55 protein-coding genes, 1 tRNA gene and 1 other RNA gene (1 of these 57 only partly in view) are annotated in these 54,939 nt (G+C 71.9%); 37 read left to right on the forward strand and 20 right to left on the reverse strand.

Going from position 1 to position 54,939, the window contains the following annotated elements; all coding sequences use genetic code 11:
• The 4 genes in view from fliR to ASC58_RS18005 are tightly spaced (at most 54 nt apart) and all read left to right on the forward strand, a layout consistent with a single transcriptional unit that may run on beyond the window.
• On the forward strand, nt 1-162 hold the end of the coding sequence (gene fliR / locus ASC58_RS17990) for a flagellar biosynthetic protein FliR (protein ID WP_056915833.1). It extends 615 nt beyond the left edge of the window; 162 of the gene's 777 nt are visible here — the last part of the coding sequence; its start codon lies off the left edge, out of view; its stop codon occupies nt 160-162.
• Nucleotides 159-1,298: a flagellar biosynthesis protein FlhB gene (locus ASC58_RS17995; RefSeq protein WP_056920253.1), complete on the forward strand. Its 1,140-nt coding sequence runs from the start codon at nt 159-161 to the stop codon at nt 1,296-1,298. The genes fliR and ASC58_RS17995 overlap by 4 nt, the downstream gene beginning before the upstream one ends.
• Before the next feature lie 54 nt (nt 1,299-1,352).
• Complete coding sequence (gene flhA / locus ASC58_RS18000; RefSeq protein ID WP_056915831.1) at nt 1,353-3,404, forward strand: flagellar biosynthesis protein FlhA; 2,052 nt, start codon at nt 1,353-1,355, stop codon at nt 3,402-3,404.
• A gap of 1 nt (nt 3,405) precedes the next feature.
• Nucleotides 3,406-3,738, forward strand: a complete 333-nt coding sequence (locus ASC58_RS18005) for a hypothetical protein (protein ID WP_056920254.1) — start codon at nt 3,406-3,408, stop codon at nt 3,736-3,738.
• A 54-nt stretch (nt 3,739-3,792) separates the two neighbouring features.
• On the opposite strand, the gene ASC58_RS18010 is transcribed toward ASC58_RS18005, so the two are convergent.
• Nucleotides 3,793-4,185: a hypothetical protein gene (locus ASC58_RS18010; RefSeq protein ID WP_056920255.1), complete on the reverse strand. Its 393-nt coding sequence runs from the start codon at nt 4,183-4,185 to the stop codon at nt 3,793-3,795.
• Here ASC58_RS18010 and ASC58_RS18015 point away from each other — a divergent pair.
• The gene (locus ASC58_RS18015; protein ID WP_235529308.1) at nt 4,184-4,852 is read left to right on the forward strand and encodes a GNAT family N-acetyltransferase; all 669 of its coding nucleotides are present in this window, start codon (nt 4,184-4,186) and stop codon (nt 4,850-4,852) included. The two genes, ASC58_RS18010 and ASC58_RS18015, sit on opposite strands and share 2 nt — an antisense overlap.
• Before the next feature lie 11 nt (nt 4,853-4,863).
• Here ASC58_RS18015 and ASC58_RS18020 read toward each other — a convergent pair whose 3' ends face one another.
• Together ASC58_RS18020 and ASC58_RS18025 are read right to left on the reverse strand one after the other, a co-directional pair.
• Entirely contained in the window at nt 4,864-5,397 is a 534-nt protein-coding gene (locus ASC58_RS18020) for a LytR C-terminal domain-containing protein (protein ID WP_056915828.1), read from the reverse strand.
• A gap of 64 nt (nt 5,398-5,461) precedes the next feature.
• Nucleotides 5,462-5,758, reverse strand: coding sequence for a type II toxin-antitoxin system VapB family antitoxin (locus tag ASC58_RS18025; RefSeq protein WP_056915827.1), 297 nt, complete (start codon nt 5,756-5,758; stop codon nt 5,462-5,464).
• Nucleotides 5,759-5,855: 97 nt separating this feature from the next.
• Between ASC58_RS18025 and ASC58_RS18030 the strand changes: the two genes are divergently transcribed.
• Nucleotides 5,856-7,451 (forward strand): helicase HerA-like domain-containing protein, encoded by a 1,596-nt coding sequence (locus ASC58_RS18030; protein ID WP_056920438.1) that lies wholly within the window; start codon nt 5,856-5,858, stop codon nt 7,449-7,451.
• A gap of 193 nt (nt 7,452-7,644) precedes the next feature.
• On the opposite strand, the gene ASC58_RS18035 is transcribed toward ASC58_RS18030, so the two are convergent.
• The 3 genes from ASC58_RS18035 to ASC58_RS18045 form a co-directional block, all read right to left on the reverse strand.
• Nucleotides 7,645-8,526, reverse strand: a complete 882-nt coding sequence (locus ASC58_RS18035; RefSeq protein WP_056920256.1) for a DUF559 domain-containing protein — start codon at nt 8,524-8,526, stop codon at nt 7,645-7,647.
• 166 nt (nt 8,527-8,692) lie between these two features.
• Nucleotides 8,693-9,616, reverse strand: coding sequence for an AEC family transporter (locus ASC58_RS18040; protein ID WP_056920257.1), 924 nt, complete (start codon nt 9,614-9,616; stop codon nt 8,693-8,695).
• Between the two features lie 10 nt (nt 9,617-9,626).
• Complete coding sequence (locus ASC58_RS18045; RefSeq protein WP_056915824.1) at nt 9,627-11,534, reverse strand: propionyl-CoA synthetase; 1,908 nt, start codon at nt 11,532-11,534, stop codon at nt 9,627-9,629.
• A gap of 239 nt (nt 11,535-11,773) precedes the next feature.
• On the opposite strand from ASC58_RS18045, the gene ASC58_RS18050 reads away from it, so the two are divergent.
• A complete protein-coding gene (locus ASC58_RS18050) occupies nt 11,774-12,253 on the forward strand; it encodes a hypothetical protein (protein WP_157598567.1) in 480 nt (159 codons plus the stop codon).
• Between the two features lie 8 nt (nt 12,254-12,261).
• Here the strand turns inward: ASC58_RS18050 and ASC58_RS18055 are convergent, their stop codons facing one another.
• Entirely contained in the window at nt 12,262-12,819 is a 558-nt protein-coding gene (locus tag ASC58_RS18055; RefSeq protein WP_157581425.1) for a hypothetical protein, read from the reverse strand.
• A gap of 124 nt (nt 12,820-12,943) precedes the next feature.
• On the opposite strand from ASC58_RS18055, the gene ASC58_RS18060 reads away from it, so the two are divergent.
• The 9 genes from ASC58_RS18060 (at nt 12,944) to ASC58_RS18100 (ending at nt 23,935) form a co-directional block, all read left to right on the forward strand.
• A complete protein-coding gene (locus ASC58_RS18060; RefSeq protein ID WP_082553435.1) occupies nt 12,944-14,770 on the forward strand; it encodes a glycoside hydrolase family 3 protein in 1,827 nt (608 codons plus the stop codon).
• A gap of 11 nt (nt 14,771-14,781) precedes the next feature.
• Nucleotides 14,782-16,131, forward strand: coding sequence for an exo-beta-N-acetylmuramidase NamZ domain-containing protein (locus ASC58_RS18065; protein WP_056920259.1), 1,350 nt, complete (start codon nt 14,782-14,784; stop codon nt 16,129-16,131).
• Nucleotides 16,132-16,149: 18 nt separating this feature from the next.
• Nucleotides 16,150-17,874: a serine hydrolase domain-containing protein gene (locus tag ASC58_RS18070; RefSeq protein ID WP_056920260.1), complete on the forward strand. Its 1,725-nt coding sequence runs from the start codon at nt 16,150-16,152 to the stop codon at nt 17,872-17,874.
• Nucleotides 17,875-17,903: 29 nt separating this feature from the next.
• Nucleotides 17,904-18,791 (forward strand): MurR/RpiR family transcriptional regulator, encoded by an 888-nt coding sequence (locus tag ASC58_RS18075; protein WP_056915819.1) that lies wholly within the window; start codon nt 17,904-17,906, stop codon nt 18,789-18,791.
• Between the two features lie 70 nt (nt 18,792-18,861).
• The gene (locus ASC58_RS18080; RefSeq protein ID WP_082553436.1) at nt 18,862-19,872 is read left to right on the forward strand and encodes an N-acetylmuramic acid 6-phosphate etherase; all 1,011 of its coding nucleotides are present in this window, start codon (nt 18,862-18,864) and stop codon (nt 19,870-19,872) included.
• On the forward strand, nt 19,869-21,161 hold the full coding sequence (locus ASC58_RS18085) for an extracellular solute-binding protein (RefSeq protein ID WP_056920261.1): 1,293 nt from the start codon (nt 19,869-19,871) through the stop codon (nt 21,159-21,161). The genes ASC58_RS18080 and ASC58_RS18085 overlap by 4 nt, the downstream gene beginning before the upstream one ends.
• Entirely contained in the window at nt 21,158-22,057 is a 900-nt protein-coding gene (locus ASC58_RS18090; protein WP_056920262.1) for a carbohydrate ABC transporter permease, read from the forward strand. The genes ASC58_RS18085 and ASC58_RS18090 overlap by 4 nt, the downstream gene beginning before the upstream one ends.
• Nucleotides 22,054-22,977, forward strand: a complete 924-nt coding sequence (locus ASC58_RS18095) for a carbohydrate ABC transporter permease (protein ID WP_056920263.1) — start codon at nt 22,054-22,056, stop codon at nt 22,975-22,977. The genes ASC58_RS18090 and ASC58_RS18095 overlap by 4 nt, the downstream gene beginning before the upstream one ends.
• Before the next feature lie 13 nt (nt 22,978-22,990).
• Nucleotides 22,991-23,935, forward strand: coding sequence for an N-acetylglucosamine kinase (locus tag ASC58_RS18100; protein ID WP_235529309.1), 945 nt, complete (start codon nt 22,991-22,993; stop codon nt 23,933-23,935).
• Nucleotides 23,936-24,159: 224 nt separating this feature from the next.
• Here the strand turns inward: ASC58_RS18100 and ASC58_RS18105 are convergent.
• Nucleotides 24,160-24,247 (reverse strand) — tRNA-Ser (locus tag ASC58_RS18105).
• Nucleotides 24,248-24,288: 41 nt separating this feature from the next.
• Nucleotides 24,289-24,750: a DUF3817 domain-containing protein gene (locus ASC58_RS18110; RefSeq protein ID WP_056915815.1), complete on the reverse strand. Its 462-nt coding sequence runs from the start codon at nt 24,748-24,750 to the stop codon at nt 24,289-24,291.
• A gap of 59 nt (nt 24,751-24,809) precedes the next feature.
• Between ASC58_RS18110 and ffs the strand changes: the two genes are divergently transcribed.
• Nucleotides 24,810-24,908, forward strand: an RNA gene (gene ffs / locus ASC58_RS20785) — signal recognition particle sRNA small type.
• A gap of 138 nt (nt 24,909-25,046) precedes the next feature.
• On the opposite strand, the gene ASC58_RS18115 is transcribed toward ffs, so the two are convergent.
• Together ASC58_RS18115 and ASC58_RS18120 are read right to left on the reverse strand one after the other, a co-directional pair.
• Nucleotides 25,047-26,459: a hypothetical protein gene (locus ASC58_RS18115; RefSeq protein ID WP_056920264.1), complete on the reverse strand. Its 1,413-nt coding sequence runs from the start codon at nt 26,457-26,459 to the stop codon at nt 25,047-25,049.
• Nucleotides 26,456-27,139 (reverse strand): ABC transporter ATP-binding protein, encoded by a 684-nt coding sequence (locus ASC58_RS18120; RefSeq protein ID WP_082553437.1) that lies wholly within the window; start codon nt 27,137-27,139, stop codon nt 26,456-26,458. Before ASC58_RS18120 ends, ASC58_RS18115 begins: the two co-directional genes overlap by 4 nt.
• 140 nt (nt 27,140-27,279) lie before the next feature.
• Between ASC58_RS18120 and ASC58_RS18125 the strand changes: the two genes are divergently transcribed.
• Genes ASC58_RS18125 through ASC58_RS18140 form a run of 4 tightly spaced genes read left to right on the forward strand, consistent with a single transcriptional unit; the run spans nt 27,280 to nt 31,346 of the window.
• Nucleotides 27,280-29,640: a DNA polymerase III subunit gamma and tau gene (locus ASC58_RS18125; RefSeq protein WP_056920265.1), complete on the forward strand. Its 2,361-nt coding sequence runs from the start codon at nt 27,280-27,282 to the stop codon at nt 29,638-29,640.
• A gap of 5 nt (nt 29,641-29,645) precedes the next feature.
• Nucleotides 29,646-30,176, forward strand: coding sequence for a hypothetical protein (locus tag ASC58_RS18130; protein WP_056920266.1), 531 nt, complete (start codon nt 29,646-29,648; stop codon nt 30,174-30,176).
• A 26-nt stretch (nt 30,177-30,202) separates the two neighbouring features.
• The gene (gene recR, locus ASC58_RS18135; RefSeq protein WP_056915811.1) at nt 30,203-30,802 is read left to right on the forward strand and encodes a recombination mediator RecR; all 600 of its coding nucleotides are present in this window, start codon (nt 30,203-30,205) and stop codon (nt 30,800-30,802) included.
• A complete protein-coding gene (locus ASC58_RS18140) occupies nt 30,795-31,346 on the forward strand; it encodes a DUF5063 domain-containing protein (RefSeq protein ID WP_056915810.1) in 552 nt (183 codons plus the stop codon). Before recR ends, ASC58_RS18140 begins: the two co-directional genes overlap by 8 nt.
• 66 nt (nt 31,347-31,412) lie before the next feature.
• Here the strand turns inward: ASC58_RS18140 and ASC58_RS18145 are convergent, their stop codons facing one another.
• The gene (locus ASC58_RS18145) at nt 31,413-32,549 is read right to left on the reverse strand and encodes an ABC transporter permease (RefSeq protein ID WP_056915809.1); all 1,137 of its coding nucleotides are present in this window, start codon (nt 32,547-32,549) and stop codon (nt 31,413-31,415) included.
• Nucleotides 32,546-33,460 carry an ABC transporter ATP-binding protein gene (locus ASC58_RS18150; RefSeq protein ID WP_056915808.1) on the reverse strand — a complete coding sequence of 305 codons (915 nt, stop codon included), beginning with the start codon at nt 33,458-33,460 and terminating at the stop codon, nt 32,546-32,548. The genes ASC58_RS18145 and ASC58_RS18150 overlap by 4 nt, the downstream gene beginning before the upstream one ends.
• A gap of 181 nt (nt 33,461-33,641) precedes the next feature.
• On the opposite strand from ASC58_RS18150, the gene ASC58_RS18155 reads away from it, so the two are divergent.
• Together ASC58_RS18155 and ASC58_RS18160 are read left to right on the forward strand one after the other, a co-directional pair.
• On the forward strand, nt 33,642-34,925 hold the full coding sequence (locus tag ASC58_RS18155; protein ID WP_056915807.1) for an aspartate kinase: 1,284 nt from the start codon (nt 33,642-33,644) through the stop codon (nt 34,923-34,925).
• A complete protein-coding gene (locus ASC58_RS18160; protein ID WP_056915806.1) occupies nt 34,922-36,010 on the forward strand; it encodes an aspartate-semialdehyde dehydrogenase in 1,089 nt (362 codons plus the stop codon). Before ASC58_RS18155 ends, ASC58_RS18160 begins: the two co-directional genes overlap by 4 nt.
• 34 nt (nt 36,011-36,044) lie before the next feature.
• Here ASC58_RS18160 and ASC58_RS18165 read toward each other — a convergent pair whose 3' ends face one another.
• Nucleotides 36,045-36,539 carry a hypothetical protein gene (locus ASC58_RS18165; protein WP_056915805.1) on the reverse strand — a complete coding sequence of 165 codons (495 nt, stop codon included), beginning with the start codon at nt 36,537-36,539 and terminating at the stop codon, nt 36,045-36,047.
• 131 nt (nt 36,540-36,670) lie between these two features.
• Here ASC58_RS18165 and ASC58_RS18170 point away from each other — a divergent pair, with 131 nt between their 5' ends.
• Entirely contained in the window at nt 36,671-37,531 is an 861-nt protein-coding gene (locus ASC58_RS18170) for a LytR C-terminal domain-containing protein (protein WP_056920267.1), read from the forward strand.
• Between the two features lie 93 nt (nt 37,532-37,624).
• Entirely contained in the window at nt 37,625-38,611 is a 987-nt protein-coding gene (locus ASC58_RS18175) for a M15 family metallopeptidase (protein WP_056920268.1), read from the forward strand.
• Here the strand turns inward: ASC58_RS18175 and ASC58_RS18180 are convergent.
• Nucleotides 38,544-38,969 carry a hypothetical protein gene (locus ASC58_RS18180; RefSeq protein ID WP_056920269.1) on the reverse strand — a complete coding sequence of 142 codons (426 nt, stop codon included), beginning with the start codon at nt 38,967-38,969 and terminating at the stop codon, nt 38,544-38,546. The genes ASC58_RS18175 and ASC58_RS18180 overlap by 68 nt on opposite strands.
• Before the next feature lies 1 nt (nt 38,970).
• On the opposite strand from ASC58_RS18180, the gene ASC58_RS18185 reads away from it, so the two are divergent.
• The 5 genes from ASC58_RS18185 to ASC58_RS18205 all read left to right on the forward strand — a co-directional run bounded on the left by ASC58_RS18185 (nt 38,971) and on the right by ASC58_RS18205 (nt 44,081).
• Nucleotides 38,971-39,516, forward strand: coding sequence for a L,D-transpeptidase (locus ASC58_RS18185; protein WP_056920270.1), 546 nt, complete (start codon nt 38,971-38,973; stop codon nt 39,514-39,516).
• A 43-nt stretch (nt 39,517-39,559) separates the two neighbouring features.
• Nucleotides 39,560-40,759: a pyrophosphate--fructose-6-phosphate 1-phosphotransferase gene (locus tag ASC58_RS18190; protein ID WP_056920271.1), complete on the forward strand. Its 1,200-nt coding sequence runs from the start codon at nt 39,560-39,562 to the stop codon at nt 40,757-40,759.
• A 187-nt stretch (nt 40,760-40,946) separates the two neighbouring features.
• On the forward strand, nt 40,947-41,492 hold the full coding sequence (locus tag ASC58_RS18195) for a hypothetical protein (protein WP_056920272.1): 546 nt from the start codon (nt 40,947-40,949) through the stop codon (nt 41,490-41,492).
• A gap of 28 nt (nt 41,493-41,520) precedes the next feature.
• On the forward strand, nt 41,521-42,297 hold the full coding sequence (locus tag ASC58_RS18200; RefSeq protein WP_304438402.1) for an HNH endonuclease signature motif containing protein: 777 nt from the start codon (nt 41,521-41,523) through the stop codon (nt 42,295-42,297).
• Nucleotides 42,298-42,380: 83 nt separating this feature from the next.
• Nucleotides 42,381-44,081 (forward strand): AMP-binding protein, encoded by a 1,701-nt coding sequence (locus ASC58_RS18205; protein WP_056920274.1) that lies wholly within the window; start codon nt 42,381-42,383, stop codon nt 44,079-44,081.
• 60 nt (nt 44,082-44,141) lie between these two features.
• On the opposite strand, the gene ASC58_RS18210 is transcribed toward ASC58_RS18205, so the two are convergent.
• Genes ASC58_RS18210 through ASC58_RS18220 form a run of 3 tightly spaced genes read right to left on the reverse strand, consistent with a single transcriptional unit; the run spans nt 44,142 to nt 46,338 of the window.
• Nucleotides 44,142-45,074 carry a hypothetical protein gene (locus ASC58_RS18210; protein WP_157598568.1) on the reverse strand — a complete coding sequence of 311 codons (933 nt, stop codon included), beginning with the start codon at nt 45,072-45,074 and terminating at the stop codon, nt 44,142-44,144.
• Between the two features lie 11 nt (nt 45,075-45,085).
• Nucleotides 45,086-45,649 carry an RNA polymerase sigma factor gene (locus tag ASC58_RS18215; RefSeq protein WP_056920276.1) on the reverse strand — a complete coding sequence of 188 codons (564 nt, stop codon included), beginning with the start codon at nt 45,647-45,649 and terminating at the stop codon, nt 45,086-45,088.
• 59 nt (nt 45,650-45,708) lie between these two features.
• Nucleotides 45,709-46,338: a hypothetical protein gene (locus ASC58_RS18220; RefSeq protein ID WP_056920277.1), complete on the reverse strand. Its 630-nt coding sequence runs from the start codon at nt 46,336-46,338 to the stop codon at nt 45,709-45,711.
• A gap of 223 nt (nt 46,339-46,561) precedes the next feature.
• Between ASC58_RS18220 and ASC58_RS18225 the strand changes: the two genes are divergently transcribed.
• The 6 genes from ASC58_RS18225 (at nt 46,562) to ASC58_RS18250 (ending at nt 51,523) form a co-directional block, all read left to right on the forward strand.
• Nucleotides 46,562-47,113 carry an excalibur calcium-binding domain-containing protein gene (locus tag ASC58_RS18225; RefSeq protein WP_056920278.1) on the forward strand — a complete coding sequence of 184 codons (552 nt, stop codon included), beginning with the start codon at nt 46,562-46,564 and terminating at the stop codon, nt 47,111-47,113.
• 209 nt (nt 47,114-47,322) lie between these two features.
• On the forward strand, nt 47,323-48,564 hold the full coding sequence (locus ASC58_RS18230) for a hypothetical protein (RefSeq protein WP_056915794.1): 1,242 nt from the start codon (nt 47,323-47,325) through the stop codon (nt 48,562-48,564).
• Nucleotides 48,564-49,022: a hypothetical protein gene (locus ASC58_RS18235; protein WP_056915793.1), complete on the forward strand. Its 459-nt coding sequence runs from the start codon at nt 48,564-48,566 to the stop codon at nt 49,020-49,022. The genes ASC58_RS18230 and ASC58_RS18235 overlap by 1 nt, the downstream gene beginning before the upstream one ends.
• A gap of 14 nt (nt 49,023-49,036) precedes the next feature.
• Nucleotides 49,037-49,798: a hypothetical protein gene (locus ASC58_RS18240; protein ID WP_056920279.1), complete on the forward strand. Its 762-nt coding sequence runs from the start codon at nt 49,037-49,039 to the stop codon at nt 49,796-49,798.
• Nucleotides 49,795-50,793: a hypothetical protein gene (locus ASC58_RS20795; RefSeq protein WP_082553441.1), complete on the forward strand. Its 999-nt coding sequence runs from the start codon at nt 49,795-49,797 to the stop codon at nt 50,791-50,793. The genes ASC58_RS18240 and ASC58_RS20795 overlap by 4 nt, the downstream gene beginning before the upstream one ends.
• Nucleotides 50,786-51,523, forward strand: coding sequence for a hypothetical protein (locus ASC58_RS18250; protein ID WP_056920281.1), 738 nt, complete (start codon nt 50,786-50,788; stop codon nt 51,521-51,523). The genes ASC58_RS20795 and ASC58_RS18250 overlap by 8 nt, the downstream gene beginning before the upstream one ends.
• Here ASC58_RS18250 and ASC58_RS18255 read toward each other — a convergent pair.
• Both ASC58_RS18255 and ASC58_RS21300 read right to left on the reverse strand, forming a co-directional pair.
• A complete protein-coding gene (locus tag ASC58_RS18255) occupies nt 51,471-52,604 on the reverse strand; it encodes an NAD-dependent epimerase/dehydratase family protein (protein WP_162246876.1) in 1,134 nt (377 codons plus the stop codon). The two genes, ASC58_RS18250 and ASC58_RS18255, sit on opposite strands and share 53 nt — an antisense overlap.
• Entirely contained in the window at nt 52,601-54,583 is a 1,983-nt protein-coding gene (locus tag ASC58_RS21300) for a DUF362 domain-containing protein (RefSeq protein WP_162246877.1), read from the reverse strand. Before ASC58_RS21300 ends, ASC58_RS18255 begins: the two co-directional genes overlap by 4 nt.
• 58 nt (nt 54,584-54,641) lie before the next feature.
• On the opposite strand from ASC58_RS21300, the gene ASC58_RS18265 reads away from it, so the two are divergent.
• Entirely contained in the window at nt 54,642-54,890 is a 249-nt protein-coding gene (locus tag ASC58_RS18265) for a DUF2630 family protein (RefSeq protein WP_056915787.1), read from the forward strand.
• The last annotated feature ends 49 nt before the right edge of the window (nt 54,891-54,939 follow it).

Here is a 54,939-nt window from a genome sequence, read left to right on the forward strand (position 1 = left end):
ACCCTGAACATCTTCGCGATGAGCTTCCCCGTGAAGATCCTGCTCGCCATCTCGCTGGCCGGGGTGGCGTTCTCGCTGCTCCCAGGTGCCGTGAGCAAGCTGCTGGACCAGGCGACCCACGACATGGTCTCCGTGGCCACGATGATGGGGACGCGCTCGTGAGCGACAAGGCGTCCAAGACAGAGAAGCCGACCCCGCAACGCCAGCAGGAGGCCAAGAAGGACGGCCAGATCCCGCGGACCGCGGAGCTGAGCGCGTGGGTCGCGGTCATCGTCGCGTCGGTGCTGGTCCCGAAGCTGGTCCACGGTCTCGCCGACCTGTTCCGCGACCTGCTCGGGGAGCTCCAGCGCGTCATCGTCGAACCGGATCCCGCGATCGCGATGCAGGTGCTCAAGACGGCCGGCATCCACAGCCTGCTGCTGCTCGCGCCGCTGATGGGCGCCATGGTGGTCGCGGCACTCGTGAGCAACGCCGCCCAGGGCGGCATCCGTATCTATGCCAAGAAGTTCAAGCCGAAGTTCGAGACGCTCAACCCGGCCAAGGGCCTGAAGAACCTCGTGGGCATGCACGCTGCCTGGCAGCTGGTGAAGACCCTGCTCAAGTTCGTCGTGTTCGGCTGGATCGGGTACCGCGCCGTCCGCGACATCACCGAGCAGATCTCCACGAGCGGCCAGTGGTCCCTCGGTGCGTCGGTCGGGGCCGCGGCCGGCTCGGCCCTGAGCATCCTGCGCGTCATCGCCGCGGTCGGGCTGGTCCTCGCCGCGGCCGACTACGTCATGGAGCGTCGCCGCATCGGGTCGTCGCTGAAGATGAGCCTCGAGGACATCAAGCGCGAGAACAAGTCCTCCGAGGGCGACCCGCTGCTCAAGGGCATGATCCGCGGCAAGCAGCGCGAGATGAGCCGCAACCGCATGATGTCCGACCTCTCGTCGGCCGACCTGGTCCTGGTCAACCCGACACACGTCGCCGTGGCGCTCGCCTACGAACCCGGCCGGGGCGCGCCCCGCGTCGTCGCCAAGGGGGCCGGCCTCGTCGCGGCCAAGATCCGTGAGGACGCGGCCGAGCTCAAGCTGCCCCTCGTCGAGGACGTGCCGCTCGCCCGCATGCTCTACCGCAGCTGCCAGATCGGCCAGGAGATCCCCGCCGAGCTGTATGACGCGGTGGCGGGAGTGTTCGTCTTCGTCATGGGCCTGCGCCAGCGCGACGCCGCGCGAGGCTTCCACCGCAACCCCAACGCCGCCCGCACGGCACCGCCGGCCCTGCTCGAATCCTCAGGTGCCCGCCGTGCGGGTCGATAGGAGGCGTGCCATGACAGCTGCCGTCACCACCCACCCCGCGCAGGCCGAGGTCCGATGAAGAGCCGGATCGGCCAGATCGGCATCCCCGCGGGCATCGTCGCGATCGTCGTGATGATGGTGGTGCCGCTCCCGAGCGTGGTCCTCGACATGCTCCTCGCGGTGAACCTCACCTTCTCGGTGCTGATCCTGCTCGTGGCCCTGAACGTCAAGCGGCCCCTGGACTTCGCGGTCTTCCCGTCGTTGCTGCTCATCGGCACGCTCTTCCGCCTGGCCCTCAACGTCAGCGCCACGCGCCTGGTGCTGCTCGACGGCTTCGCGGGCAAGGTCATCGACGCGTTCGGCCACTTCGTCGTCGGCGGGTCGATCATCGTCGGCCTCGTCATCTTCATCATCCTCGTCGTCATCCAGTTCGTCGTCATCACCAACGGTGCCGGGCGCGTGGCCGAGGTCGGGGCGCGGTTCACCCTCGACGCCATGCCCGGCAAGCAGATGGCGATCGACGCCGACCTCAACTCGGGCCTGATCGACGAGGACGAGGCGCGCCGCCGCCGTGCCGACGTCTCGGCCGAGGCGGACTTCTACGGCGCGATGGACGGTGCCTCCAAGTTCGTCAAGGGCGACGCCATCGCCGCCATCGTCATCACCCTGGTCAACCTCATCGGCGGCCTCATCATCGGTGTGGCCCAGCGCGGCGAGAGCCTGAGCGACGCCGTCGCGACCTACAGCCTGCTGTCCGTCGGCGACGGCCTGGTCTCGCAGATCCCTGCGCTGCTCATGTCGATGTCGACCGGTCTCATCGTCACCCGTGCCACCACCGCGCAGGACATGGGCAGCGACCTCGTCGCCCAGTTCGGTGCCCAGCGCCAGCCGATCCAGGTCGCCGGTGTCGCCGTCGCGGCCCTCGCGGTCATCCCCGGCCTGCCCAAGCTCCCCTTCCTCATCGTCGGTGCCGCGGCCCTGCTCATCGCCCGCACGCTGCCCAAGGCAGGGGAGAAGGAGGCCGCGGACGAGCGCGCGGCGGCCGCCGCCCTGCCGCCCGGCCCGTCGGCCGACAGCCCCGAGGTGCTCGCCCACGACATCCGCGTCGAGCCGCTCGAGCTCGAGCTCGCGTACGACCTCATCGGCCTCGTCGACGCCAGTGCAGGCGGCGACCTGCTCGACCGCGTCAAGGCGTTGCGGCGCAAGCTCGCCCACGAGCTCGGCATCGTCATCCCGCTGGTTCGGACCCGGGACAACATCGACCTCCCGCAGCACACGTACGCCATCCGGTTGCACGGCGTCGAGGTCGCGCGCGGAGAGGCGCCGGCCGGCATGGTCCTCGCCATCGGTGACCACCTGGCCGCGCTCGAGGGCACCCCGACGAGGGAGCCCGTCTTCGGGCTCGAGGCCAAGTGGGTCCCGGTGCACCAGCGGGGTCGCGCCGAGGCGGTCGAGGCCACCGTCGTCGACCGTTCGTCCGTCGTCACGACGCACCTCGCCGAGGTCGTCCGCCAGCACGCCCACGAGCTGCTCGGTCGTGAGGACGTCAAGCTGCTCGTCGAGGCGGTGCGGGCCACCCACCCGGCCGTCGTCGAGGAGATGACGCCCTCCCCGCTGACCCTCGGCGAGGTCCAGCGCGTCCTCGCCGGGCTGCTCTCCGAGGGCGTCGGCATCCGCGACCTGGTCCGCATCTTCGAGGCGCTGTCGCTGCGCGCCCGGGTCAGCACCGACCCCGACTCCCTCGTCGAGGCCGCCCGGCTCGCCCTGGGCCCGGCCATCGCCTCGTCGCACGCGGTGGGCGGCGAGCTTCACGTCCTCACCTTCGAGCCGCGGCTCGAGCAGCGGCTCCTGGAGTCCCTGCGCGGCGGCGAGAACGGGGTGCAGCTCCTCGTCGACCCGTACTTCGCCGAACGCCTCGCCACCGAGGCCGTTCGGGTGTCCCAGCGCGCCGAGCAGTCGGGTGTCCAGCCCGTGCTGGTCTGCGCGCAGCCGCTGCGACGAGCGGTCCGCCGCCTCGTCGAGCCCGGCGCACCGCAGCTCGCGGTGCTCGCCTACTCAGAGCTCGGCGGCCACCTGCGCCTGACCACGGCAGGGGTCGTCGACGTCGTGGAGAGCGTGGTGTCCTGACATGGCCAAGAAGTCCCGTCCCGCAGCCACCGGCGCCCCGGCGACGAACGGCTCCAGCCGGTTCAAGTCCAGCGTCCTGCTCGGCGCGATGCTGTTCGCGCCGGCGGCCTTCCTCGTCCTGCGCGGCAACCTGTCGGTCAACGAGGCGCTGGTGCGCTTCGGCTGTGCGCTGGCGTTCGCGATGATCGGGACGGCCGTCGTGATCTCGAGCCTGCCGGCCGAGGACCGCGGTCCGTCCGCGGAGGACCAGGCGCAGCGGATGGCGGACGCCCCGGCCCCGGTCACGGAGTCCACGACGTCCATGGGGGTCCCGGTGACCCAGCCCGTCGGCTGAGGCACGCGGCACACCGTCCCGCGGTGACCGCCGGGGCGAGGTTCTCGGTGGGCCTCAGACGATGCTGAGCAGCGCCTGGGCGTAGGCGCACTCGGGGTCGGCGTCGGTGAAGGTGGCCGGGCCCTCGGGGCCGGACACCTCGACGGCCCAGGAGTCCCCGTCGCGGTGCAGTCCCGCGAACCGGTCGCCGAGCAGCTCGCGCAGCTGGTCCTCGCGCGGCAGCCACAGGGCGCTGTCGAGGGTGACGGAGTCGAGGGCCCACTCGGTCGTGCCGTTGAACCCCAGCAGGGGCTGGCCCTTGAAGGTGTGCACGTCGATGGTGAGGTGGCTGATCCAGAAGACCTCCCCGAGGACGTTCGGCTGGTCGATGGTGAAGCGGTCCCCGGGCACCGGCTCCCAGAGCACCCCACCCTCACCGAGGCTGCGGGCCAGCTCGACCGTGATCATGGTCCGAGCCTACGTCCCGGTCGCGCCTGCTGCCGGGGCGCGGAACCCGGTGGCCCGCCGGCTCCGGGTGCGGCACGGTGGGGTGGTGCCCCAGCCCCCGCTGCAGACCGCCCGCCTCGACCTCGTGCCGCTCGCCGACGAGCACCTCGAGCTCGAGGTGGAGCTCGACTCCGACCCCGAGGTGCTGCGCTACCTCTGGGGTCGGGCCAGGACGCGCGACGAGGTCGAGCGCAACCACGTGCAGCGGCGCCGGCGGGCGGAGGTGGTCGACGGCCTGGGGATGTGGGTCGGCTTCCTGCGCACCGTCGAGGGCGCGCCGGAGGACCGTTTCGTCGGGCTGTGGATGCTGACGCCTCCCCATGGCCCGAGCCAGGATCGCGTGACGGGGGAGGCCGACCTGGGGTACCGCATCCTGCGCCGGCACTGGCGGCAGGGCTTCGCCAGCGAGGGGTCGAGGGAGCTGCTGCGCCACGGGTTCGAGGTGGTCGGCCTGTCGCGGATCTTCGCGCAGACGATGGCCGTGAACGCCGGCTCCCGGGCGACGATGACGAGCATCGGGATGCAGTTCGCCCGCGCGTTCCACGAGCACCACGACGACCCCGTGCCCGGCAGCGAGCAGGGGGAGGTCGAGTACGAGCTGCGCCGCGAGGACTGGGAGCTGCGCTGACGACGTCGGGGTCAGCAGGTCTTCGTCGTGGTCGCCGTGGCAGTCGGTGTCGGTGTCACCTTGGGGGCGGCGGTGAGCTTCGTGTACTTGTCGCCGAGGACGAGGTCCACGGAGGAGTCGGTGCGGCTGTCCTTGACCGCCTTCGAACCCTTGACGAGGCCGAGGACGAGCTTGCTGCCCTTCGCCCCGGTCGGTCCGAACCTCACCTCGGCGGCGATGGTGACCTTGCGCTGCAACGGGTCGTTGGCCACGGTGGAGACCCGGAACCCGCGCTTGCGCACGTCGGTGGCGGTCTTCGCGGCGAGGCCGGCGCGGTCGGTGGCGTTGTAGACGTTGACGGTCACGTCGGCGGGCAGGACGGGTCCGGCCGTGGCGGTGCAGCTCGGCCGCGGCGTCGCGCGGCGTTCGTCGGAGGCCTGGTAGTACGAGTAGGCGTACCAGAAGGCGAAGAACAGCATCAGCGCCACGATCCCCAGCGTGATGAGGGCGCGGCGACGTCTCGCGCGACGAGAGCTCGACGCCCCCGACTCCACGATGTAGCTCACACCCACCTCCGCCTACGTCACGCCCCGACGCGCAGCCTGTCGCCGACCGGGACCTGCTGCGGGGCTAGTCAAGCACGAGGACGCGCGCGTGCAGGGTAGGTCGCTGCTGAAGGGCGGCACGCAGTGCGCGGTGCAGGCCGTCCTCGAGGTAGAGGTTGCCCTCCCACTCGACCACGTGGGCGAAGAGGTCGCCGTAGAACGTCGAGTCCTCGGCGAGCAGCTGCCCCAGGTCCAGCGTCCGCTTGGTGGTGATCAGCTCCTCGAGGCGCACCATGCGCGGAGGCACCTCGGCCCAGTCGCGTGGCGAGTCCTTGCCGTGGTCCGGATACGGCTTTCCCTCGCCCACCTTCTTGAAGATCACCCAGCAACCATAGGGGTATGCCGCGGGCGGCCCCAGCCGTGCGACCGCCTCCGCGACGGCCTGCCGAGCGGACGAGAGCCGCACTAGAGTGCCGAACGTGACCGAGAACGCGAGTGCCGACCCGTCCGCGCAGTCCTCCGAGCAGCTCGACGCCATCCGCGCCGGCTACTCCTTCACCGGTGGGGCGCTGCTGTTCGGTGCCGCGGTCATCGACGGGACGGCGCATCCCGACGCGCCGGTCAAGGTGCCGCTCGCGACGCTGAACCGGCACGGACTCGTCGCCGGCGCCACCGGTACCGGCAAGACGAAGACGTTGCAGCTCATGGCCGAACAGCTCTCCGGCCAGGGCGTCCCCGTCTTCCTCGCCGACATCAAGGGTGACCTCTCGGGCATGGCCACCGCCGGCGTGGCCAACGACCGGATCACCAGCCGCTCGACGGAGGTCGGGCAGCAGTGGGTCGGCACGGCATACCCGACCGAGTTCCTGTCCCTCGGCGGACTGGGGCAGGGCATCCCGATCCGCGCGACGATCACGTCGTTCGGCCCGACGCTGCTCTCGAAGGTGTTGGGCCTCAACGACACCCAGGAGTCGAGCCTGGGACTGGTCTTCCACTACGCCGACTCGAACGGTCTCGCGCTGCTGGACATCAAGGACCTGCGCGAGGTCGTCTCCTTCCTGACCTCCGACGAGGGCAAGGCCGACCTGAAGGGCCTCGGTGGCCTGTCGTCGGCGACTGCCGGGGTCATCCTGCGCGAGCTGATCGCGTTCTCCGACCAGGGCGCCGACGCGTTCTTCGGTGAGCCGGAGTTCGACACCGCCGACCTGCTCCGCACCGCGGCCGACGGCAAGGGGCTGGTGACCTGCCTCGAGCTTCCCGCGGTGCAGGACCGGCCGGCGCTGTTCTCGACGTTCCTCATGTGGATGCTGGCCGACCTGTTCCACGACCTGCCCGAGGTCGGCGACGCCGACAAGCCGAAGCTCGTCTTCTTCTTCGACGAGGCGCACCTGCTGTTCGCCGACGCGAGCAAGGCGTTCCTGTCGGCGATCGAGCAGACGGTGCGGTTGATCCGGTCCAAGGGGGTCGGCGTCTTCTTCGTCACCCAGAGCCCCAAGGACGTGCCGAGCGGTGTGCTCGCCCAGCTCGGCAACCGGGTGCAGCACGCCCTGCGCGCCTACACGCCCGAGGACGCGAAGGCGCTCAAGGCTGCGGTGTCGACCTACCCCCACAGCGGCTACGACCTCGAGGAGCTCCTCACCAACCTCGGCACGGGCGAGGCCGTCGTCACGGTGCTGTCCGAGCGGGGTGCGCCCACCCCCGTGGCCTGGACCCGGATGATCGCGCCCCAGTCCTTGATGGCTCCGTCCGACCCGGCCCTGGTCACGAGCCTCATCGCCGCGTCGTCGCTGTCGAGCAAGTACGCCGCGGTCGTGGACCGCGAGTCGGCGTACGAGAAGTTGCAGGCGCGTCTGCAGGCAACCCCGGCCGCCCCCGCGGCGCCGGCGCCCTCGCCCGCTGCCCCGGCCCCCGCACCCGCGGCCCCCAAGCCGGCCCGACCGGCCAAGGAGCAGCCCGGGATCGTCGAGCAGGTCGTGCAGTCGAGCGCGTTCAAGTCGGCCCTGCGCTCTGCCGGCACCGTGCTCGGCCGCGAGATCACCCGGTCGATCTTCGGCACCGCCCGCCGCTCCCGCTGACCGCGCGCCTTACCCCTCCTGTGGCGACGACCCGCTGACCCGCGCGCCTTACCCCTCCTGTGGCGACGACCCGCTGACCGCGCGCCTTACCCCTCGTATGGCGACCGCCCGACGATCACCTCGCGTCGGTCGTTGCGGTGGTGCGCACATGTGGGATCGGGCCGGAGGCGAGGTGATCGTTGGCCGGTCCCGCTCAGGCCGCCGACCGGAGGTGCGCCCGCTGGGCGACCGCCTTGGCGAGCATCTCGGCAACCCACGCCGGACGTGTCATGACCTGCGACCACGTGAAGCGCAGGACCAGCCAGCCTGCGCACGTGAGCCTCGTGTAGCGCGCGACGTCGCGATCCATGGCATCGCGCTCACCGTGGTACTCCATGCTGTCCGCCTCGAGGGCGATCCGGAGGGACTCGTCCGCGAGATCCACCCGGCCCACCCATCCGCGATCGTCGTCGATCCGGACCTGGCAGCGCACGTCGAGGCCCGGTACTCCCAGGGCGACTGCGCGCAGAGCCGACTCGAACGGGTTGGCCGCCAGGGGCGAGGCCTGCGCGAAGACGCGTCGGGTGCGTGATCGGTGCAGGCGAGGCACGTCGGTCAGCCGGTTCGAGAGCTGGGAGGGATGCACGGAGCGGTCCCGGAGGGCGGAGTCGGTGATGGCGAGCGCCTCGGCGAAGGGCAGCAGGGCGGCGCAGTCGAGGAGGGTGCGTTCCCTGGAGGTGACCCAGCTGTCGACGATGTCTCCCGGCGCCAGGGTGCGCCATCGCAGGTCGACCTGGGCGCGGTCGTCGCGGGAGATGTTGCGTCCGCGTGGGACGCAGATCTGCGGCCGGCGGGGCTCCCACATCCTCGCCCAGCCCCAGTGGGAGGCCGCGCTGATGAGCACCGCCGTCCCCGTCAGCTCGTGCGCCAGACGTCGTGTCCGGTCGTCGGTCGGCAGCGCGTACCGGCCCCGGGACGCCCGGGTCACCTCGCCGCTGGCGACGGCGCGCTCGAGCTCCCCGCGGGTCACCGCGCGCAACAGCTGCTTGCGCGGGGCGATGCCACCCAGCTCAGCCACGGCTGCTGCCACGTTCATCTGGTCAGTCTCGGCGATCGGTGAGATCGATCCTGGAGTTCTCCACAGCCCCACCACCCGACGACACGCTCGCAGCGGGACTGGAGGTGGTGAGCGCGACCGTGGCCAGCGCGGTGGCGAGGTGATCGTTGGCCGGTCGGCGGCCGGCAGCGTGGTGCCGGCGGGGTCAGCCGAGGACGGCTGCAGCCACCAGGATCACGGGGACCGCGCCCACGGTGGTGATGAGGATGGTGTCGCGGGCCAGGACGGTGGCCCGGTCGTAGCGGCTGGCGTGCACGAAGATGTTCTGCGCCGTCGGCAGCGCCGAGGTGACGACGATGGCGAGCAGTGCCGGCCCGTGCACCCCGAGGACGACCGCGCCGACGAACCACGCCACCGCGGGCTGCACCAGCAGCTTGATGGTCGAGGTCGTCGCGAGCTCGGCCACCGAGCCGGCCCGCCCGAGCCCGGGTCCGAGGCGCAGCGCGATGCCGTACGCGATGAGCATGCAGGGCACCGCCATGTTGCCGATGAGGGTGAGCGGGTCGCGCACGATCGGCGGCAGCGTCCACCCGGTCAGCGACAGCCCGAGACCGGCGAGCGACCCGACGGTGAGGGGGTTCCGGAACGGCCGGGCGACCACCTGCCACACCGAGGTCGGACGCCCGCGCACGTCGGCGTCGAGCAGCGACAGGGCCAGCGGCTGGAGCACGAGCAGCTGCAGCAGCAGGGTCGGGGCGACCAGGGCCGCGTCGCCCAGGACATAGCTGGCCACCGGGATGCCCAGGTTCCCCGCATTGACGTATGACGCGCACAGCGCGCCGATGGTGCCCTCACCCAGGCCGCGGTGCCAGACCCACCGGGCCAGGGCGGCGTACAGGGCGACGCAGACGACCACGGCGGCGCCGGAGGCCACGAGGTTGGCCGAGAGCACCGCGTGGACGTCGGCGCGCCCGAGGGTGATGACCATGAGGGCCGGGCTGGCCACGAAGAACGCGATCCGCGACAGCACCTGCTGGGCGCCGAGGTCGACGACCCGCAGGTGGGCGAGCAGCGCGCCGACGCCGATGACGACGGCAATGGTGACGAACCCGGTGAAGACTCCCTGCACACGCAGGAGGTTAGGTCGCCGGGCGGAGCACGGGTGTCAGCGTCTCAAGGACGCTGGCGTCCTCGATGGTCCCCGGGACGTTCGGGGTCTTCCCGTCGGCGATCTCGCGCATCGTCTTGCGCAGGATCTTGCCCGACCGGGTCTTCGGCAGGGCACCCACGATGTCGACCTGCCGCAGGGAGGCGACGGCGCCCACCTCGTCGCGCACCCGCTGCACGAGCTCGGCGCGGATCCGCTCACCGTCGGCGTCGACGTCCACCCCGGACCGCAGGACGACGAGGCCACGGGGGACCTGGCCCTTGAAGTCGTCGGCCACCCCGATGACCGCGCACTCGGCCACGGCGTCGTGGCCCGCGAGCGCCGCCTCGATGGAACCCGTGGAGAGCCGGTGCCCGGCGACGTTGAGGACGTCGTCGGTGCGTCCCATGACGTAGAGGTAGCCGTCCTCGTCGAGCAGGCCGCCGTCGCCGGTGAGGTAGTAGCCGTCGAACGCCGAGAGGTACCCGGCGACGTAGCGCTCGTCGTCGCCCCAGAGGGTCGGCAGGGTGCCCGGCGGCATCGGCAGCTTCAGGCAGATCGCGCCCTCGGTGCCCGCCGGCACCCGGCGACCCTGCTCGTCGAGCACGTGCACGGCATACCCGGGGGCGGGGACGGTGGGCGAACCCGCCTTGAGCGGCATGGGTTCGAGACCGCGCAGGTTCGAGGCGATGGGCCAGCCGGTCTCGGTCTGCCACCAGTTGTCGACGACTGGGACGCCGAGGCGCTCGGTGGCCCACTCCCACGTGTCGGGGTCGAGGCGCTCGCCGGCCAGGAACACCGTCTCCAGGGAGGAGAGGTCGTGCTGCGCGATCAGGGCTCCCTCGGGGTCCTCGCGGCGGATGGCCCGGTAGGCCGTGGGGGCGGTGAACATCGCCTTCACGCCGTACTTCTCGATCACCCGCCAGAACGCGCTCGCGTCCGGCGTCCCGACCGGTTTCCCTTCGTACAGAACGGTGGTCGCGCCGGTGAGCAGGGGCGCGTAGACGATGTACGAGTGGCCGACGACCCAGCCGACGTCGCTGGCGGTGAACCACGAGTCGCCGGGACCGATGCCGTAGACGTTCTCCATCGACCAGCGCAGCGCGACCGCGTGGCCGCCGTTGTCGCGGACGATGCCCTTCGGGCGCCCGGTGGTCCCCGACGTGTAGAGGATGTAGAGCGGGTCGGTGGCGGCCACCTCGACGCAGTCGGCGGGTTCGGCATCGGCCACGAGCTCGTCCCAGTCGAGCTCCTCCCAGTCCGTGTCGCGCTCACCGACAGATGCGCGGGCTTGCTCGCGCTGCAGCACGATGACCGACTCCGGCTTGTGGCTGCTGCGGTCCAGGGCTGCGTCGAGCATCGGCTTGTACTCCACGATGCGGGTCGGCTCGATGCCGCAGCTGGCGGAGACGATGACGGTCGGCTTCGCGTCCTCGATGCGCGCGGCGAGCTCGGCCGGGGCGAACCCCCCGAAGACGACCGAGTGCACCGCGCCGAGCCGGGCGCACGCGAGCATCGCGACGACCGCCTCGGGGACCATCGGCATGTACACGATGACGCGGTCGCCCTTCTCCACCCCGAGCGAGGCGAGCGCGCCGGCGAACGTCGCGACCCGGTCGAGCAGCGCGGCATACGTGAAGGTCTGGGCGGTGCCGGTCACGGGGCTGTCGTAGTGCAGGGCCGGCTGGTCCCCACGGCCCGCGGCGACGTGCCGGTCGAGGGCGTTGAAGCAGGTGTTGAGCGTGCCGCCGGTGAACCACCGGTAGAACGGCGGCCGGTCGTCGTCGAGCACGCGCGGTGGTGGGGTGATCCAGTCGATGGCCGTCGCGGCGCGACCCCAGAACGCGTCCGGGTCGGCCAGGCTCTCGTCGTATGCCGCGCGGTAGGCCCCGTTGCTCATGGCCCCATCGTGCGTCCCACCGGGCGTTCGCGCCACAGTCGGTCCGCGCCGGTGCGGTGGGAGTGCGCCGCGTCGCGCCGAGCGGTCGGGGTGAGGCCGGCTCGGCCTGCGGTGGGGGATCGTCTGGACGCGTGGCTTACGGCATTTGCATGTTGAGTCAGCCGTTCGGCCGAGGGACGATCGCCCTCCCGAGGTGCTACGACCCGTCGTCCCGGGACCCGAACAGCCTGGAGGCCGCCGTGAAGAGCACCCGAGGTCCTCTCGTCCTCGCCGTCGCAGGCGCCGTGCTCGCCGCGGTCAGCGCAGTGACGGCGCTGGCGGCCAGCCTCGGCGCGCAGGCGCGGGGGAGCGGCGCGTACGGCGTGGTCGCCCACGAGGGGTGGGCGCCCGGCTCGGTGCCGGCGCTGGTGATGCTCGCCGGCCTGCTCCTCGTCGGGGTCGGTGCCGCGCTGCACGACGGCCGCCGACTGCGCGCGACGACGACGCCGCGCACCGCACCGCGGTCCGGGGCCGTTCCCGCCGCACCGCCCGCGACCGTCCGGGTGCCCCCGCCCGTCGGGCCGGTGCGCCCGGTGTACCTCATCACGAGCCTCCCCGAGCGGGTGCTCGCACCCGTCCCGACGCCGCGACCTCGGACCACGCGACCTCGGACCACGCGCCCGCGGCACAGCGCGTCGGGCGCACGGCTCGAGCTGGTCGGGGCCTCCCGCCGGCGCTGAGTCGCAGGTCAGTCCTGCGGCTGGGTGGTGAAGCGGATCCAGGCGGAGGAGTCCCTCTGCCAGAGCAGGACGAGGGCCCAGGCCCCGAGCAGCAGCATGGCCAGGGCGAAGACCCGGGCGAACAGGCCCGCCGTCGGCAGGAGCCCGCCGAAGAACGCCCCGATGGCCACGGGCAGCAGGCCGCAGGCGATCCATCTGCCCCACCTGGAGCCCCTGAGGGTGGTGCGGGCCATGACGAACCACGTGACCGCCGCGATGACCGCCCACACGACGGTGACGGTCAGGCTGATCATGACGACCCGGTCGAGGTCGTCCGCGCCGACGGCTGCCCCCTGGGCGCGGGACTCCCCGGCGAACGCGGCGCGCAGGTCGTTCCGCGTGAGGAACGCCCGGCCGATCTCCAGCAGGCTCAGCACCCCGGCGAACTGCATGACGCGCGAGGCCTCGACGATCGAGCGTGGGGGGACCACCGGACTCCCCGGGCGCCAGACCGGCCGCTCCGGGCGTCGCCCGTCGCCCGCGCCGTCTGCGCTGAGCGCGCCCCGCCACTGGATCTGTCGCGCCATGGCTGCATCATCCCCCACGGGCCAAGACTCGGCAAAGAACTCTTGCCCGGGTTGTCCGGATGTGGGTAAGTTGCAAATCATCGACCTATTGCGTCAATAGTTTACATCTTGCCCAGGAGGCACCATGTCCAGCTCTCCCTTGACCCGCCGGGCCCTCGTGGCCGGCACCGCCGGTGCGGCGCTCCTCGGTTCGCTGGTCGTCCCGGCCGCGGGAGCTGCCACCTCCAGTGGCAACGACCACGGGCCAGGGTGGCAGCACGGCTGGGTCACCTCGACGCTCAAGCGGATGACGCTGGAGGAGAAGGTCGGCCAGCTGTTCATCCAGAACGTCTACGGCAAGGACGCGACCACCCCGGACGCACGCAACATCCCCCTGTACGGCGTCGCGTCGCCGGCGGAGGTGGTGCAGAAGTACCACCTCGGTGGAGTCATCTACTTCGCCTGGACCGACAGCGTCCAGAACCCGCCCCAGATCACGGCCCTCTCGAACGGTCTCCAAAAGGCCGCGCTCACGCAGCCGCACACCAAGGTCCGCATCCCGCTGCAGGTCGCCACGGACCAGGAGCAGGGCGTCGTCACCCGGATCGGGCCCCCGGCGACGCAGTTCCCGGGCTCGATGGCGCTGGGCGCGAGCCGCAGCACCGACGACGCCCGCACCGCCGCGAGGATCACCGGGGAAGAGCTCAAGGCGATGGGCGTCAACACCGACTTCGCCCCTGACTCCGACGTCAACGTCAACCCGCTCAACCCCGTCATCGGCACCCGCTCGTTCTCCTCGAACCCCCAGCTCGCGGCGAGCATGGTCGGCGCGCAGGTGCGCGGCTACCAGGACGACGCCGGCATCTCCTCGTCGGCGAAGCACTTCCCGGGCCACGGGGACACCGCGACCGACAGCCACGTCGCCTTCCCGGTCATCACGCACAGCCGCCAGCAGTGGGAGCAGCTCGACGCCCCGCCGTTCAAGCAGGCCATCGCCGACGGCATCGACATGATCATGACGGCCCACCTCAACTTCCCGGCGCTGGACGACTCCGGGGACCCCGCGACCCTGAGCAAGCCGATCATGACCGGCCTGCTGCGCAAGGAGCTGGGCTACAAGGGCGTCATCGTCACCGACTCCCTCGCCATGCAGGGCGTCCGTGACCTCTACGGCGACCCGGAGGTCGCTGTCCGCGCCCTCTCCGCCGGGGTCGACCAGCTCCTCATGACCCCCGCCATGGACGATGCGTATGCCGCGGTGATCGGTGCCGTCAGGAGTGGCCGGATCAGCCGGGCCGACCTCGACGCCAAGGTGCGCCGGGTGCTCGAGCTCAAGGTCCACCGCGGCATGGTCACCCGCCCCTACGCCGACCCGACCGCCCTCGACCGTGTCGTCGGCACCCGTGCCCACCTCGCCACGGCGGACGCGATCACCAACCGCACCACCACCCTGGTGAAGAACGACGCGGGGACCCTGCCGCTCGCCACCGCGGGCACGAAGGTGCTCGTCACCGGGTATGGCGCGACGACGACGAAGACCCTCGCCGACGGCCTCGCCGCCCACGGGGCGACCACGAGCGTCAAGGAGACCGGCACCTCACCGACCGACGCCCAGATCGCCGGCGCGGTCGCTGCTGCGGCCACGCAGGACGCCGTCGTCGTCACGACGATGAAGGCCTGGGACAAGGCCGTGACCGACCCTCGTGGCGGCCAGCGGAAGCTCGTCGAGCAGCTCGTGTCCACCGGCAAGCCGGTCATCGTGGTCGCCACCCGCGACCCGTACGACATCGCCTACCTGACCGAGGCCTCGACCTACCTCGCGACCTACTCCTACAGCCCGGTCGCAATCCAGGCCGTCGCCCGGGTCATCGCCGGAGAGGTCGCCCCCACGGGCAAGCTCCCGGTCGACATCCCGGCCGCGGGCGACCCCTCGACCGTCCTCTACCCCTTCGGCCACGGCCTGACCTACTGATCGGACGACCGATGTCGCACCAGACCCACCTCAACCGTCGTCAGCTGCTCACGGCCGCCGGCGCAGGAGCCCTGGTCCTGCCGGCCTCGGTGGCCGCTACCGCCGGCGCCGCCACCCCCGCCGCCACCCCCGTGACCGCCGCCGCGACCCCGGCCGGGGCGCCATACCCGAACCGCCCGGTCGCGACGGGGGCCCAGCGGGCCGCCGCGGACGGGTGGAGGGCGCTGGCGGGTCAGAAGGTGGGCATCATCACCAACCCCACCGGCATCCTCACCAACCTGCGCACCATCGTCGACGAGATGCACGAGGCCGGGACGGTCGACATCGTCGGGGTGTTCGGGCCGGAGCACGGGTTCCGCGGGACCGCGCAGGCGGGCGACTCCGAGGGCACGCACACCGACCCGCGCACCGGGCTGACGGTCTACGACGCCTACGGTGCCAACGCCGCGAAGATGGAGCAGCTGTTCCGCGCCGCGGGGGTGGAGACGGTCGTCTTCGACATCCAGGACGCCGGCGCGCGGTTCTACACCTACATCTGGACGATGTACACGGCGATGCGGGCGGCTGTCGCCACCGGTGCGAGGTTCGTGGTACTCGACCGGCCGAACCCGTTGGGCGGCAAGGCCTACGGACCGATGATGACGACGGCGTACACCTCCGGAGTGGGCGCCAAGGAGATCGTCCAGGCCCACGGCATGACCGTCGGCGAGCTCGCGCGGTACTTCGACGGCGAGTTCCTCACCGCCGACGCCGGCGGTCGCGTCAGCGAGCTGTCCGTGGTCGAGGTCTCCGGCTGGCGACGGGACGTGCCGTATGCCGAGACCGGGCTCCCGTGGGTGATGCCCAGTCCCAACATGCCCACGGCCGACACGGCGCTGGTGTACCCGGGGACGGGGATGTTCGAGGGGACCAACCTGTCCGAGGGCCGCGGCACGACCCGGCCCTTCGAGCTCGTGGGGGCGCCCTACGTCGACCACCGGTGGGCGGAACGCCTTGCAGCACGGTCGATCCCGGGCGTCGCCTTCCGCGAGGCGTACTTCACGCCGACCTTCAGCAAGCACCTCAACACCGTCTGTGGTGGCGTGCAGGTGTCGGTGACCGACCCGGCGAGGTTCGACCCGGTGCGCACCGGCGTCGAGATGCTCGTCGCCGCGAAGGCGCTCTACAAGGAGTTCGCGTGGCGGGTGGACAACGACCCGCGCCCCTACTGGATCGACAAGCTGAGCGGTTCCACGAGGCTGCGCGAGCAAGTCACCGCCGGAGCCGGCGCCGACGAGGTGGTCGGCGCCTGGCAGGCAGAGCTGCGCGACTTCGACCGGCGGCGCCGGCAGTACCTCATCTACCGCGGCCCGGCCGCCTGAACCGGACGGTGGACCACCATGCACCTGCGTCCGACCCTGCCCTCGAGCGTGGTGGCCTGCGCGCTCGTCCTGAGTGGTGCCCTCGTGGCCGCACCCGCCGTGGCTGAGGACTTCAGCAAGCCCTCCAAGGGATTCGCCCCACCCAACACCGTGCTGCACGACGCGCCACCGGCCGCGGTCGGGCTCGACCCCGGGCCGGTCGCGATGGCGGTCGACCAGATCCGCGCCCACGAGACGGCGCCGCTGGGCGGCCACCCCATGTACGCGGGCGCGGTCGGCCTGATGGGCCACGACGGCAAGGTCGTCGAGCGGGACGCCAGCGGGTTCGCGCTCAGGTACGCCGACGCGACGACCGAGCTTCCGCGGGACCAGTGGGTCCCCATGCGCGAGGACACCGTGTTCGACCTGGCGTCGGTGTCCAAGCTGTTCACCTCGCTGGCCGTCGTCCAGCTCGTCGAGGAGGGCAAGGTCGCGCTCGAGGCCCCGGTGGCCACCTACCTGCCCGAGTTCGCCGCGGGCGGCAAGGAGGGGGTCACGATCCGTCAGCTGCTCACGCACACGTCAGGTTTCCCGGCCTGGCTGCCGCTCTGGAGCAAGTACCCCGACAAGGCCTCGCGGATCAAGGCCGTCCTGGACCAGCCGCCGACGAACCCGCCGGGTTCCACGTACCTCTACAGCGACCTCAACCTCATCACCCTCGGCGTGGTGGTCGAGAAGCTGCGCGGCAAGCCGCTCGACGAGGTCGTCGCGGAGCGCATCACACGACCCCTGGGCATGCGTGACACGGGCTACAACCCCAGCGACCGGACGCGAACAGCGGCCACCGAGTACCAGACGGCCCCGGCGCGCGGCATGGTCTGGGGCGAGGTGCACGACGAGAACGCCTGGTCCCTCGGAGGTGTCGCCGGCCACGCAGGTGTGTTCTCGACGGTCGACGACCTGGCCGTCCTCAGCCAGGCCCTGCTCAACGGAGGGACCTACAGGGGCCACCGGATCCTGTCGAAGCAGAGCGTCACGTCCCTCATCACCAACTTCAACGGTGACTTCCCGGGAGACGACCACGGCCTCGGGTTCGAGCTCAACCAGCGCTGGTACATGGATGCGCTCTCGGGCCCGCAGACGGCCGGGCACACCGGGTACACCGGCACCTCGATCGTCATCGACTTCGCCTCGCGTTCGTTCGCGATCCTGCTGACCAACCGGGTCCACCCCTCCCGCAGCTGGGGCAGCATCAACCTGGCGCGGCGGGAGTGGGCGGGAGGCCTGGCGCAGGCCATGAGGGTGCGCCCCGCGCACGGTGACACGGCGTGGTTCAGCGGCGCGAAGGACGCGACGACCAGCACGCTCGCGACTCCACCCCTCGAGGTGCCGGCGAGGGGCGGGCGCCTCGGGTTCGACCTCTTCCTCGACACCGAGGAGAGCGACCTGCTCGCGCTCGAACGGTCGACCGACGGCGGGGTGACATGGGCGGCGCTGCCCTTCATGGTCCGCGACCGGGGAGAGACCACCCAGAGCGACGGCGTCGTCTCGGGAAGTGGGGACCGCAGGTGGGTGCAGGCGCGGGCCGACCTCCTCGGCGGGAGCCAGGTCCTGCGGTGGCGCTACACGACCGACGCCGCCTACCTCGGACGCGGTGCCTACGTCGACGACGTGCGGGTGGCCTCGGGCGGCCGGGTCGTGCTGGACGGGGAGAAGACTCCCGGGGACTTCGTCGCGCAGGGCTGGATGCTGGCGTCACGATGACGCAGGAGGCGAAGCCGTACGGTAAGCCCATGCCCCCCCGTGCCGCTGACGCCACCGTGCCGACCGTGCCCCTCCTGGTGCGCCTGCGCGGGATCCGTCCCTCGTTGTCACCGGCGGAGGACCGCGTCGCCGAGCAGGTGCTCGCCGACCCCAGGGCCGCTGCTGCGCTGACGATCAGCGAGCTCGCCGTCTCCGCCCAGACCTCGGAGACGACCGTGCTGCGGTTCTGTCGTCGGCTCGGGCTCCCGGGCTACCCCCAGCTCCGGCTCGGGCTGGCGGAGGAGAGCGCGCAGCCGCGGGCGGGCGGGGCGACCGACACCGACATCAGCGCCAAGGACACGATCGACGACATCATCGCCAAGGTGGCGTTCGTCGACGCCAGCGCGGTCGAGGAGACCGCCCAGCAGCTCGACCGACCCAGCCTCGCCGCCGCGGCGGCAGCCGTGGCGGCCGCGAAGCGCGTCGACATCTACGGCATCGGTGCCAGCGCCATCGTCGGCACCGACCTCCAGCAGAAGCTGCACCGCATCGGGGTCGTGGCCTTCGCCTGGAACGACCCCCACATCGCCCTGACGAGCGCGACCCTGCTGGGCAAGGGGGACGTGGCCATCGGGATCTCCCACTCGGGCACGACCTCGGAGACCATCGAAGCGCTCGACGCAGCCCGGAGCCGGGGTGCGACGACGATGGCGATCACCAACTTCCCGGTGTCCCTGCTCGCGGCTCGCGCGGACCTCGTGCTCACCACGGCTGCTCGCGAGACCAGCCTGCGGTCCGGGGCCACGGCCAGCCGCATCGCGGCGCTGACCGTCGTCGACTGCCTCTACATCGCGGTGGCCCAGCGCAACCTGCCCCGGGCCCGCAAGGCCGTCAAGGAGACCCGGCAGGCGGTGGCCAGCCACCACCTGCGTCAGTGACTCGGCACGGCCTGACTGGTCATTCATTTACGTCGTTGACGCATCGAGCGTAAGAAACTAACCTCACGGTGTGACCAGCGACGTGAGCGTCAGCGCGCCCACCGAGGAGCGCCACCCCGGCAGCACCGCCATCGACACCCAGCCGACCCTGGAGATCCTGCGGCTGCTCAACGACGACGACGCCCGGGTCGCCCCGGCGGTGGCCGAGGTGCTGCCCGAGCTGGCCGTCCTCGTCGACCGGGCCGTCGCCGCCATCAGGACCGGCGGCACGGTGCACTACTTCGGCGCGGGCACCTCCGGGCGGCTCGCCGTCCTCGACGCCGCCGAGCTGCTGCCGACCTTCAACGCCCCCGACGGCCTGTTCGTCGCGCACCACGCCGGAGGCCTCGGCGCCCTCCTGCGTGCGGTCGAGAACGTCGAGGACGACGAGGGTGCCGGTGAGGCGGAGGCCTCGGCCCTCCGCGAGGGCGACATCGCGATCGGCCTCACCGCCTCGGGTCGCACGCCCTTCGTCGGCGGCGCCCTGCGCCGGGCCCGTGAGCTGGGGGCGATCACCGCCCTGGTGACCTCGAACCCGGAGGCCGGCCTCGCGCCATACGCCGACCACCTCCTCGTGGCCCGCACCGGGCCCGAGGTCCTCACGGGCTCGACCCGGCTCAAGGCGGGGACGGCGCAGAAGCTCGTCCTCAACTCGTTCTCGACGGCCGTGATGATCCGGCTCGGCCGGACCTGGTCCAACCTCATGGTCGACGTCGTCGCCACCAACGCCAAGCTGCGTGGTCGCGTGCTGCGCATCCTGCAGGAGGCCAGCGGCGCCGACGAGACCGATGCCCGCCTCGCGCTCGAGGCCGCCGACGGCGAGCTCAAGACGGCCCTGCTGTCGATGCTTGCCGGCACCGACGCGGCCACGGCCCGGCTGGCCATCGCCGACCACCAGGGCTCGGTCGCGAGGGCGCTGGCCGACCTGGTGCCCGGCAGCGCCGCCCTCCTCCAGACCTCCTCCCCGGAACCCACCCCTTCCCCGCGAGATGGCTCCTCGGTATCCGTGGCGCCGAATCCCCTGACAGGAGAACGTTCATGACTCGTCGCACCCACAGGTCCATCGCCTCCGTGGTCGCCCTCGGCGCAGCCCTCGCCCTCACGGCGTGCGCGCCCTCCAGCGGCGGGGACGACTCCGGCGGCGGCAGCGGCGACACCACCCTGAGCGTGTGGTCGTGGCGGGTCGAGGACAAGGCGGCCTACGACACGATCTTCGCGGCCTACGAGAAGGCCCACCCCGGGGTGAAGGTCGACTTCAAGGCGTTCAAGGCCACCGAGTACAACAAGATCCTCGCCACCGGCCTCGCCGGCTCCGACGGCCCGGACGTCCCGCAGGTCCGGTCCTACGGCCAGCTGCAGACGACGGTCGCCTCCGACTCGCTCGTCCCGCTCGACGGAAAGGTCGACCTCTCCGGCTGGGACGAGAACGTCGTCGCCAGCGCCAAGGGCAAGGAGGACGGCAAGATCTACTCCGTGCCGCTCGCCCGCCAGACCACGGTGATGTTCTACAACCAGGACGTGTTCGACAAGGCCGGGCTCGAGGCGCCGACGACCTGGGACGAGTTCATGGCCGCCAACACGAAGTTCGCTGCCGACGGCCTCACGCCGATCGCGGTGGGGGCCAAGGACGACTGGACCCTGCCGATCGTCCACGAGGTCCTCGCGGCGCCGCGCTTCGGTGGCAAGGCGTTCCAGGACGAGGTCACCACGGGGTCCAAGGACTTCACCGACCCCGACTGGGTCGCGTCGGTCAAGGTCGTCAAGGACCTCGAGAAGTTCATGCCGAAGAACGTCACGGGCGTCGCCATCACGGACGCGCAGACGCTCTTCACGGCGGGCAAGGCCGCCATGCTGCCGGGTGGGTCCTACGACCTCGCGGTGCTGCAGAAGGCGAACCCCGCGATGAAGATCGGGGTCTTCCAGGTGCCCCCGCCCCCGGGGTCGCCCAGCGGGGCCACGGCCACGACGGCCGGCTGGGCCGACGGCAACTTCGCGGTCTCCAAGAAGTCGAAGAACCAGAAGGCCGCCACCGACCTCGTCACGTGGATGTCGACCAAGGAGTTCGGCCAGATGGTCGCCGACGACGTGAAGCAGATCTCGGCCGTCCCCGGCGTCGAGTACAAGGACCCGCTGCTCAAGCAGATGAGTGAGAACTACGTGAAGTCCGGCTCGCCGTACCTGCTGCTCACGGACTTCCGCTACGGCTCGCCGTCCGGCACGGACCTGCTCGGCAAGGGCATCCAGCAGCTCCTGCTCGGTGGCAAGGACGCGTCCGCGGTGAGCAAGGAGCTCGACACCGGCGTAAAGACCTGGTTCAAGCCGGCCGCGTGAGACGTCGTACGGGGCTGCTGTTCGTCCTCCCCGCCCTGCTGCTGTTCGGGGTGTTCGTGCTCTACCCGATGGCGACGGCGTTCTCCTACGCCTTCTTCGAGTGGCGGGGCACGGCGCGCGGAGCGTTCGCGGGCCTGACGAACTTCCGCACGCTGTTCACCAGGGCGCCGTTCACGACGGACCTGCCGCGAGCGCTGCTGCACAACGTGCTGTTCTTCGGCGGGACGATGGTGTTCCAGAACACCATCGGCCTCGGCGTCGCGTTCCTGCTGCACCGTCGGGCCCGGACCCGCCGGCTGCTCCAGACGCTCTACGCCATGCCCTACCTCGTCAGCCCGATCGTCATCGGCTACCTCTGGACGCTCCTGCTCTCGCCGACCTTCGGCCCGGTCAACCAGCTGCTGACGAAGATCGGCCTCGAGTCGTGGGCCCTTCCCTGGCTGGGCGACCCCAAGACCGCCCTGTGGGTGGTGGTGCTCGTGAGCGTGTGGCAGTGGATCGGCTTCCCCGTCCTCCTGTATGGCGCCGCGCTGGGTGGGGTGCCCGAGGAGCTCACCGAGGCTGCTCGTGTCGACGGGGCGAGCCACCGCCAGGCGTTCTTCAAGGTGACCCTGCCGTTGCTGGTCCCGGCGATCGGCACGGTGTCGGTGCTGACGTTCATCTTCGCCATGGAGGCGTTCGCGCTCCCGTACGCGTTCGGCGGGTCGACCGGAAACCCGGCGGGCTCGACGGACTTCGTGTCGCTGCTGTTCTACCGGACTGCCTTCGACTCCGGCTCGATCGACGCCATCGGCAGCTCGTCGGCGCTGGCGACCCTGTTGTTCCTCGTCATCTTCGGTGGCGCCCTGGGCGCCACCTCGGTCCTGCGTCGCCACGAGCGGAGGATCACCGTATGAGCGTCGTCGTCCCGCCCGTGGCCTCCACCGACCGTGAGGGCCCGGTGCTGGCCCAGCCACGCGGCCCGCGCGGCGGCCGTGGTGCCCGGGCTGGCTCCGGCGGCAAGCCGGTCGGGGGCACGACGGCGACCGTGGTGCTGTGGCTCTATGCCGCGATCGCCCTGGTCCCCCTGCTGCTCATGGTCCTCAGCTCGTTCCGGACCAACGCCGACCTCATCACCGACCCGTTGGGCCTGCCGTCGCCGATCTCGACGCAGAGCTACGAGGAGGCGTGGACCACCGGCAACTTCGCCACCTACTTCGGCAACTCGTTGCTCGTCACGGTCGGCGCGGTGGTGCTGTCGACCACGGTCTCGACGATGGCGGCCTACGCGCTCGCCCGCGTTCGGTCGAGAGCCTTCCGCTGGCTCGAGTCCCTGTTCCTGTCCGGGCTCATGCTCCCGATCCACCTCGCGATCCTGCCGATCTTCTACCTGTTCGACGGCCTCGGGCTGATCGACTCCCGGATGGGGCTCGCGCTGATGTACGGCGCGTCCGGGGTGCCGTTCTCGATCTTCGTGCTGACGACGTTCTTCCGGCAGCTGCCCGAGGAGCTCGAGGAGGCCGCCGCCCTGGACGGTGCCTCGCCGTGGCAGACGTTCTGGCGCGTCATGGTCCCGCTCGTGCGTCCGGCGCTGGCGACCGTCGCCGTCTTCCGCTTCGTGCCGATCTGGAACGACTTCCTCTTCCCGCTCGTGCTGCTGCGCCGCGAGGAGAAGTACACGCTGCCCGTCGGGCTCACCACCTTCTTCGGGGAGAACGCCACCAACTACTCGGCCGTGTTCGCGGGGCTGGTCATCACGACGATCCCCCTGATCCTGTTGTTCCTCCTCGCGACCAAGCAGATCGTCGCCGGATTGACCGCCGGCATGTCGAAGTGATCCCATCGCGGGCGTGAGCACCCTGGGCCGCGCGACGGTCGCGGCCGTGGACATCGGCGGTTCCGGCCTGCGCGTCCAGCTCTCGCACGGCACCGAGCCCGGTCCGGTCCGCACCGCCCCCGGCGTGCGGATCCAGCCGGGCGGGATCGACGTGTCTGCTCTGGCCGTGGCGGCCCGGGCGCTGGTGGCCGACGAGCTGCCCATGCAGGATCCGGACGTCGTCGTCTGGTCGATGCGGGGTCTGCTGTTCCTCGCCGACCGCACGGAGGTGATGCGGATCGTGCGCTCGTCGTTCGGTGCTCGTCGCACGGTGGTGGTCAGCGATGCCGTGGCCAACCTCGTGGGGGCGCTCGACGGGCTGCGTCCCGGCGCGGTCGTCGCCGCCGGGACCGGGGCGGTCGCCTTCGGCACCGACTTCGACGAGACGTGGTGCCGGGTCGACGGCTGGGGGCACGTGCTCGGCGACGTGGGTTCGGGGGCCTGGCTGGGGCTGGAGGGCCTGCGGGCGGCGTTGCGGTCCTCCGACGGGCTGCCGTCCGGGTCGTCCGCCCTGCTGGATGCGGCTCGTCCCTCCTTCGGCGAGCCGACCACCTGGCCCCGGCAGGTGATGAACGCTCCTGACGCCCCCGAGCGGCTGGCTGGCTTCGCCCCGGCGGTGGCTGAGGCGGCGACCGACGGTGACCCGGTGGCGACCGCGCTCTGCGCCCACGCGGGGGAGGGACTCGCCGATGCCTTGGGGGCTGCGGCCTCCGGGCTGCCCGACCCCGTCCTGGTCGCCACCGGGGGAGTCCTCGCGGCCGTGCCTGTGCGGACGGCCCTCGAGCGGCGGCTCGCCCGCGACGGACGGGTCCTCGCACCGGCGCTGGGTGGGGCGCTCGACGGGGCCCGGTTGCTCGGCACCCACCTGCTGGAGGCGGGCAGCCTGCCCGCGCACGCGGCATACCTGCTCGTCGACTGACCGGGTCGACGTGGACGCGCCGGGAACCACCGGCGTGTTCACATCGAACCGGGGCCGGGGCATGAGAAAGGGCCCCTCGCATGCTCGGGGCCCTACTCGTGTGGCGGAGGATAGGGGAGCCGCCTTCGCGGCCGGCTCGTTCCTCGCCGCCCGCTCAGGCTCCCGTCATCACCTACCCACCGCCAAAGAGAAAGACCCCCACGCAAGCTTGGGGGTCATCTCTGTGGCGGAGGATAGGGGATTCGAACCCCTGAGAGCTTTCACTCAACACGCTTTCCAAGCGTGCGCACTAGGCCACTATGCGAATCCTCCGCGGGCGAGGCTACACGGGCGGGGGCCCTGTCCTGAAATCGTCAGCTGGAGGAGCTCGCAGGGGGCCCGACGAGCAGCGCGACGGTGGTCAGGGCAGCCACGGCGAGGAGGGCGACCGCGACCGCCGCGACCGGTCGGGCGAGCATCCATGCCTGCACCTTCTCCGGCACCGAACGCGGGGACTCGCCGCCCCGCGCCAGGCGCCAGCCGCCCTCGAGCCGGCCGCGCCGCTCGGCCCGGCGGTCGAACCACACCGTCATGAACGGCGGCACCGCGCTCACCAGGCCGAGCAGGGTGAGGCGGGCCGACCAGCGCTGGTTGACCGCGACGAACACCGTGGTGAGGCAGTAGGCGATGAACACGACGCCGTGCACCATGCCGAACACCTGCACACCGAGCTCGGTCGTCCTCGTGCCGTACTTGAGGACCATGCCCGTGAGCAGCAGCGCCCACGTGACGGCTTCGGCGACGGCGAGACGGCGGAACAGCACGAGCGGAGTCATGGGCACCAGTGTCGCAAGAGGGGATTGGCTGCCACGGCACGGCCCCGTCTACACTTGTCGCAGGCACCCCGCGTGGTGGTACCTCTCCGAACTCCCCCAGGGCAGGAATGCAGCAAGGGTAGGAGAGCTCTTCCAGGTACGCGGGGTGTCCCTTTGTCGTTCCGGCCCCGTCGGCGAACCGCAAAGCGGGTGTCGTTCGGGAAAGCCCCCACAAATAACTGCCGTCCTGCCGAGCAACTCCCGCTTTGCCGGCGCGGCGCAGCGGCGTTCGCCCCGTGCGGTGGTGGGGCCGGGGGTCAGGCGCGATGGGCCTCGTCGAGGAGGCGGACGCGGCGCCGGCCGAACATGACGGCGGCGTATGACGCGAGCACCAGGACCATGAAGGCGTTCGTCAGGCTCGAGCGGGTGAGCAGCGCCGTCGCGGCCACGCCGCCGATCAGCGCGAGCAGCAGCGGCCGGGAGTACCAGAACCCGACGGAGATCACGGCCGAGCCGGGGGAGAACAGGGTCACCGGCGGCAACCCGCGGAACGCCGCCATGAGGTGTGTCCCGGCGACGAGCGCGGTCATCGCCACCGGCCAGAAGATCGCGGCGGGGCCGGCCGACGAGGTGGTCTCGACGACCACGCCGCAGACCACGGCCACCGCGGCGAACATCGCCGACGGGGTGATGAGGTGCGCCAGGGCCTCCTCGCCGAACGGCAGCCCGATCAGCGCCGGTGTCCCGGCGTTGTCGCCCTGCAGGCGCATGCCCTCGGACCAGGCGCCGTACCCGAGGTAGGCGGCCAGCACGCCGGCGAAGGCGACGATGTTGGGCACCCCGGGGGTCGTCGAGTGCGCCAGCGCCCAGCAGCCGGCAGTCGACAGGACGAGGCCGACGACGAACGTGCCGGGTGAGCGGCGCAGGCCGAGCAGGTCGCGCTCGGCGACCACCGTGACCCGTCCGCGGGCCCGCAGCCGGGTCCGGCGCAGGCGGGTGCTCGGTGCGGCGACGTCGAGGCGGGCTGCCCGCAGGTCGCCGGCGAGGACCGCCCCGCCCATGGTCACGGCGCGTGCCGACTGGGTGCGCAGGCCGACGTGGTGCAGGGCCCGCAGCGAACGACGGCCACGCAGCACGGTGGCCGGACCGCGGTCGCCGGTGGGCCACGAGCGCACCTGCCCCCAGAGCCAGGCACCACCCAGCGCGAGGCCGACGACGAGGCCGCCCAGGGTCGTCGGCAGCAGCACGACGACCGGTGCGATACCGGCAGACACCATCCCGGTGCCGACGACGGCACCGGTGAGCAGGCCCAGGACCAGGCAGCCGGCGAGGCTGATCCGCCACCAGCGCCGGAGCACGACCGCGCGGTCGAGGGCGCTGGAGGCGACGTGGTCGAGGTAGGGCAGGTCGGGCACGACGGGGCCGCGGACCGACCCGAGCCGGTACCCCAGGAGCAGCACCCCCACGACGATCCCCCCGACGACCAGGACGCCCTGGACACCGGTCAGGTGGCGGGACAGCCACTGCGGGTCGACGAACTTGAAGAACGCGCGCGACGCGGGCACGCCGTAGACGAGGGAGGCGATGACGGCGACGTAGGCGGCATACACGGCGTTGCCGTTGCCCTGCTCGGGCAGGCCGCCACGGATGACCTTGCGCGCCTGGGTGAGGCGACCTTCGTCCGTCGTGGGGCCGCTCGCCCCGGCGACCGCGTCGTCCCGCTCGCTCATGCGCCCGCGACGTCGACGACGCGGTCGGCGATCGCCTCGGTCATCACGGGGTCGTGGCAGGCGATCACGAGCGTCGCGCCCGCGGCCTTGCGCTCGACGAGGATCCGGGTGAGCAGCTCGCGCTTGTGGGTGTCGAGGCGCTGCTCGGGCTCGTCGAGCAGCAACACCGTCGACGGCCGGAACAGCACCATCGCCAGGTGGAACAGCTGCTGCTGACCCGAGGACAGCTCGTGCGGGAACCGTTCCGACAGGTGGTCGATCTCCAGCGTCTCGAGGAGCGCGTCGGCCCGCTCGTCCGCGGTGGAGATCTGCCCGCCCCACGTGGAGTCGATGAGGACGAGGTGGTCGATGACGGTGAGGTCGCGGTATGCCGTGGGGGCACCCACGAGCGACGCCACCCCGGCGCGCGTGGCCGGGTCGCGCTCGTCGAGCGGGGCACCGTTGAAGGTCGCCGAGCCCACGGACGGCTCGAGCGCGCCCGCGAGGATGCGCAGCAGGGTCGTCTTGCCGCTGCCGTTCTCGCCGCGCAGGACGACGCACTGACCGGCCTTGGCCCTGAGGTCGATCGGCGCCAGCAGCACCGAGCCCTCGATGTCCTTGCCGGCGCCCTTGACCTCGAGGACGAGCGGGTTCGCCTTCGTCTTCGGGGTGGTCGTGCCCTGCTTGCCTCGCGCAGCCATGGATCTCCTGTCGTCGCCGACAGTCTGGCACCGGCTCCACGTCAGGGCTCGCAGGGTCGTCGAGGAGGGCCGGGCGGTGGCGGCGGACGCCCTCCGGCGGCCGCTGTGCCGTGTCAGGTGGGCCGACTAGGGTTCCGATCGTGAGCACCGCCCTGTACCGCCGCTACCGGCCCGAGTCCTTCGCCGACGTCATCGGTCAGGAGCACGTCACGGAGCCGCTCATGCAGGCGCTGCGCACGGGGCGCGTCAACCACGCCTACCTGTTCTCCGGCCCGCGCGGCTGCGGCAAGACGACCAGCGCCCGCATCCTGGCCCGCTGCCTCAACTGCGAGCAGGGCCCGACGCCCGACCCGTGCGGCGCCTGCGACTCGTGCGTGGCGCTGGCCCGGGGCGGCTCCGGCTCGGTCGACGTCATCGAGATCGACGCGGCCAGCCACGGTGGTGTCGACGACGCCCGAGACCTGCGCGAGCGCGCGTCCTACGGCCCGGCCCAGAGCCGCTACAAGATCTACATCATCGACGAGGCCCACATGGTCACGCCGCAGGGCTTCAACGCCCTGCTCAAGATCGTCGAGGAGCCGCCGGAGCACGTGAAGTTCGTCTTCGCGACGACCGAGCCCGAGAAGGTCATCGGCACGATCCGCAGCCGCACCCACCACTACCCGTTCCGCCTCGTCCCGCCGGGCCAGCTCTCCGACTACATGCAGAAGCTGTGCGCCCAGGAGGAGGTCGCGGTCGCCCCGGGCGTCCTGTCCTTCGTGACCCGCGCCGGCGGTGGCTCGGTGCGTGACTCCCTGTCCGTGCTCGACCAGCTCATCGCCGGCTCGACCGACGAGGGCCTCACCTACGAGAGCGCCGCGGCCCTGCTCGGGTTCACCGACGGCGAGCTGCTGGACGCCACCATCGACGCCTTCGCCGTGGGGGACGCGGCCGGGGTGTTCCACCAGGTCGACCGCGTCATCGAGACCGGGCTCGACCCCCGCCGGTTCGTGGAGGACCTGCTGGAGCGGCTGCGCGACCTCATCGTCGTGGCCGCCATCCCCGACGGCGCCTCGTCCGTGCTGCGCGGGGTGCCCGAGGACCAGCTCGAACGCATGCGCGAGCAGTCGGCGGCCTTCGGCAGCGGCGCCCTCTCCCGGGCCGCCGACATCGTCAACGCCGGCCTCACCGAGATGACCGGTGCCACCGCGCCCCGCCTCCAGCTCGAGCTGATCTGCGCGCGCGTCCTGCTGCCGGGGGCCTCCGGCGAGAGCGGGTATGCCGCGCGGCTCGACCGCCTCGAGCGTCGCCTCGACGTCGAGGGCGTCCCCTCCGGTGCCGCCCGGCCGCAGGTGCCGGTCCAGCCGGTGGCGTCCGCGGCTCCCGCCCCGGCAGCCGAGCCGAGCGCCCCAGCCGCACCGACCCAACGCCCCGAGACACCGCCGTACGCGCCGCCCACCATGGCCACGCCGGTCGTCGAGCAACCGGCCGCGCCGACCCGGACGGACGAGCCGACGGACCGAGGCGCCGAGCCGGAGCGCCGGGGCGTGGAGCCGGAGCATCGGGATGCCGAGCCGCCGACCGGGACCGCCGATCCGGTCGCGCCCGAGCCGGCGCAGCCGTCGCCGGCGCAGGCCGGGCCGTCGCAGCCGTCGCAGGCCCAGCCCCCTCAACCGCCCACGACCACATCGGCGACCACACCGGCCGTGGAGCAGGACCAGCCCCAGCCCGAGCGCGCGCCCACGGGCGGCATGGACACCGCGGCGATCCGCCGGGCCTGGCCGGACATCCTCGGCTGGATCTTCAAGCACAAGCGCACCACGTGGACGCTGCTGTCCGAGCACGCGACGGTGCACGAATTCGACGGGCGCCGGGTGGTGCTCGGCATCTCCACCGTCGGCATCGCCAACACGTTCCGCCACGGCCCGCACGCCGATCTCGTCCGGCAGGCCCTGATCGACGTCCTCGGTGTGGATGCCCGGGTCGAGGGCATCCCCGTGCCCGACGCCCGGCTGGCTGCCCCCAGCGGGGAGTCGCACCCGGTGGTCGGTCCCGAGGAGACCTCGCGCGGCTTCCACGACCAGGGGGCAGGTGGCTCCGGGAGCACCGGGTCCGCCGCGGGGGCCACCCCCGGTCGCGGTGCGGGCGGAGGTTCCTCCGACGCCGGTGGGCGCGCTGCCACGGCATACGCCGCGAGCGGTGCCGTCGCACCCTCGCCCGCACCCGAGTCCGGCGACGGTGGCTGGGCCAGCGCACCGGCGGCGCCGGGCAGCGGTCCGAGCTGGGCCACCGAACCGGCCCCGGGAGCGCAGCCCATCGCCGTGGTCCCGGCGGCGCCGGGGTCCCTGCTGGCGCGGGCCAAGGCGGAGGTCGCGGCGGAGGAGCCCGAGCGGACGCCCGACACCTACATCGCCGACGACAGCGCTGCCAGCGACGACGACGAGGACATCGAGGCCGTGGGCGACGTGGGGCGGCCGGTGATCGAGCGACTCCTCGGCGGCAAGGTCATCGACGAGGGCTGACCACCGTGCTCACCCGACCCACTCCCGCCGAACGCAGCGCCACCCTCCCCGGTGACGAGCTGGTCGACGCGGACGTGGTCATGGACCGCGCCTTCAGCCTCCCCGCACCACCCGAGGCGGTCTGGCCGTGGCTGGTGCAGCTCGGCAAGCGCCGTGCCGGGTGGTACTTCCCGGCCCTGCTCGAACGCGCCATCCCGCCGGCCAGGCGAGGCCTGCGACACCTCGACGCACAGCACCTCGACCTCGCCGAGGGCGACGTGATCCCCGACTGGGGTGGGCGCGACGCGACGTTCACCGTGGCCTCGATCGACCCGCCCCACCACCTGCTGCACACCTCCACCCGCGGCCGCACCCACCTGACGTGGTGCCTGCGGCTGACCGCCGAGGGGAAGGGTGGCAGTCGCCTGCACCTGCGGCTGCGGATGGCCCCGGTCAAGCACCCGGTCCTGGCTGCCCGGCTGGGCGGCCTGGTCGACCAGCTCACGGTGATGGGTCTGGCCGGTGGGCTCCGCGAGCGCGTCCGGTCCGGTGGCTGACACCCGCAGGGCATAGGCTCACGGATGTGTACGAAGGTGTGGTCCAGGACCTGATCGACGAGCTCGGCCGGCTTCCCGGCGTGGGCCCCAAGAGTGCTCAGCGGATCGCCTTCCACCTGCTGCAGTCCGACGCCGTCGACGTGACGCGCCTGGTCGACTCGATCACCGAGGTCAAGGCCCGGGTGCGGTTCTGTGCGACCTGCGGCAACGTCGCGGAGGGCGAGCAGTGCAGGATCTGCGCCGACCCCCGCCGCGACGGGACCGCGATCTGCGTCGTCGAGGAGCCCAAGGACGTCGTCGCCGTCGAACGCACCCGCGAGTTCCGCGGCCGGTACCACGTGCTCGGGGGCGCGATCAGCCCGATCGAGGGCGTCGGTCCTGACGACCTGCGCATCAAGGAGCTGATGACCCGCCTCGCGTCCGGCGAGGTCACCGAGGTCATCATCGCCACCGACCCCAACCTCGAGGGCGAGGCGACCGCGAGCTACCTCGCGCGGTTCCTGCGCCCCATGGGCCTGAAGGTCACCCGCCTCGCCTCGGGCCTGCCCGTGGGTGGCGACCTGGAGTATGCCGACGAGGTCACCCTCGGTCGGGCGTTCGAAGGAAGGCGGTTGCTCGATGTCTGACGACCTGCGGATGCTGGCCGACGAGTCGGCCAACGACGCCAGGCACTACCTCGCGACGGTGACCGAGGTCGCCTCGGGCGCGGCACCCGACGCGGCGATCCCCATGACGCTGCTCGCGCTGTCGCAGGCGCTGGTCATGGGCACGCGCCTCGCCGCGATCCAGGACATCGTCCCGGCCGAGCGCTTCGAGGCCGACACGACCGACCCCGAGCTCGACCCGCTGCGCACCGGGTTCGCCAACCTCTTCGAGGGCCTCGACGAGTACGCCGACCTCGTCGACCCGGTCACCTCGGCCGAGCTGACCACGGGGTCGTTGTCCAACGACATCACCGTCGTCGCCGGGGCGCTCGCCCACGGGCTGCGCCACCACGACGCGGGCCGGCTGTCCGAGGCGCTCTGGTGGTGGCAGTTCAGCTACCTGTCCGACTGGGGCGAGCGGGCGGCCGCCGCCCTGCGCGTGCTGCAGTCCCTGCTCGGCCACATCCGGCTCGATGCCGACGAGGAGACCATCTCCGAAGCCGAGTTCGACGCGCTTCACCCCTGAGGGCCACGCGCTTCGGAGCTGGTCCCCGAAGCCGAGTTCGACGCGCTGCACCCCTGAGGCCGCAGCTCAGGCGATGCGGGTGCCGTTCGGCAGCCGTCGGATGGGCGTCCGGAGACGGCGCCCGGCGACCACGGCCGCACCGCTGCCGGCGACCAGCAGGAATGCGAGCCCGTACGGCCATACGGGGGCCGTCTTCAGCGCGTTCTCCGACGGGTCGGTGAATCCGGTGTCCCCGGTGTTGGTGAGCATCGCGCACTCGTCGGTGGCCTGGGCGCTGGGCCCGTTGCGCGCCGACCGGGCACCGAGGCTGATCCACCGCAGCGGGGTGAAGCCGGAGGAGTACTGGTCGCCGCGCTTGCGGGGCTCCGAGGGCGCCGCGTCGGCGACGACGACGAAGGGGTTGAGCGGCAGCATCCACCAGATCCGCTCGGTGTGGGCCAGGGTCACGGTGCGGGTGAAGGTCGTGCAGTCCGCCGGGGTGGGTTGCCCTGCCTTGTTCAGCTGGTCGATCTGTTCCGGCGTCAGGGTGGGGTCGGCCGGGTCGACCGCCGGCGGCTGGTGCGTCTCGTACCAGTTGTCGGGGATCCCGAACACCTGGATCTTCTCCTCGCCGGTGACGAGGAAGGCCGACAGGGCGAAGCCGATGGTCGTGCCGAACACCAGGGCGCCCATCGTGAGGTAGGTCAGCACGGCCGAGGCGATGGGACGCGCGGTGAGGGTCGAGAACATCAGGCCCAGGGCGCAGACCACGGCGAGCACGAGCATGAGCACGACAACGGACAGGGCGATCTTGTCGCCGCGGACCCCACCCTCGAACCACGCCCACGCCATGAACGGCATCGCCGTGACGAGGAAGGTCATCGAGATGACCCAGGCCGCCACGAGCTTCCCCATGACGATGTCCCAGTGCGTGAGCAGGGTCGTCTGCAGGGTGGCCAGCACGCCGTGCTCACGGTCGCCGTTGACGGACGTGGCCGTCAGCGAGGGCACGATGAGCATGGCCAGGCCGAGCACGAAGAAGATGACGATGTCGTACATCGACTCGCCCGACCGCAGGTCGGCGTCGTTCGTCGCCCAGTAGGACAGGAACGCCACGAGCGCGATGATCGCGACCCACACGGCCAGCACGATCGGCCACTTCGACGTGCGGACCCGTTGCCGCAGCTCGAGGGTGGCGACCGTCATCATCCCGTCCCAGCTCATCGCCGGTCCTCCGTCGCTGCGAGGTAGGCGGTCTCGAGGGCTCCCTGGCTGGGGGCGAACGTCGTGACCCGGATGCCGTCACGCACCACGTCGGCGAGCAGCCGGGCCGCGTTCTCCTCGCCGGACACCTCCACCTCGGTGAGGCCGCCGCCGACGCGGCGGGCCGGGACGTGGTGGTCGGCGAGCCAGTCCGTGAGCCGGGACAGGTCGAGGGAGTCGATGCGCCACGAGGCGGTGCCGGTCGACACGAAGTCGTCGTCGAGCCGCTGGGTCTGCAGGCTCCGGCCCCGGGCGACGATGACCGCCCGGTCGGCGACCTCCTGGAGCTCGGTGAGGATGTGGCTCGACACGAGCACCGTCTTGCCCTGCGCCGCCAGGGCGCGCAGGACGTCGCGCAGCTCGATCCGGCTGCGGGGGTCCAGACCGGAGGCGGGCTCGTCGAGCAGCAGCACGCTCGGGTCGTTGATCAGCGCGCGGGCCAGTCCGAGGCGCTGCTTCTGACCCCGGGACAGGACCCGCGCGCGCCGGTCGCCGAGGTCCTCGAGGTGCACCGTCGCGAGCAGCTCCTGGGTGCGGGCGCGGGCCCGGTCCGGGGGGATCCGGTATGCCGCGGCGACGGTGTGCAGGACCTCCCTCACCGTGAGCGCGTCCCAGGTGCCGAACCCGTCGGGCATCCAGCCGATGCGCGCGCGGACCTCGGTGGGTTGCGTGACCGGGTCGAGCCCGTCGATGCGGATCGCTCCCTGGTCGGGGACGAGCAGCGTCGCGAGCATGAGCAGCAGCGTCGTCTTGCCGGAGCCGTTGGGGCCGATCAGCGCGGTGACCTCGCCCGGTGCGGCGGTGAGGCTGATGCTGTCGACCGCGAGGACGTCGCCGAACGCGCGGCGGACCCCCTGAACCTCGATGGTCATGGTTGACCGTATCCCTCCGCCGGTGCCGGTGACCGCCGTTTGACGGTGACGCGCCCGCGGGCGTTCCCGTCCGGCATACGGTTGCCGGGTCCCACGATGAGGACGGTCGATAGACTCGGCGCTCCGCGCGTGAACCCCACGCGAGAACCTGCACCGTCGTCTGGTCCCCAGGAGTTCCACCGTGCCGATCGTCGTCCAGAAATACGGCGGCTCATCGCTGGCTGACGCCGCCAGCATCAAGCGGGTCGCCCGCAGGATCGCCGAGGCCAAGAAGGCCGGCAACGACGTCTGCGTCGCAGTCTCGGCGATGGGTGACAGCACCGACGAGCTGCTCGACCTCGCCAACGAGGTCAGCCCGCAGCCACCGCCGCGCGAGATGGACATGCTGCTCACCGCCGGCGAACGCATCTCGATGGCCCTGGTGGCCATGGCCATCGCCGACCTCGGGTACACCGTGCGGTCCTTCACCGGCAGCCAAGCCGGGGTCATCACCGACTCCACGCACGGCAAGGCCCGCATCATCGACGTGACCCCGGGCCGCGTGACCGACGCCCTCGAGAAGGGCCACATCGTCATCGTCGCGGGGTTCCAGGGCGTCAGCCAGGACACGAAGGAGATCACCACCCTCGGCCGGGGTGGCACCGACACCACGGCCGTCGCGCTCGCCGCCGCGCTGGGCGCCGACGTGTGCGAGATCTACACCGATGTCGACGGTGTCTTCACCGCCGACCCGCGCATCGTGCCGGCGGCCCGCAAGATCGACCGGATCTCCAACGAGGAGATGCTCGAGCTCGCCGCGTCCGGCTCCAAGGTGCTCCACCTGCGCAGCGTCGAGTACGCCCGCCGGTTCGGCATCCCGATCCACGTCCGCAGCTCCTTCTCAGCGAAGGAGGGCACCATCGTCACGGACGCCCCAGCCCCCACCACCCCCGCAGGAGACACCGTGGAAGCCCCCATCATCGCCGGTGTCGCCCACGACCGGAGCGAAGCCAAGATCACGGTCGTCGGCGTCCCCGACCACCCCGGCAAGGCCGCCGAGATCTTCCAGACCTGCGCCAACGCCGAGATCAACATCGACATGATCGTCCAGAACGTGTCCGCGACGGACACGGGCCTGACCGACATCTCGTTCACCTGCCCCAAGACCGACGGCCAGACCGGGGTGCAGGCGCTGAAGAAGGTGCAGGAGTCGGTCGGCTTCAGCTCGATCCAGTACGACGACCAGATCGGCAAGCTGTCGCTCGTCGGCGCCGGGATGCGCTCGCACCCCGGGGTCTCGGCCACGTTCTTCCGGGCGCTGGCCGACACCGGGGTCAACATCGAGATGATCTCCACCTCCGAGATCCGGATCTCCGTGGTGACCCGGGCCGACCTGCTCGACGACGCCGTCCGCGCCGTCCACACGGCCTTCGGCCTGGACTCCGCCGACGGGGAAGCCGTCGTCTACGGAGGCTCCGGACGGTGACCTCCCTCGCCTCCAAGGCTCCCCGCCCGACCCTCGCCCTGGTCGGTGCCACCGGAGCCGTGGGGCGGGTCACGCAGCAGGTGCTCGCGATGCGGGCCGACATCTGGGGCGAGATCCGTGCCGCGGCCGCACCCGAGGACGCCGGCACCGAGCTGGTCGTCTGCGGGCGCGAGGTCGTCGTCCAGGAGCTCACGCCCGAGTTCTTCGACGGCGTCGACATCGCGCTGGTCGACCTGCCGTCGCCGGTTGCGGCCCACTGGGCGCCGATCGCGGCAGCCAGGGGCGTGGTCGTCATCGACAACAGCTCCGCGCTGCGCGGCGACCCCGACATCCCCCTCGTGGTGCCCGAGGTCAACCCGCACCAGGTGCGCAACCGCCCCAAGGGCATCCTGGCCAACCCGGGTGCCACGACGCTGACGATGATCGACGCCCTCGGCGTGCTGCACGCCGGGTGGGAGCTCACCGAGCTCGTCGTCGCCACCTACCAGGCGGCCTCGGGTGCCGGACGAGCCGGTATGGCGCGCCTGTACGACGAGATCGAGGTCGTGGCCGGGCACCGCGAGCTGGGCCACGCGCCCGGGGACGTGCGGCGGCTCATCGAGTTCGAGCTCGGGACGGACTCGCCGTTCCCGGCCCCGCTCGCCATGAACGTGCTGCCGTGGATCGGCGTCGCCGCCGAGGACGGCTGGACCTCCGAGGAGCTGAAGATCCGCAACGAGACCCGCAAGGTGCTGGGCCTGCCCGACCTGCGGGTCTCCGCGACCTGCGTGCGGGTCCCGGTGATCTCCACGCACTCGGTGGCGGTGCACGCGACCTTCGCGCGTCCCATCGACGTCGACGAGGCACGGCAGGCCCTGGTCGAGGCGCCGGCCGTCGTCGTGCTCGACGACCCGGACACGTTCGAGTTCCCCACCCCCAACGACACGGTGGGGTCGGACCCGCGGTTCGCCGGCCGGCTCCGTCAGGCGCTGGACTTCCCCAACACCCTCGACTTCTTCATCTGCGGCGACAACCTCCGCAAGGGTGGGGCGCTCAACATGGTCCAGGTCGCCGAGCTCGTCGCCAAGGACCTCGCGGTCGTCTGAGGTCCCCTCGTCCGGGGTCTGCGGTCGCGCGGACTCAGTCCTCCAGTGCAGCCTTGAGCTCGTCCTTGGCGACAGTGATCCTCAGGTGTCCCGAGGCGGGGAGCTCCAGGGCGACGCACCCTCGCAGGACGTCGACCTGAGGGGTCTCGAGGAGCAGGCAGATGGTCCGGCGACCCGTCGTCGTCAGCGTAAACTCGCCCTTGTCGTCGATCGTCACCAGTGAGCCGCCGGCGCGCGTGACGTCGTCATGTCGCACCCGGCCACCGAGGTAGGCAAGCTCTGCCTGCGGAGGGGTGTCGATCCCTGCCGCGCCGAGGAAGTCGCGCAGCCCGCCGTCGTCGAGCACGGCCAGCCTGCCCCCATCGAGGGGCGTGCCGGCCTTGCCCGCGGCGGCTGCCGAGACGACCGTCCCCTGGAGGGTGTCCGGTCCGCCGCACGCCCCGACGGTGAGCAGCAGGACCGCGCCCGCGGCCAGACCGGGGGCCAGTCGGCCGCGCAGGGCGGTCAGCGAGGTCGGGGGGAAGGTCATGGGGCGACATCCTCGCACCGGGATCGTCACGGCTCGGTGACGAAAGCCGTCGTGAGCGTGTCGCTTGACATGTGACTGGTGTGACTAGTGTGAACATTGTGAAAAGTCGGAGCAGGAGCCAGGGGGTAGGGATGAAGGACGAGGACCACACACCGACGCAGGTGTGGCGCAACCACCGGCTGCGCCAGATCATGCTGTTCGTGACCATCCCGGGTGTGCTGCTCGGGACGGCGAGCATGACCGCGGCCTACTCCAGCGGCTGGATGACCCCGGCGCCGCCGAAGCCGGTCTGCCAGCCGACCGTCGTCCCCGCACCGGCGCGTGGCTCGTTCACCGTCAACGTCATGAACGCCACCGGCGTGGACGGGACCGCGGCCAAGGTCGCCACCGGCCTGACCAAGCGCGCCTTCAAGGTCGGGGGGATCAGCAACGCCCCCGAGTCCTGGTACGTCACCCAGCCGGCGGTGGTCCACCACGGCCCGGCCGGCCTGGACCAGGCCCTCCTCACCGCCGCGCAGATCCCCGGCGCCAAGCTCTTCGAGGACGTCCGCAAGGGCACGTCCGTCGACGTCGTCGTGGGCATCGGCTACAAGGACCTCGTGCCCATGCCCGAGCGGCTCAAGCCGATCCCCTCCGAGGTCTCGGTCAACGTCTACAACACCACCTACAAGACGGGCCTGGCCAAGGTCGTGGCCGACGAGGTCAAGGCCCGCGGCTTCAAGGTCAAGGACGTCTCCAACGACCCGTTGCAGACGATGCAGCTCGGGACCGCCGTGATCCGCTACGGCGAGGACGGCGACCTCGCGGCAGCCCTGCTCAAGCAGCACGTGCCCGGGGCCGAGCTGCTCAAGATCGACCGCAAGGGCACCCGTCTCGACCTCGTCATCGGCAACGCCTACACCGCGCTCACTCCCGAGGCGGACGTGCCGCCGCTGCCCGCGCGACCCAGGTCCGAGGTGCCCACGGTCGCCCGTCCCTGCAAGGACGGCTGACCGCACGCCCACCGCGACACCACGGTCCGTCCTGCCGCCGCAGGGCGGACCGTGCTTGTCCGGGCGGGACGAAACGGGCACAGTGGTGCCCCGATGAGCTCCCCCCGCCGGTATGCCGTGTCCTTCCTCGCGCTGTCCCTCGCCCTGACCGTCGCCCTGACCGCGGGGTGTGGGAACGACCCGTCGCCGAGGGCCTCGGGTGCGGTCCGCGCCACGACGCCGACCTCGACCGCCGTGCCGACCACGTCCGCTCCGACCACGTCTGCTCCCACCACGTCCGCGAGCACCGCCGCGACGACGAGCAGCACGACCACGGCGAGGCGCACGACCTCGACGCCGGTTCGCAAGGCGACCACGCGGCATACCCCGTCGTCGACGTCGACGCCGGTGAGGGCCCCGAAGCCGGTCACGGCGCTGGGGCCGGTGCCGCGGGCAGGGGCCGAGCCCTCGGTGCGGTTCCCGCGCAACGAGCCTGCCGTGGGTTCAGGGGCCAACGCGTCGGTCGGCGCCATCCCCGACGCCGCCTGGGCCAAGATGGTCGGCTACTCGTGGACGGCGGGGTGCCCGGTCGGGCGCAGCCAGCTGCGATGGGTGCGGGTCAACTTCTGGGGGTTCGACGGCAAGCGCTCGCGCGGCTCGATCGTCGTGAACGCCTCGATCGCGGACGAGGCGGCAGCGGCATTCACCCGGCTGTACGAGCTGCAGTTCCGCATCCGGCAGATGAAGCCGATGGGCTCGAGCTGGGGCCACAACCCCAAGGGGCCCGGGGCCGACGACTACGCCGCGATGGAGGCCGACAACACCTCGGCGTTCAACTGCCGCTACGTCGGGGGCGAGGAGGCCAGCAAGGTGTACAGCAAGCACGCGTACGGCACGGCCATCGACGTGAACGACTTCGAGAACCCGTACGTCGCGGACGACGGGACGGTGTACCCGGACCGGTACTTCCTCACCCGTCGCGGCCCGGCTCCGGGGGTCTTCTCCTCGAGCGGGAGTGCCGCGGTCCGGGCGTTCACCTCGCAGGGCCTGCGCTGGGGTGGGCTGTGGAGCAACCCCGACTACCAGCACTTCGACCGATGAAGCGCCCCCGCGCCTCGCTCCCCGCCGTGGCCGCGCCCGTGGTCCTCGGGCTGATGACGCTGACCGCCTGCGGCGACGACCGGCCCTCGACCACGGGGCCGACGACGGGCGCCGCGACCACGACATCGGCGACCTCCTCCTCCAGCACGCCGTCCACCACCACGGTGACTCCCACGCGCACCACCACGACCAGGGCGACCCCCACGCGGACCAGCGCCACGACGCGCAGGGCCACGCCCACCCCGATCCGCACCACGACCCGGTCCACGCCCGCGACCAGGCCCACGCCCGCGAGGACGACGCCGACGTCGAAGCCGAAGCCGAAGCCGAAGCCGTCGCCGGCCACGGCGACGTGCACGGTGCCCTCAGGTGTCCGCGCTGCCCAGGTCGTGCTCGTCGACTCCTCGGGGTCGTCGGCGACGGTGCGTGCCTGTCGCAGGTCCGGGGGCAGGTACCTGCTCGACCTCGGCCCCTACCAGGGGCACGTCGGACGCAACGGCGTCAGCTGGTCCAAGCGCGAGGGCGACCTGAGGACACCGGCGGGGACGTACCCGCTCCGCGGCGGGTTCGGCGTCCGGGCCGACCCGGGGCTCGTGCAGGGGTGGTTCCGGGTCGACGCGAACGACGTCTGGGTCGACGACAGCGCCTCGTCCCTCTACAACACCCACCAGCGCAAGCCCGTCAACGGCCGCTGGAACTCGGCGGAGAACCTCCTCAACACCCCGGCCTACAACTACGCCCAGGTGATCGGCTACAACGAATCGCGCACTGCCGGCAAGGGTTCGGCGATCTTCTTCCACGTGGACACCGGGCGCGGAACCGCCGGCTGCGTCTCGCTCCCGACGGACGCCCTGCTCGCCGTGCTGCGGTGGGAACGGTCCGGCGCCGTGATGTCCATCCGCTGAGGCCGCTCTGGTCGTCCCCACGGCGACACGGCAGAGTGGGGCCATGCCTGTGAAGACCGTCGCCATGCTCACCGCCGGGGGCCTCGCGCCCTGCCTGTCGTCCGCCGTCGGCGGCCTGATCGAGCGGTACACCGAGGTCGCCCCTGATGTGCGGATCCTCGCCTACCGCAACGGATATGCCGGGTTGCTCACCGGTGACTCGGTGGAGGTCACCGAGGACGTGCGCGCGAGCGCCCACCGGCTGCACGCGTTCGGCGGCAGCCCGATCGGCAACAGCCGGGTCAAGCTCACCAACGTCGCCGACTGCGTCAAGAGGGGCCTCGTCCAGGAGGGGCAGGACCCGTTGCACGTGGCGGCCGAGCAGCTGAGCCGCGACGGTGTCGACGTCCTGCACACGATCGGCGGCGACGACACCAACGGCACCGCAGCCGACCTCGCGGCCTACCTGCACTCGAACGGCTACGAGCTCACCGTGGTGGGCCTGCCCAAGACGATCGACAACGACGTCGTGCCGATCCGCCAGTCCCTCGGCGCCTGGACGGCCGCCGAGCAGGGGGCGGTCTACGCGCGCAACATCATCGCCGAGCACTCCTCCAACCCCCGCATGCTCATCGTCCACGAGGTCATGGGCCGCAACTGCGGGTGGCTCACCGCAGCCACGGCGCTCGAGCACCACCGCTGGGTCCAGGGGTCGCAGTTCGCGGGCTGGCTCGAGAACTCGCCCGAGCGGTGGGACGTCCACGCAGTCTTCGTCCCCGAGCGCCCGTTCGACATCGCCGAGGAGGCCAAGCGGCTGCGGGCGGTCATGGACGAGTCCGACGGCGTGAACCTGTTCATCTCCGAGGGTGCCGGCCTCGCCGAGATCGTCGCCTCCCTCGAGGAGTCCGGGGCCGAGGTCCCGCGCGACCCGTTCGGGCACGTGCAGATCGACAAGATCAACCCTGGTCAGTGGTTCGGCAAGCAGTTCGCCGAGCTGCTCGGGGCGGACAAGGTGCTCGTGCAGAAGAGCGGGTACTTCTCACGCTCGGCCGCGGCCAACGACGCCGACCTCGCCCTCATCCGCCAGTGCACGGACTTCGCCGTCGATGCCGCCCTGCGGGGCGACTCCGGCGTCGTCGGGCAGGACGAGGAGCGGGGTGACGAGCTGCGGGCCATCGAGTTCGACCGGATCAAGGGTGGCAAGGCGTTCGACGCGTCGCAGGCCTGGTTCACCGGTTTGCTCGCGGACCTCGGCCAGGCGTAGGAGCTCCACCCGCTCTCTGTCTGGCCCCTGTCCACAGGGGTGGGCTGCGGGAGGTTGCGGTCCACAGGCCCGGCCGTTCCCGGTTGACATCGTCGTGCCTGGCATGGCGCGAAATGTGTTGCAGTGCAACGTCTTTCGTCGGCGCTCGGATTGAGCCGTTGTCGGTGGTCGCCGGTAGTGTCGTGGCATGGATCAGGGGTTGACGTTGGTGCAGCGACGCGAGTCGATCGCGGCTGCCCGGGTGGCGTTGGTCGGTCTGGGGGACTGGTTGTGGCAGGCCGGTGGGGGTGCGGTTGGTGGTGTCGTTGGTTTGGCTGAGTTGTTGGGTGAGGTCGATGGGTTGGGGGCTGCGTGTGATGCGGCCCGGGTGGCGGTGGTGGGTGAGGCGATCGAGCGTGGTGAGCCCGGTAGCGGGCCGGAGGCGTTGGGTGTGGTGTCGTGGGTGCGTCGTCATGCGCCGTCGACGCGGGCGGGTGGTGCGCGGGCGGTGGTGGAGGTTGCTGCGGCGTTCGGCAAGGCGGYCAATGCGCCGGTGAGGGCTGCGGTGCAGGCGGGGGTGTTGCCGGTGCGGTCGGCGGCGGTGGTGGTGGCCGAGGCGGACCGGTTGCGKCCGGTGCTGGTCGCGGGTGCTGAGCCGCATGTCGTCGATGGTCTGGTCGCGATGGCGGTCGAGCATGGTCCGCGGGGGTGTCGGATGCTGCGGCCGGCCGCCGGTGCTGGTCGCGGGTGCTGAGCCGCATGTCGTCGATGGTCTGGTCGCGATGGCGGTCGAGCATGGTCCGCGGGGGTGTCGGATGCTGCGGCCGGCGTTGTTGGCCAGGTATGGCCGGGAGGGGCAGCTGCAGTCCGAGCAGGACGTGGCGCGGCGGTTCGTGGCGTTGTCGCAGCCGGTGGAGGACGGGACCGGGGTTGCGGAGTACCRSYTGGTGCTSGACASCGAGGGSAGGGCSGTGCTGGAGGCGGCGTTGGGGCCGTTGTCGGCGCCGCGTCCGGTGGACGGTGAGCGGGACCTGCGCAGCTGTGATCGGCGTCGGGGTGAGGCGTTGGTGGCGTTGGTGCGCCGGGCTGTGGCAGCGGGTGAGGGGGTGGGTCCGAACGCGAAGACGCAGCTSGTGGTGACGATGGACTGGGCCGGGTTGGCGGCCGGGGTGCGTGGGGCTGGGGTGACGGTCGGTGGTCCGGATGCTGGGGTGTTGGTGGCCCCGGAGACGGTGCGCCGGTTGGCGTGTGAGGCGTCGGTGTTGCCGGTGGTGTTGGGGTCGGGTGGTGAGGTGGTGGACCAGGGCCGGGTGGTGCGGTTGTTCACCACGGCTCAGGTGCGCCGGTTGTGGTTGCGGGACGGGGGTTGTTCGTTCCCGGGGTGTTCGATGCCGCCGCAGTGGACTGATGCGCATCATCTGGTGCACTGGGCCGATTTCGGTCGTTCGGACCTGGGTAATGCGGCGTTGCTGTGCGAACGGCACCACACGATCGTGGACCTGACGTTGGGCAGCTACGACCAGCTCCTGGCTCGCCGGGCTGCGCAGGAGCCAGCGTGACCCCGCCCCACACCCCGCCAGGGACGGTGGGGTGGTCGCCGTGCCCTTGCGGTGCCTGCGGTCCCGTAGGAGGGTCAGGTGCCATGGCCACCACACCCGCGACCGCGGCATACCGATCGGCACGTGACCAGCTCGTCAGCCTCTCCGGGCAGCACGAGCGGGCCCTGGCAGAGTTCCGCTGGCCGGACGTGGGTGAGACGTTCAACTGGGCGGTCGAGTGGTTCGACGCGGTGGCGCGAGGGAACGAGCGGCTGGCCCTGTGGGTCGTGGAGGAGGACGGTTCCGAGCAGCGGATCACCTACGACGAGATGGCGACCCGCTCGGACCAGGTGGCGGTGTGGTTGTCCGGGCTCGGGGTCTCCAAGGGCGACCACGTGCTCCTCATGCTCGGCAACCAGGTCGAGCTCTGGGAGACGATGTTGGCCGTCGCCAAGCTGGGTGCCGTCATCATGCCGACCACCGCGGCGCTCGGGCCGGCCGACCTGCGTGACCGCGTCGACCGTGGTGGGGCGCGGGTGGTGGTCGCCAACCTCGCCGACACCGCGAAGTTCGAGGAGGTGCCCGGGGACTACCTGCGTGTCGCCGTGGGTGGTGGTGACGGCTGGCACGACTACGCGGACTCCCATGCCGCGCAAGGACATCCGTTCGAGACAGTCACGGCTGCGACCGATCCGCTGCTCGTCTACTTCACGTCCGGGACGACCAGCAAGCCCAAGCTCGTCGAGCACACGCAGGTCTCCTACCCCGTCGGCCACCTGTCCACCATGTACTGGATCGGCGGCCGTCCCGGCGACGTGCACCTCGCGATCAGCTCGCCGGGCTGGGCCAAGCACGCCTGGTCGTGCTTCTTCGCCCCCTGGATCGCCGAGGCGACGATCTTCGTCTACAACTACGCGCGGTTCGACGCGGCGTCGCTGCTCGACCAGATCCGCCGGGCCGGGGTGACGACGTTCTGTGCGCCGCCGACGGTGTGGCGCATGCTGATCCAGGCCGACCTCGGTGGCGGGAGCGGGGCGCTGCGCGAGCTGCTGGCCGCCGGGGAGCCGCTCAACCCCGAGGTCATCAGCCAGGTCGAGAAGGCCTGGGGCCTGACCATCCGGGACGGGTACGGACAGACGGAGACGACCCTGCAGATCGGCAACATCGCGGGGGAACCCCTCAAGCCGGGTTCGATGGGCCGGCCGATGCCCGGGGTGCCGGTGGCGCTCGTCGATCCCCTGACGGGGGTGGAGGGCGAGGAGGGCGAGATCGTCCTCGACCTGTCCAAGTACCCCGTCAACCTCATGACCGGCTACCTCGGCGACGCGCAACGCCAGGCCGACGCGATGGCTGACGGCTGGTACCACACCGGCGACGTCGCCTCCCGGGACGCGGACGGCTACATCACCTACATCGGCCGCACCGACGACGTCTTCAAGGCCAGCGACTACAAGATCTCCCCCTTCGAGCTGGAGAGCGTCCTCATCGAACACCCTGCCGTGGCGGAGGCGGCAGTGGTGCCCGCCCCCGACCACACGCGGCTCGCCGTCCCCAAGGCGTATGTCGCGCTGGCGGCCGGGTGGGAGCCGGACGCCGAGACGGCCAAGGCGATCCTCGGCTACGCGCGTGAGCACCTCGCACCATACCTGCGGGTTCGCCGGGTGGAGTTCTTCGAGCTGCCCAAGACCATCTCGGGCAAGATCCGCCGCGTGGAGCTGCGCGACCGGGAGCAGCGCGCGTTCGACGGTGGACGGTCGCTGTCCGAGGAGTTCCGGGACGACCAGTTCCCCGAGCTCAAGGGCTGAGCCGCCCACCGACGATGGACGTGCCGCGCGGGGACGGGTCGCCGGTCGATCGCCGGACCATCACGGACTGGTGAGGGGCGCTCCCTGCGCCACGTCGGACCCACGGTCGCCATCGTCCGAACCGCCGGAGCCGCTGCCCGAACCGCTGCGTCCGGAGCCGTCGTCCGACGAGGTGTCGTTCCCTTCGCCCGAGTCGTCATCACCCCCGTGGGTGCTGGTCCCGGTGCTCTCGTCGGTGTCGTCACCGTGCGATGCGGAGCTCGCGTCGTCGTCGGGCGACTCCGAGGTCCGGGGGACCGAGGAGGCCTGGTCGTCGTCCCCATCACCGTGCTCGCCGTCCCGGCCCTGCTCGTGCTGGCTCTCGTCGCCGTGGCGACCTGTGGTGGCCGCTGCTGCACCGTGGGAGCTCGCGTCGCGAGGAGTCGTCGCGGAGTCGCCTGCATGGTCGTCGGCGTGGTCGTCGGTGGGCTTGTCGGCACCGACGCCGGCGAGGCCACCGGTGGCCGCGGGCATCGGGGGGACGACCGGGAGCCTGCTCGGCGTCGTGCCGGCAGGGTGCGGGCTCCCGGGATGCACGACCACGGCGGGGGGCAGGGTGGGTGACGCCGGGGCCCGTTCGGCCCGGAAGCCACCGATCGCCGCGGCCGCGGTGGCCGTCACCAACAGGATGCCGGCGACTGCTGTCGTCCCCGTGGCGAGGTGACGAGCATGCCCCTGACGGCGACGGCCGAGCTCGTCAGCGGGCCGCGGCACCGCGGATCCTCCGCCGGACGCGCCGGACGCGCCGGACGTGCCGGACGTGCCGGACGTGCCGGACGTCAGCAGGACGGCGAGCTCGCCGACGGGCTCGGGGGCGGGGTCCTGGCCGAGGACCCGCAGCGCGTCGAGGGCAGCATCCAGTGCTGCGTCGCCCGAGGGCAGGTCCCCGCAGAGGATGCCCTCGGCGGTGCGCTCGTCGAGGGAGTCGTCACCGGGCTGGGATGGGAGTGTCATGTCGTCAGGTGTCATCGTCGATCCGTTCCCGGGGTTACGCCCAGGTCGTGTGCGGTGGCTCGCAGGGCCAGCAGGCCGCGGCGCTGGAGCTGTTTGACCGATCCCACGGAACGGCCGAGGGTCGTGGCCGTCTCCTCGAGACTGAGGCCGGCGACGACGCGCAACAGCACGACGTCGCGTTGTCCCTGGTTGAGGCCCTCCACGAGGGCCAGTGCCTGCTGCGTGCCCAGGGTGCGCACCGCAACGGTCTCTGCCGAGTCGCTGGTCCGCTGGTCCGTCGCGGGCTCGTACGGCACGCTGCGCGGCTGCCGTTGCCGGGTCCTCAGCTCGTCGACGACACGGGCGTGAGCCAGGGAGAACGTGAAGGTCCGCAGCCCGGCCGCACCACCGGTGAGGTCGGGCAGCCGGTGGAACAGGGTGAGGAAGACGTCCTGCGTCAGGCCTTCGGGATCGCTGGACCCGTGCGACCGCAGGTACCCCGAAACCCGGGGCGCCAGCGCCTCGTAGATCGAGCGCAGCGCCCCGGGTTCGCCGTCTGTCGCCGCGGCGACCAGCTCGTCGGTGACGGGGTGCACGGGTTCAGGGTCCCAGCGTCCGACCCGCCGTGTGCAGTCCCGGGATCAGTGGTCCCCGCTCAGTCGTCACCGCCGTGGTCGCCGCCGTGGTCGCCGCCGTCGCCGCCGTCGCCGCCGTGGTCACCGTGGTCACCGTGGTCACCGTCGTCACCCTGGTCGTCTCCCTCGTCGTCGTGCGTGGTGGTCGTGGAGCTGGCCGTGGGTGTCGTGGTGTGGGTGGCATCGTGGCCGTGGTCGTCACCTTGGTCCTCGCCTTGGTCCTCGCCCTGGTCCTCGCCCTGGTCCTCGCCCTGGTCGTCGGCGTCCTCGCCGTTGTCGTCGCCGTTGTCGTCACCGGTCTCGGTGGCCGTGGCGGTGTGCGAGTGGCCGCTGTGCGAGTGGTCACCGTGCGTGGGCTCCGAGGTCGCAGACGTCTCGGTGGGCTCGGAGGTCTCGGTCTCGGTCGGCTCGGCCGTCTCGGACTCCGTGGGCTCGGAGGTCTCCGACGTCTCGGTCTCGGTGGGCTCGGTCGTCTCGGACTCCGTGGGCTCGGTCGTGTCGTCGGAGGACGTGGTGACGGACACCGCCGGTCGGGCGTGCGAGACGGGACTGGTGGCGGCCTGGGCGGCGCTGAAGCCGATGGCGCCGAGGACGGCGGCGGCTGCGCCGGCACCGAGGACCTTGCGCCGGATGGGAAGCGTGCGGGCCATGTCAGGTTCCTTGCTGCTCGGGGGGGAGTGGTTCCTTCCACCGTGGTGATCGACCGTCGTGGACCCGGGGTTACGCCAGATGACGTAGTTGACCAAGTCTTTAACCGACCCGACGAGGGTGGATGCGGCCACGCTCTGGTCCAGAAGGACCTGTTGCAGCGAAAGCCGGCGCGAAGGCGACAATCGGCGCGTACTGTCCCCACCAATTCACCTGGGGGAAAACATGCGCAACACCTGGACGATCAAGACAGGTCTGGCCGTCATGGTCATCGCGATGACGGCTGCGTGCGGCGGGGCCGACACGGTCGAGCTGTCGGCCGACGCTCAACCGCTCGCCGCCCAGCCTGGGACGCCGTCGACACGTTCCTCGGCCACCGCCGACCCTGCCGCGGCAGCCAAGGCCGTCGCGGCCGCCAAGGCCAAGGCGCTGGCCACCGCCAAGGCCAAGGCCGAGTCGGCTGCCAAGGCCAAGGCCAAGGCTGCCGCGGCGGCGAAGGCGAAGGCGACAGCGGTCGCGCAGGCAAAGGCGAGAGCGCTTGCTGCGGCGAAGTCCAAGGCCGAGGCCGCGGCGAAGTCCAAGGCGAAGGAGCTGGCTGCGGCGCAAGCCAGAGCGGCCGCCGATGCTGCCGCGGCGGCAAGTGCTGCGCAGGCCAACGTCTACTACGCCAACTGCGACGCGGTTCGGGCCGCCGGTGCAGACCCCATCTCGGTGGGCGACCCCGGCTACTCCCGCAAGCTCGACCGCGACGGTGACGGTGTGGGCTGCGAGAACTGACCTCCCGTCGTAGGGCGGCGTGGTCGGGAGAGTCGCACACTCGTCATACCGGCACAAAGCACAACGGATCGGGCGCGAATTCGCTTGCGGGTGAATGGGATTGGCCATGATCGTTTGCTGTGGGGCCCTATCGGTGCGCTGGGGGCGCCGCTACCGTGAGTTCTGGTGGCCGGTGGGGTCACCGGGTGGTGCAGCAGGCCGGGGAACCTATGCGGACGTACCCATACGCATTTCACGTCGCCCTCGACGGCAACGGGCTGAACGGGCTCGAGGGCCGGGCCGGCGTCTGCCTCTTCCACTACGACCCCGTCACGGGCGACCACGCCTACAAGGTGACGTACTTCGCCGGTGCCTCTGGCGGGCACGCACCCAACGTGGACCCGACCCGTCGGATCGGCTTCCTGGGCAACACCGGTCAGCACCTGTTGTTCTACGACCTCGCGACGCTCGAGGAGGCCGACCGCGTCTCCACCCTGCGGTTCGAGGTTCCCGACACGACGATCAAGGGAAGCACCCACCTGGTCTGGCTCGACGACACCCAGTTCGTCACGTCGATCGGTGAGCACCTGTGGAAGTTCGACGTCAACCGGCTCACCAAGGCCGAGCAGCTCGCGCCGCACAGCCTGAAGATCCCGCACGCCATGAAGCGCACGGCATCCGGCCGGTACATCGTCTACGGGGGGATGGACCACCCCACGCGCGGCGAGGCGCGAGAGGTGGGCATCCTCGACACCGTCACCGGTGACGTCAGGCGGATCGAGCTGCCGACGACCTGCTGGCACGTCGTGTGCCATCCCGTCCTCGACGTCTTCTACGCGATCTCCTTCAGGGTCAACCCTGCTGACCGCTCGGACTGGGAGCACTGGGGCATGGCCTGGCTGCGCCAGTACGCGTTCGAGATCGACGCGGAGGAGGGGCGGGTCGTGCGGCACTGGGCTGCCGACCGTGACCTGCCGGCCCACATCAACTCCGACGTGACGATCTCGGACTCCGAGCTCATCTTCTGCACCGGTGGCAGCCACACGGTGGTGTTCGTCGACCTGCTGACCCTCAGTCAGCACCGCCTCATCGACGAGCACCCCGGTGCGCTGGAGAGCCTGGCGCTCACGAGGCAGTCGGCCAGCTCGATGGCCGAGTCCTTCATGCGGGGCAACGTGTTCGGCAACGCCCACCTGTATGCCGAGTCGCTGCGGGTGAGTCGCGGCGCCCTGGTGGACGGCATCTACGCCTGCCAGCTCTCGGCCGACCAGACGCTGCTGTTCACGGCCAACCGTGGTCAGAACCACATCACCGTCTACGACTACCCGTCCCTCGAGGTGCGGGACCGGATCGTCATGCCCGAGCTGCAGGAGTTCGACCCGGGGCTCGCGCCGTGGGGTGACCCCCGGCTGGGGTTCCACCACTCCTACCTCGTCAGTCCCGAGACCTCCAGCCCGGCAGGAGCACCCTGATGGCCGACTACACGATCGACACCACCGTCTTCGGCGGGAACACCTTCACCTCCGACGTGACGGCGGACGTGAACTCGACCCTGGCCGGTCTCGACGACATGAAGCTGACCCTGGCCGGCGGGACGACGAACACCAACAACGGCGAGAACACCGTGCACACGGACTCGGCGATCACCCTGGCACCGGTCACGACGACGTCGACGGTGAACACGACCTCGCGGCTCGACTCGGCGTCGAGCGTGGACACCACCGCCTCGGTCGACCTCAAGCCGGTGGCCGTCGACACCTGCGTCCGGCTCGAGCTCGGCCCCCCGCCGGCGACCGAGGTGTGCGTGCCGTACGACCAGCAGTGGAGCTGGTCGGTCCTCGGCCTCGAGCTGTTCGCGATCACCGTGCGCGGCAGCACGACGGCCCACATCCGGCCCGAGCACCGCGGACCCGTCGTCATCGACCTCTGAGCCAGGACGCCACCGTGCCGACCACCCGCCGCAAGACCGCTGCCCCGAAGCCGGGCGCTGCGCGCGCCGCCCGCGCCGCCCCGAAACCGGACGCCGCCCGCGCCGCCCGCGCCGCCCGCGCTGCCACGACGGCCACGGCGGCCACGGCAGCTGCGACCGTGGAGGACGGCATCGTCCTGACCGGGCCCCCCGGGCAGCTGCGGGCCACCGTGTCGGTCGAGAACGCGGTGGACCAGCGTCTCGCCATCCGTGGGCTCGCGCTCCACCGGGAGGGGCATGAGCCTGTCGTGGGTTCCGCGGCCGCGGTCATCGCCCCCGGGGCCACGGCCGAGGTGCCGTTGTCGGTACGGCTCGACCCCGGCACCCCGCCGGGGGACCACCGGGCGGAGGTGGAGGTCGGCGGCCTGCGGCGGCAGGTCGTCCTTCGGGTCGAACCCACCGTGGCACTGAGGGTGAGCCCGCGCCGGGTCCTGGCGACCGAGGGCACGCAGGAGCTGACCCTCACCGTCGGCAACGACGGCAACGTCGAGGTGCCGCTCGCGGCGCTGCAACGTGCGCGGACCGACGACGGTGGACCCGATCCCGGCCCTGACATCGACCTCGCCCTCCTCGAACCGGTCGTGGTCCAGCCCGGCACGACGGTGCGGGTCGCCGCGCACGTCATCGTGCCCAAGGGGCTCGACCCCACTCGTCGGCACACCGCCCGCGTCCCCGTCGGCACTGCCGACCTCGACGTCGTCGTCCTTCCCCGCACTGCATCGGAGAGACCGTCATGAGCACCACCGCACCCGAGTACCTTGCCACCCTGCGCGACGGCGTCACCGAGGCCGTGCAGCAGTGGGTCGACCAGTCGACGACCGCCTGGGACCAGTGGGCGCGGGCCTGGGCGCCCGCGGGGGGTATGGCGCCCTGGCTCACCCCCGCCCCCGCGGCACCACCCGGTCCGCACCGGGGCCGGCACCACGACCACGGAGGTCGGTGCACCGAGGGCTGCGGCTGCGGCTGCGGCGAGCACGGGCACGGGGGAGCGGGCCGCGGTCGCCCCCACGGCTGCGGCTGCGGTGAGCACGGTGAGGGGTCCCGGGGCTGCGGCTGTGGTGAGCGCGCAGAAGGCGGCCGGGGCCGCCGTCACTCTCATGGCCGTGGTTGTGGCTGCGGTTGCGACGAACACCGCGAGGGGTCCCAGGGCTGCGGCTGCGACGACCCGTGCCGCTGCTGCGTGCCGGACGCCGACGTCATCGTCCACGCCCGGATCGGGGAGATGCGGGTCGTGCCGTTCCACCTGCGCAATTCGTGGCGGCGTGAGCGCCCCGTGTCCCTCGAGGTCGGCCCGTGGCACTCCTGCGACGGCGAGGACCTCGCCATCCGGGCGGTGCTCGAGGAGGAGTCGATCGTGCTGGCCGGGTGCGAGGACCGGGTCGTCCGCCTCCTCGTGGCCGTCCGGCCGGGGACCAAGGACGACCCCGGCACGAAGGACGACGGCACGAAGACCGACGCAGGCACCCAGGACCCTGCCGCGCCGACCAGTGCCACGAACGCCGACGAGGCGCTCAAGGCGCGGCAGGCGAGGCTCGACGCCCTGCGCAACAGCGGACAGGGCCGCGACATCGGTGACGTGCAGGGATGTGCCACGGCGTACGCCGACGTGCGGTTCGAAGGCTGCGCGCGCCCCCAGCGGGTGGCCGTGGTCGTGCTTCCAGCGGCCTGCGACGCGGTCGACGTGGGCTGTGACTGTGGATGCTGCTGCCAGGAGAGGTGGACCCATGAGTGAACGAACCGGTGGGGGTGACGAGACCCTGGCCCGCATCACGGAGCTGGCGCGGGCGGCCCTGCAGGCCCAGTCGTCGTTGGCCAGGCAGTCGATCGACCTCGGTCGGGCGACCCTGTCCGGCGAGGTCGACCGGACGGCGACCGGCCGGGCGTACGTCGACGCCGTCGCGAGGGAGAGCGCCCGGTACTGGCGGGAGGTCGGCGCCCTCGGACTCGACTACGCCGGTGAGCTGCTGGCCCTGGGCAGTCGGGCGGCGGGACGGGTGATCAGCGAGTCGACGACGGCCGGCGCGGGGTCGCGCGGGAGCCGCGCCCGGCCGGGCCAACGGACCGCCCCGCCCCCGACCGCCACCGCGACCGGTGCGGCCGACGGGACCGGCGGGACCGGCGGGACCGGCGATGGTGCCCCTGCGGTCGTGCCCGTCCTCCTGCGTGCCGCCTCAGGGCAGGTGGCGCAGGCCTCAGTGACGGTCGTGAACCGCCATCCCCGACCACGGCGGATCGAGCTCGCCGCCAGCGAGCTGCGCGACTCCACCGGCACCGTGGTGGCGCTGGAGCTGCGCGTCGACCCGGAGCGCGTGACCATCGGTGCGGGCGAGGAGCACCACGTCCGCGTGGAGGCCGACCTCGACCCGGACCTGGTCCGTCCCGGACAGCGCTACACCGGCACGATCGAGGTCAGCGGCGGCGACGAGGCCACGCTGGAGGTGACCGTCGAGGTCGCGGACTGACGGCGTCGGCCTCGACGAGGGGTGCCGGGACGAGCTCGCGGGCGGCCCGCACCTCCGGGTGCAGGCGCAGCCCCTCCCTCGCCCACCGCGGCAGGTCAGGACTCACCGCCAACCACGCCAGGGACGAGGCCACGGCGGCGCGGGCCGGCCGCGCGGCATACCCGAGGTCGGTGGCCTTCGCGCTGGAGTACCAGTAGAACCGGCCGACCGTGGTGGCCTCGTCGCGGGTCGACAGCGGCGAGGCCCCGGTGAGCGACGCCCACCACTCGCTCGCAGCCGCCACCGCCCAGGCGTTCGGTGCATCGAGCTCGGCGAAGGGTCCCGGCAGGCCAGCGAGGTCGGACACCAACGTGTGCAGCGTGCGCCACGTGACGTCCTCGCCACCGAGGAGGTAGCGCTCGCCGGGGGTGCCGCGCTCGAGCAGCGCGACGTGCCCGGCCCCCACGTCCCGCGCGTCGACGACGTTGCAGCCCCCGGGGAAGGTGCTCCGCGTGGGGTCGAGCAGGTAGCGCAGCACGATGGCGTTGCTCGGGGCGAGCCGCGCGAACGGACCCCCGAGGACCACCGTGGGCAGCGCCAGCACGACGGGTATGCCGTGTGCGGACGAGGCCTCGAGCGCCACCTCCTCCTGGGCGACCTTGCTGGCGTAGTAGGCGGGGGCGGGTTCGTCACCGAGGACGTCGTGCTCGGTGCGCGAACGGGCGGCGCCGGACGACCCACGGGTCACCGAGGAGGAGGTGACGACCGCTCTTCGCACCCCTGCGCGGGCCGCAGCGGCAAGGACGGACCGGGTGCCGTCGCCGTTGACCCGGCTGACCTCCTGTGCCCGGGCTGCACCGAACGCGTAGACGGCGGCGCAGTGGACGAGCCCGTCGCACCCCTCCAGCGCAGCGACCAGCGCCCCCTGGTCGGTGAGGTCCGCGGTCCTGCGGGGGACCGGGAGTCCTCCCACCAGCAGGGGTGCTCCCGGGTCGCCCGAACCCGGCCGGGTCACGGCCACCACGTCGTGCCCCGCGGCCCGTGCGGCCTCGACGACGCGGCCGCCGACGAGCCCGGTGGCCCCGGTGACCGCCACCCTCACCGGGAGCCCCGGACGTGGTGGAAGCCGTGCAGGTCGACGTCCGCGCTGTCGGGCCGGGCGGCCTCGGGTGCCCGGTCGTCCACCCAGGAGCGGGCAGCGCCGAGCAGCAGCTCCAGGGAGCGCGTGAGGAGGGGGTCGGTCGGCGACGTGGGAGGCCGGCCGATCCGGAATTCGCGTCCCTCGAAGCAGGCCTCCAGGTTGTCGAACGTGGTCGTGAAGAAGCGTCGGTAGGCCTCCTCGAGCAACGGCTCACGGAGCTCGGGCAGGGCCGCCAGGTCGATCCCGGCCCACGACGGTGGCAGGCTGAACAGCTGACGCCCACGCACCCGGACCAGCGTGCCGCGGGCGCTCCGGGAAAAGGTCAGGGAGCCGTCGTCGAAGACAGCAGAACCGTTGGGGCTGTGGAGAGTTCGCCAGGTGAGGCGGTGCTCCTCGGGGCCGCGCTCGACGAGCTCGACCTTGCAGACGTCGATGGGCTCCCCACCCCACAGGGCGAGGTAGTTGGGCTGCGGGAGGTAGAGGTTGCGCTCGGCCTGGCGGGTGGTGCCGGGCGCACCACCGGGCACCGTGACCCTCCTCCCGCCGAGGTAGTCGGCCATCAGGCTGATCCCGGCCGCCACGTCGACGCGGGCGACGAACGCGTCGAAGTCCGCCGGCAGGTCACGCGTGGTCTCGAAGACCGTCGCACCGTCGACCACTCGCCAGCGCAGGGCCTCGTCGCCACCCGCTGGAGGCGTCTTGGCTCCGACGAGGGCGTCGAACTCGGCGAAGAACTCGGGCAGCCCGTCGTAGGCACTGCCGTCGAGCGACCCGGGGTCGAACCCCAGGGGCACCACGCGTCGGGGCACCGCCGACTTGTCCAGCCCCGTCTGCCAGGCGCGGACCCCGTGGGCGGTCGCAGCGACCGCGTCGACCACCCCGGACAGGGCGAACGCCCCGACCCCGTCGGCGGCCGCCTCGACCAGCGGGGTGAGCACGGCGCGGACCACCGCCAGCACCGGGTCTGCGGGGGCGGCCCCGGGGTCCGGGCCGCCGATCGAGGCCGACAGGACCCGCTCGAGCTCCGGGTCGGCCGCCAGGCGGACCGCTGCCGCCCGGGCGGCCGGGTGCGGGCCGTGCGTGCCGGCGAACGGGACGACCGCCCCGAGGACCCCGGAACGGGTCGAGGGGCCACCGCGGCCGTCCCCGAACCCGTGGACCCGGCCGTCCCCGGGTCCTGTCCGGCGCCGGGCCAACGCGCCCGCGAACAACCGCGAGCTGCTGCGGTCCTGTCCCAGCAGCCCCGCCACCGCGCCGTCCACGGCCAGGACGTCGGTCCCCACGACGAGGGTGCCGGTGTCGAGCAGCCGGGGCAGGCGCCCGCCGTCCGGACCCACGGCGGCCTCGAGGGCGTCGACGACCACGAGCTGGGGCGGCACGAGGTCGAGCAGGTCGGCGACGACGTCGGCAGGAGCGGCCCCGGCCACCTCCTCGCCGGCACGCAGGAACGGGTCGAGGGCGGCGGCATACCGGTCGAGCAGGTCGGTCACGGCGCGACCGAGGAGCACCCGGGTGCCGGCCCCCGCCCAGACGGTGGAGACCGCGCACCCGTGCAGGACGCTCGCAGGAGGCGCGAGGGTGTGGTCCCCGTTGATGGCCAGGTCCACCACGTCGTAGGAGTGTCCGCGCGGGGTGCGTCCTCCCAGGCCGGCCAGCCGGGCCAGCTCGACGACGGAGTCGTGGCCGCGGTCGCGGTCGTGGGCGCGCAGCCGGAAGCCGATGGTGACGTCACCGGCGCCGCGCTCGACGAGGAGGTCGACCAGCTCGTGGACCACGGCGGACGCCACCGGGGTCGGCTGCGAGAGGCGGGTCAGCACCACGGCGTGACCGCCCACGGCGGGGGCGACCTGCGCAACGGCGGCGGCCAGGGACGCCAGCCCGCCACCCGCGACCACCGTGCCGGCCACAGGGTTCCCGCTCGGCACGCGTGCTGGTGCCACCCGACCATGAAAGCAGCGGACCCTCGCCAGCGGTAGGGGCCGGTGCGATAGTGGGCACATGGCCGACGACATCGACATCCAGCACCACATCAAGGGACTCATCGACGAGGAGCACGGACTCCGGTCGAAGCTCGGGTCCGGCGAGATCAGCGTCGAGGAGGAGAACCAGCGACTGCGCTCCATCGAGGTCGAGCTCGACCAGTGCTGGGACCTGCTGCGGCAGCGCCGGGCCAAGCGGGAGTTCGGCGAGGACCCCGCGGCCGCGCAGGTGCGTGACCCCAAGGTCGTGGAGAGCTACCGCGGCTGAGGCGCACCCCGGGAGCGCGGCGGCGTGGCGCTCACGAGGGTGCAGGGAC

This window comes from Phycicoccus sp. Root101 (genome assembly GCF_001426245.1).
In the GTDB taxonomy this organism is placed as follows: domain Bacteria; phylum Actinomycetota; class Actinomycetes; order Actinomycetales; family Dermatophilaceae; genus Pedococcus.

What these genes read in the sequence shown, in the direction of transcription:
- ASC58_RS18220 (WP_056920277.1), bottom strand. Translation starts at nt 46,338, where the DNA reads ATGGCCCGCACGCTTCCCATCCGGCGCAAGGTCCTCGGTGCCGGCGCA.
- ASC58_RS18205 (WP_056920274.1), top strand. Translation starts at nt 42,381, where the DNA reads ATGGCCACCACACCCGCGACCGCGGCATACCGATCGGCACGTGACCAG.
- ASC58_RS18190 (WP_056920271.1), top strand. Translation starts at nt 39,560, where the DNA reads ATGCCTGTGAAGACCGTCGCCATGCTCACCGCCGGGGGCCTCGCGCCC.
- flhA (WP_056915831.1), top strand. Translation starts at nt 1,353, where the DNA reads ATGAAGAGCCGGATCGGCCAGATCGGCATCCCCGCGGGCATCGTCGCG.
- ASC58_RS18210 (WP_157598568.1), bottom strand. Translation starts at nt 45,074, where the DNA reads ATGACACTCCCATCCCAGCCCGGTGACGACTCCCTCGACGAGCGCACC.
- ASC58_RS18110 (WP_056915815.1), bottom strand. Translation starts at nt 24,750, where the DNA reads ATGACTCCGCTCGTGCTGTTCCGCCGTCTCGCCGTCGCCGAAGCCGTC.
- ASC58_RS18120 (WP_082553437.1), bottom strand. Translation starts at nt 27,139, where the DNA reads ATGGCTGCGCGAGGCAAGCAGGGCACGACCACCCCGAAGACGAAGGCG.
- ASC58_RS18055 (WP_157581425.1), bottom strand. Translation starts at nt 12,819, where the DNA reads ATGGCGCGACAGATCCAGTGGCGGGGCGCGCTCAGCGCAGACGGCGCG.
- ASC58_RS18250 (WP_056920281.1), top strand. Translation starts at nt 50,786, where the DNA reads ATGAGTGAACGAACCGGTGGGGGTGACGAGACCCTGGCCCGCATCACG.
- ASC58_RS18045 (WP_056915824.1), bottom strand. Translation starts at nt 11,534, where the DNA reads ATGAGCAACGGGGCCTACCGCGCGGCATACGACGAGAGCCTGGCCGAC.
- ASC58_RS18065 (WP_056920259.1), top strand. Translation starts at nt 14,782, where the DNA reads ATGTCGCACCAGACCCACCTCAACCGTCGTCAGCTGCTCACGGCCGCC.
- ASC58_RS18035 (WP_056920256.1), bottom strand. Translation starts at nt 8,526, where the DNA reads ATGAACGTGGCAGCAGCCGTGGCTGAGCTGGGTGGCATCGCCCCGCGC.
- ASC58_RS18175 (WP_056920268.1), top strand. Translation starts at nt 37,625, where the DNA reads ATGAGCTCCCCCCGCCGGTATGCCGTGTCCTTCCTCGCGCTGTCCCTC.
- ASC58_RS18015 (WP_235529308.1), top strand. Translation starts at nt 4,184, where the DNA reads ATGGTCCGAGCCTACGTCCCGGTCGCGCCTGCTGCCGGGGCGCGGAAC.
- ASC58_RS18070 (WP_056920260.1), top strand. Translation starts at nt 16,150, where the DNA reads ATGCACCTGCGTCCGACCCTGCCCTCGAGCGTGGTGGCCTGCGCGCTC.
- ASC58_RS18060 (WP_082553435.1), top strand. Translation starts at nt 12,944, where the DNA reads ATGTCCAGCTCTCCCTTGACCCGCCGGGCCCTCGTGGCCGGCACCGCC.
- ASC58_RS18265 (WP_056915787.1), top strand. Translation starts at nt 54,642, where the DNA reads ATGGCCGACGACATCGACATCCAGCACCACATCAAGGGACTCATCGAC.
- ASC58_RS18230 (WP_056915794.1), top strand. Translation starts at nt 47,323, where the DNA reads ATGCGGACGTACCCATACGCATTTCACGTCGCCCTCGACGGCAACGGG.
- ASC58_RS18235 (WP_056915793.1), top strand. Translation starts at nt 48,564, where the DNA reads ATGGCCGACTACACGATCGACACCACCGTCTTCGGCGGGAACACCTTC.
- ASC58_RS18005 (WP_056920254.1), top strand. Translation starts at nt 3,406, where the DNA reads ATGGCCAAGAAGTCCCGTCCCGCAGCCACCGGCGCCCCGGCGACGAAC.
- ASC58_RS18095 (WP_056920263.1), top strand. Translation starts at nt 22,054, where the DNA reads ATGAGCGTCGTCGTCCCGCCCGTGGCCTCCACCGACCGTGAGGGCCCG.
- ASC58_RS18085 (WP_056920261.1), top strand. Translation starts at nt 19,869, where the DNA reads ATGACTCGTCGCACCCACAGGTCCATCGCCTCCGTGGTCGCCCTCGGC.
- ASC58_RS20795 (WP_082553441.1), top strand. Translation starts at nt 49,795, where the DNA reads ATGAGCACCACCGCACCCGAGTACCTTGCCACCCTGCGCGACGGCGTC.
- ASC58_RS18115 (WP_056920264.1), bottom strand. Translation starts at nt 26,459, where the DNA reads ATGAGCGAGCGGGACGACGCGGTCGCCGGGGCGAGCGGCCCCACGACG.
- ASC58_RS18140 (WP_056915810.1), top strand. Translation starts at nt 30,795, where the DNA reads ATGTCTGACGACCTGCGGATGCTGGCCGACGAGTCGGCCAACGACGCC.
- ASC58_RS18145 (WP_056915809.1), bottom strand. Translation starts at nt 32,549, where the DNA reads ATGAGCTGGGACGGGATGATGACGGTCGCCACCCTCGAGCTGCGGCAA.
- ASC58_RS18165 (WP_056915805.1), bottom strand. Translation starts at nt 36,539, where the DNA reads ATGACCTTCCCCCCGACCTCGCTGACCGCCCTGCGCGGCCGACTGGCC.
- ASC58_RS18010 (WP_056920255.1), bottom strand. Translation starts at nt 4,185, where the DNA reads ATGATCACGGTCGAGCTGGCCCGCAGCCTCGGTGAGGGTGGGGTGCTC.
- ASC58_RS18225 (WP_056920278.1), top strand. Translation starts at nt 46,562, where the DNA reads ATGCGCAACACCTGGACGATCAAGACAGGTCTGGCCGTCATGGTCATC.
- ASC58_RS18075 (WP_056915819.1), top strand. Translation starts at nt 17,904, where the DNA reads ATGCCCCCCCGTGCCGCTGACGCCACCGTGCCGACCGTGCCCCTCCTG.
- ASC58_RS18150 (WP_056915808.1), bottom strand. Translation starts at nt 33,460, where the DNA reads ATGACCATCGAGGTTCAGGGGGTCCGCCGCGCGTTCGGCGACGTCCTC.
- ASC58_RS18170 (WP_056920267.1), top strand. Translation starts at nt 36,671, where the DNA reads ATGAAGGACGAGGACCACACACCGACGCAGGTGTGGCGCAACCACCGG.